This is a genomic window from Schaalia odontolytica, assembly GCF_002847525.1.
GTDB classification, from domain to species: Bacteria; Actinomycetota; Actinomycetes; order Actinomycetales; family Actinomycetaceae; genus Pauljensenia; species Pauljensenia odontolytica_B.
This window is the reverse complement of record NZ_PKKM01000010.1, coordinates 1-57671: the sequence shown is the minus strand read 5'-3', so window position 1 is coordinate 57671 and position 57671 is coordinate 1. Positions and strand designations below refer to the sequence as shown.

The window sequence follows — 57671 nt, the reverse complement described above, 5'->3', positions numbered from 1 at the left end:
TCGGTGTCTTCGACGAAGACGTGCCCGGAGGTGGGGGCGTCGAGGCCGGCGAGGATGTGCATCATCGTGGATTTGCCGGAGCCGGAGGGGCCCATGATGGCGGTGAATTCGCCGGCGCCGAAGCCGACGCTCACGTCGTCGAGGGCGCGTACCTGTGCGTCGCCGCTTCCGTAGATCTTAGAGACGCCCTGGAGTCGGACGATGGACGAGGCCGGGGCCCGGTCGGCCACGGGGGCCTGCGCGATTGTCGTGTTCGTGTTCATGCATCCATGGTGCGCCTGCGGTGCGCGTCACCGCTACGGAGGTTTCCCCTGATTCATCCCCGAGACCACCCGGGGTACCCTCGGGGGTGCTCGGCCGCCCCACCCCGGGGGTGCGACCGTTGAAATTCCCGTGTTATGTGCTTGCGGGGTTGTTGGTCCTGACCGCACTGCCCGTGGGCCGCGGGCCTGGCGGCGGGGACTGGCTGTAGTACCCATGAGTGAAGGCGCAGACACCTACCAGAAGTTTCGCATGCAATTCGATTGAATGAACTTTCAACAACATCCGGAATCGTTGCAATTCCAACGATGCCAATTCAAATCCTGAAATAGTCACAGGGGAATTGCATGCGAAATTGGTCGGCACGCAATAGACGCCTTGGCCTGGCTGTGACGCCCCCGGCCATACCCACAGAAGCCCGGTCTCGCCCAACCACACCACTCACGCGCCCAAAACGCAGACCACCTCACCCAAAACACCCCAAATTCACCCATTTTCACCGAAGTGGTCTGCGTTTTGGGCGATTCCCTGCCCAGCGCCGGTCGATTGGAGGGGTCGGAGGGCGCCGGAAGGACCGGAGGGCCTGGCTGCGGCGCCCGTGGGCGGTGGCGGGGCCAGGGCGGGCCTCGAGATCGACCACTCCGAGCCGCAGGCTCGCGTGTGGCGATCTCGCGGGCGGGCCGCCGCCCACGGGCGCACCAAGCAGCCCGGCCCCGCAGCAGGATCCGACGGCACCCGGAACACCCGTGGGGTCTGAAGCGACTACGACTCTGAGACCTCGCCGCGCAGCTCGCGCAGGGACAGGCCGCGGTAGCGGTTGATGGCGGCGCCCACGTCGATGAGGCGCGGGCGCGCCAGGAACGCCGGGTAGGAGCGGGCGCCGAACTTGCAGACGGCGTCCAGGCCCTCGGAGGCGAGGCGCCGGCCGAGCTTGGCCATGAGGTCGGGCATCGACTGCTTGCCAGCCATCTCCTCAAGGACGCCGCGCACGCACCAGGCGATGGCCTCGGCCTGCCCGGGGTCGACGACTGCGGCGACGTCAGAAATGTCGACGGTCGAACGGTCGATGGTCAGCACGGACGTGCCCGAGGCCTTGGTGCGCGGGCGGTCCACGCGGGCCTTTGCGGCGGGCACGCGGGGCGCTGCCTCCCAGCTGGTGGGGGCGTCGGTGCGGGGGCGCGGCAGGTCGGCCACGACCTCGCGTGCGCGGGAGGTGACGTCGAGGCAGCGGTAGTTGTCCATCATGAGGACCCGGTCGGCGGCGTCGAGGAAGGCGCCGGAGCCGCCGACGACCATGATGAGGGAGACGCCGGCCTCGGTGAGGGAGGTGACGCGGTCGACGAGGGGCGTGATGGGTTCCTTCTCGGCGGCGACGAGGTCGCGCATGCGCGTGTCGCGGATGAGGAGGTTGGTGGCGGAGGTGTCCTCGTCGATGAGGAGCGTGCGCGCGCCCAGCTCGAGGGATTCGATGATGGAGGCGGCCTGCGAGGTGGAGCCGGACGCGTTCTCGGTGGAGAAGGACGTGGTGTCGGCGCCGCCGGGCAGGTGGGTGATGAACGGTGAGATGTCGACGCCGGTGACGGCTCGGCCGTCGGCGGCGCGCACTTTCGTGGCGGTGGGGTCGGTGGCGACGAGTTCGCGGCCGTCGCCGGGGATGTGCGCGTACACGCCCTGGGCGATGGCCTCGAGGAGAGTGGACTTGCCGTGGTAGCCACCGCCCACAATGAGGGTCAGGCCCGGGGGGATCGCCATGCCGGACACCTCGCCGGCGTGCGGCAGGGTGACGGTGGCACGCAGGGACTCGGGCGCGCCGAAGGCGACGACGCCGTCACCGGTCAGAGGCGTCTCGGACACGCCGGAGCGCCGCGCCAACAGCGCGTCATCGGCGACGAAGGATACCCAGCCGCGTTCCTCGAGGATGCCCTGGAGAGCGCGGTAGTCCTCGTAGGCGGCGACGTGGCCGAGGAGGCGGGAGCGCTTGCGGGTGGTGGCCGGGTCCTCGGAGACGAAGTCGAAGCAGTCCATGACGATGTTGGGCACGTCCACGTCGAAGAGGCGGGCGGCGCTCTTGCCGAGGATCGTGCGTCCGCGCGCGGGGAGCTTGACCTGGAAGCGGACCTCGACACGGTCGGGCAGGACGGTCGCGTAGGAACGCTGGAGGATGAGGGCGCCGGCGCGGGCAATCGACACGTCGCGAGTGCCGCGGGCGCGAATGGCCTCGTCGAAGGAGCGGGCGATAAAGTCCGCAGCAGCCAGGCGCGCGTCGGACGAGGCCAGGGCGGCCTCGGGCAGTCCCATGGCCTCGGGTGTCGACCAGGCGCGCAGGGACGAGGGCGGGGCGTAGGGATCGGCCTGCACGTGATCGATCGCGAGGGTGAAGTCCCCGTAATCCCAGGCGCCGAGGGCGTTCTTGTAGAAGCCGTAGGGGCGCCCGTCCGCGTATCGCAGCTGGTCGAGGAGGTCAGCGTCGGTTCCGGCGATGGCGCGCGAGGGTGCTTCGTATCGGGGAGTCATGCTCTCAAGAATACAGGCGAAGCCTGCGAGAACGGGGGTGGCGTTCTCGCAGGCTTCTGTGGCGTTGGGCGACGCTGACGCGTCTTCTCGCCGGTTGTTATAGTTCGCTCATCACGGCGAAAACAACGAACAGGACGCCGAGCAGCAGCTGGAGGCTGGCCATCACGATCGTGACGATCATCGCGATCTTCGAGATGTTGACGAAGTTCTGCGGGGCGCCTTCACGCTTCGCCTTCACGTGCAGGACGATCGCGGCGATCATCGCGGGGACCGACAGGACAATGGTGAAAAAGAGCCAGCTGAAGACCGAGACGCCGATGGCCACGAACGAGCCAATCTGGATGTACGAGAAGTCCTTGCCCGCCGAGGGAGCGTACATCGGCTGACCGTACATGGGCTGCCCGTAGGCCTGCTGAGGCTGACCGTACGCACCCTGGGGCTGGCCGTAGCCCTGCTGAGGCTGGCCGTAAGCGCCCTGAGGCATGCCCTGCGGGGCGCCCTGGGGGGCCTGACCGTACTGCGCGTACTGGTTCGTACCGGGCTGGGTGAACTGGGGCTGGCCGGGAGCGGCAAAAGCATCCTGCTGCGGGAGCGCCGAGGCCATACCGGCACCTTCGGGCGCGTAGGGCTGCACAGCAGCCGAGGAAGCGCCGATACCCTCAGGTGCGTAGGGCTGCTGGGCCTGGGCGGAAGCCCCGTAAGCATCCTGCTGAGGGGCGTACGAAGCGGCACCGGCCCCCTCCGGCGCGTAGGGCTGCGCGGCGGCATCCGCGGGGGTCGGGTTCAGGGGGTCGCTCACTAGAGACTCCAATTCATCTATCTGTTTAATTCCGTAAGGAATCCTATCAGCACTGTTCGACGGAAAAATGTGAGGCCCGGATCAAGAATTGATCCGGGCCTCACACGGTAAAGAACTCAGTAGCTCGAGCCACCCGCGAGGATAGCAATGATGGCGATGACGTAGATCAGCACGAGCGCCACGAGGATCGCGATGTGAACGATCGAGCAGATCTTCGCAGCGTTACGCGCGCTCTGCACGTCCGTCGTGATATCGAGGGGGGCGCCGAGAGCCTGGGCCTCAGCCGTCAGCTTGTTCGCCCAGTACCACATGCAGCCGGACAGGATGAGGCCGCCGAAGACGAAGCTCAGGAAGGAGGCAATACGAACGGTCGAGGCGTTCGAACGGATCTTCTCGAGAGCCGGGTTCACCGCGTAGCCGGCCTGGCCGTACGCACCCTGGGGGGCCTGACCGTACGCACCCTGGGGGGCCTGACCGTATGCGGGCTGCGGGGCGCCCTGAGGAGCCTGGCCGTAGGCGGGCTGGTCGGCGGCGGGGTACTGGTTGATGGGATCGCTCATGGGATACTCCAGATGGAATTGGTCATCAATTACGCGGCTCATCCTAGCGCACACTTCGTTCCGTGCGGAAAGAACGAGGAGGGATGAGCGCTGCACCACTATCAATAAAATAAGAGGGATGCGCGCCCCACAAGGGGCGCGCATCCAATATCCGTCGCTCGATCTCGTCAGTACCCCGACGACCCACCTGCAATGAGCAGAATAAGGAAGGGGAGAACAAAGGAGATGAAGATCAAAAGCACAATGCCAACAATCTGAATGATGCTGCAGATCATCGCGATCTTCTTAGCGCCTTCCACGTCGTTGATCACGTCCATGGGGGCATTGAGGCCCTGCGCCTCGGTCACGAGCATGCCACCCCAGATCCACGCACCGATCGACAGGATCGGCCCAATGGTCACGAAGCTGACGAACGCCATAATTCGAACCATCGACGCGTTCGAACGCACGCGCTCAACCGCGGGATTCAGGCCGTACCCCACGTTGCCATAGCCGGGCTGACCGTATCCACCCTGCGGCTGACCATAGGCCGACATGCCGGGCTGACCCCCGTACCCGGGCTGGCCTCCGTACGCGGGCTGCCCCGCACCATACGCAGGCTGGGAACCATACGCCGGCTGAGCGCCGTACATACCCTGCTGGTCGTAGCCACCTTGGCCCCCGACGCCGCCGCCGTAGGGATTCATGGGATCGCTCATCGCTTACTCCGGGAAGATGTGAGGGGATTTACCTCCCACATCATACGAGTAGCTCTCCGAAAATCCGAATAGACGGCAAGGCTCACAGACACCAAATCTGTCAGTTTCCCGCGGACCGCGCCCCGGCCTCGTCCCACATAAAAAGGTGCGGGGGCCGGTTTCCCGACCCCCGCACCACCCGACAAACGGGCGTCACGTCACAGCATGCAGGACACGCAGCCCTCGACCTCCGTGCCCTCCAGGGCCATCTGGCGCAGGCGCATGTAGTACAGGGTCTTGATGCCCTTCTTCCACGCGTAGATGTAGGACTTGTTCAGGTCACGCGTCGTCACCGTATCCGGGTAGAACAGCGTGAGCGACAGGCCCTGATCCACGTGCTGGGTGGCCACCGCGTAGGTGTCGATGATCTTCTCGGGGCCGATCTCGTACGCGTCCCGGTAGTACTCCAGGTTCTCGTTCGTCATGTACGGCGCCGGGTAGTAGACGCGGCCGATCTTGCCTTCCTTGCGGATCTCCACGCGGGACACGATCGGGTGAATCGACGACGTCGAGTTGTTGATGTACGAGATGGAACCCGTCGGAGGCACGGCCTGCAGGTTCTGGTTGTACATGCCGTACGTGGCGACGTCGGCCGCCAGAGCCTCCCAGTCCGCCTGGGTCGGGACCTTGATCGACGAGGCGGCGAGCAGCTCGCGGCACTTGTCCGTCGTGGGGGCCCACTCCTCGTCAATGTACTTGCGGAAGAACTCGCCCGACGCGTACTTCGACTCCTCAAAGCCCTCGAAGGACTCGCCGCGCTCACGCGCGATCTTGCACGAGGCCTTAATCGCCTCGAACAGGACCGTCATGAAGTACATGTTCGTGAAGTCCAGAGCCTCCTCGGACCCGTAGTGCACGTGCTCGCGCGCCAGGTAACCGTGCAGGTTCATCTGACCCAGGCCGATCGCGTGGCTCATCGCGTTGCCGCGGGCAATCGACGGCACCGAGCCGATATCCGACAGGTCCGAGACGGCCGTCAGGCCGCGGATCGCCATCTCGATCGTCTTCGAGAAGTCCGGGGAATCCATGGTCTTCGCAATGTTGAGCGAGCCCAGGTTGCAGGAGATGTCCTTACCGACGTGGGCGTAGGACAGGTCGTCGTTGTAGGTCGAGGCCTCGGACACCTGCAGGATCTCCGAGCACAGGTTCGACATGGTGATGCGGCCCTTAATCGGGTTCGCCTTGTTCACCGTGTCCTCGAAGACGATGTAGGGGTAGCCGGACTCGAACTGGATCTCCGCGATCGTCTGGAAGAAACGACGAGCGTTGATCTTACGCTTGTGGATACGGCCGTCGTCCACCATCTCGTGGTACTTCTCCGTCACCGAGATCTCGGAGAAGGGCACGCCGTACACGCGCTCCACGTCGTAGGGGCTGAACAGGTACATGTCCTCGTTCTTGCGGGCCAGCTCGAACGTGATGTCCGGGATGACAACGCCCAGGGACAGCGTCTTGATGCGGATCTTCTCGTCCGCGTTCTCACGCTTGGTGTCCAGGAACTGCATGATGTCCGGATGGTGCGCGTGCAGGTACACAGCGCCCGCGCCCTGACGCGCACCCAGCTGGTTCGCGTAGGAGAAGGAGTCCTCGAGCAGCTTCATGACGGGCACGACGCCGCTGGACTGGTTCTGAATCTTCTTAATGGGGGCACCCGACTCACGCAGGTTCGTCAGCTGCAGGGCGACGCCGCCGCCGCGCTTGGACAGCTGCAGGGCGGAGTTGATGCCGCGCGCAATCGACTCCATGTTGTCCTCGATGCGCAGCAGGAAGCAGGAGACCAGCTCGCCGCGCGCCGCCTTACCGGCGTTGAGGAAGGTCGGGGTGGCCGGCTGGAAGCGGCCCGTCATAATCTCGTCCACGAAGCTACGAGCCAGCTCGATATCGCCGCGCGCCAGGTACAGCGACACCATGGCGACACGATCCTCGAAGCGCTCCAGGTAGCGCTTACCGTCGAAGGTCTTGAGCGTGTACGACGTGTAGTACTTGAACGCGCCCAGGAACGTCGGGAAGCGGAACTTGTGGGCGTATGCCTGCTTGTACAGCTCCTTGATATCCGCGAAGTCGTACTGGTCCAGAATGTGCTTCTCGTAGTAGCCCTCGTCCACCAGATACTTCAGCTTCTCTTCCAGGTCGTGGAAGAACACCGTGTTCTGGTTGACGTGCTGAAGGAAGTACTGGCGAGCCGCCGCACGGTCCGCGTCGAACTGAATGTGTCCGTTCGCGTCGTACAGGTTAAGCTGCGCGTTCAGCGCGTGGTAGTCCAGCTCCGGGGAGGGAGCTTCCTCTACGCCTGTGTCGGTGTAGTTTTCTGCCAAAACTGTTCCAGTCCTTCACGAACTCTGGAGACGTCCTCGGGCGTGCCGAGGAGCTCGAACTTATACATGTGGGGGACCCCCAGCTTGGCCGCGATAATGTCGCCCGCGATGCAGTAGGCCTTGCCGAAGTTAGTGTTTCCCGACGAGATGACGCCCCTACACAGGGCCCGATTGTCGGGGTCATTGAGGAACTTGATGACCTGTTTGGGCACCGCTCCCTTGAGATTGCCGCCGCCGTAGGTGGGCACGACGAGCACGTACTCATCGGTCACGCGCAGGGGTTCATCCTTGGGAAGCAACGGGATTCGCGCCGCCGGGAGGCCGAGCTTTTCGACAAAACGGCGGGTGTTGCCCGTCGCCGACGAGAAGTAGACGACGATGCCCATGGTGATCCTTCCTGCTTGGCGGGATACTGAACCTCTAGTGTCTCACCCCCGAGGCCCGGGCGGGGTCGCCTCGCACGCGTGTCCCATGTGGGATGATCGACGCGGTCGGCTCGGCGGGCGCACATGGCGGTTGGCGGTGCATGTATGCGGTCGTGGGCGGCGGACCCTCACGGCCAGTTGGCCGCTCATTTCCCCATGTCCACCGAGGGGTGCGCCCCGGCCTCACTCGAGCGCGTGCGCGCCGTTTCCACGGTGCACGCCCCGGCCTCGTCCCCGCCCGGATACGCGAAAGTCCCGGCCTCGCGGCCGGGACTTGTCGGCGCGACTCAGGCCTGCAGCGCCAGGGGGGCAGCTGCGGCGGCGACGGCCTTGATGCGGTCGGGTCGGAAGCCGGACCAGTGATCCTCGCCGGCCACGACGACGGGAGCCTGCTGGTAGCCGAGGCCCTTAATGAAGGCGAGGGATTCCGCGTCCTGGGTGACGTCGATCTTCTCGTAGGAGACGCCCTGCTTGTCGAGGGCGCGGTAGGTCGCGTCGCACTGGGGGCAGCGGGGCTTGGAGTAGACGGTGATCGACATGTTCGTGTCTCCTTGCGGCTCGAGGCCGGACGTTGGCATCCTATGTTGTCTTTCTGGCGGCTCGTTCGCCGCGAACACGACAACACTACACCTCGTGGGCGCCCGCGCAAGCGACCCCTAGATGTTGTGTATGCCGCCCTGACTGTGGATGAGACTGAAGGGGCCTGTGGACGGAGCGGGCGGTCAGGATCACGGAGGAGTCTTCATGGTTTGTCGCCCCGTGCGAGCGGGTGCACGAAGATGCGCGCAAACATTGGGGTTTGCGGCTAACCTACGGGCACATCTAGGGCCCCCAACTCCCCCACACGTCCCTGTGCACCCTGTGGACGAACACATCACCACCCTGTGCATAACCACTTGCTAACCGCCCAAAAGATGTCGAGCGTCACACTCACTGGCGGGGCTCTTGGGCGTGTCACACCCATACATCTAGGGGTCGTTGGCAACTAAGTGCCCCTAGATATAGGGGTTGGCCACATTTTCTGCGAAATGGCTGGAATCCTGCGGAAAGGCGATCGCAGGGGGCCTGAGAAAGGCGCCGACGCGCGCCTCCAACGGGAGGTGCGCCCTAGATCTAGGGGCCCGTACGAGCACTACATCTAGGGTGCGCATCTGGGCGTGGCGCAGACCGAGATACACATCAGCCAGATAGCACGAGATCGTGGGGCAACATCTAGTCGTCCCGCAGATCCAGGAACATATCGGCAGCAAGAGGCCCTAGATGCAGGGTCCGGGACAAAACGCGCCCGGCACAGCACCTCCAGAAAGTCGCATGCAATTCCACAACACAAGTGACGCAACATTACCTACTGGTACGAACAAGCAAGATGCTCGCAAAGAATTGCATGCGAAATTACTGAGCGGCAACCAGAAGCGCCGGGCACGAGCAGTTTGGATTGATCCCCGTGGCTCACCAACCTGATTGCGCCCTATTAGATCCCCAGCCAACCCACACCAACCTCTAGCGTCATGACACCAGGTCTCCGCCGGTACAAAACTCGCCCAGCACAGCCCCTTCATCGGCACATCCGGTACAAAACTCGCCCAGCACACCATAGAACGCCAATTTTGGGCACTTTTTCGCCTGCAGGGCGAATATAGTCACGCTCGCAGCTCAACCAAGCAGAGCAGGGCGAAAATTGTCACCCACAAGGCACGGAAACACGAGCGTCTTGAAAGAAAAATCACCCCTGTACGAGGTGTTAAGGGCCGTCGTGAAACATTTTTCGCCCATGCGCATTCACAACAGCCATTTTTGACCCATTTCAACCGAGCAGGGGCGATGTTTCTTTCACTGCGGATGCATGCCAGGCACTGGAGCAATCCGCTGGGGCGACATTTCTTTCAGGACCAGACCAAGACCACCGACCGAACCTCCGATCCTGACGCGCCGAACCAGACACCAGCAACCTGGCGGCGCCGGCGTGATGCGCGCCGGAGGGCACGGGCGGGCTTCGAGATCGACCACTCCGAGCCGTCAGGCTCGCGTGTGGCGATCTCGCGGGCGGCCGGGCCCGACGGCGCCCGGAACACCAGCGGCGCCACGAGCAACACCACACAGGAACAAACAGAAAGCGAGCGGGCCGGCTACGCGGCGGCCGGAGATCAGGCGGGGCCACAAGCACAGCCGGAGATCAGACAGCGCCCGAAACACCAGCGGCGCAACAAGCGCCGCCACAGGAAAAGGAAACCCTACAGCCCCAGGAACGCTTTGATCGCGGGCATTTCGCGCACGGCCTGCACCAGGCCGGCACGGTAGGTCGCCTCCAGGCGTTCGCGCCGCGACTCGGTGTTGTTGATCCACAGGTTGTCGGGGGCGAACACGTAGGCCTGGCCTCGTTCCTCGAGGTCGAAGAGGAGGCGGCGTCCCGCGTTGTAGCGGTCGGGGCGGCGAGCCACGCCCTCGAACACGGAGGGGAACTGGCGGTAGGCGGTGCGCAGGAGGGCGCCGACGCTGGCGGGCATGGGGCCCTTGACGTAGTCGCGGGGGCGAGTGAGGACGACGAGGAGTTTGCGGTAGCCCTCGCGCAGGGGCTGGTCGAAGGGCAAGCCGCCATTGGGGCCGAGCGCACCGTCGACATAGGTGTCGCCGTCGATCTCGACGGGAGGCATGAGGATCGGCAGCGTGGAGGAGGCGCGGATGATGGGTCCGAGCGTGTCCAGGGTGCTCATTTCTTCCTTGGAGAACCAGCGGACCTCACCGCGCGACGCGTTGAAGGTGGCGACGCGCGTGGTCGCCGGGTTCGCCAAGAACGCATCCATGTTGAAGGGCAGGGCGCCGTCGGGGTAGCAGATCTGCTGGTAGATGTACTCGGCGTTGAAGTAGCCGTGGCCCTTGCGGAAGTGCTTGAGTCCGCCGAATTCGGGGTCCTCGACAAGGTCGACGAAGGTGTCGTGAGAGCGCTGAGCGTCGCGGGAGGTGAAGTTGCACAGGTGGCTGGAGCCCGCGGAAACCCCGGAGATATGGGGGAAGTTAATGCCTTCGGCGATGAGTCGGCTGACGAGCGCGGCCGTGTAGGCGTTGCGCATGCCGCCGCCTTCGAAGACGAGGGCGGTGTCATCGATGGTGACCATCGTGGCGATGGATTCTTCGGGGGTCGGGTAGTGCTCTGCCGTTTCCTTCACGTTTCGACCCTACCGCCGCGCCTCGAACCTACGCGCGCGTATGCCCGGTGAAGACCACGTAGTGGTAAAAGAAGAAGCGGAACGCGGTGCCCAAGGCGAAGCCGACGACGTAGACGGCGATGTTGTCGGCCAGCGCCGAGGTGAACCCCAGGATGTGGTGGGTGAACAGCAGGCAGAACTGGGAGATGCCGATGCCGCAGGCGTTGGCGAAGAAGAAAAGGATGGCCTCGCGCGTGGCATTCTCCCGCGTGCGGCCGCGGTAGGTCCACAGGCGGTTGGCGATCCACGAGTAGAGCGTCGCAGTCGCGGCGGCGAGAAATTGCGCGGTGTTGGGATGCCCGGCGAGGAAGCCGAGCGGCCCATGCTGGAGCAGGTTGAACAGACCGGCGTCAACGATGTAGGCGGTGGCTCCGACCATGCCGAATTGTATGAACTCGCGCACCCAGGCGAGGAGTCGCTGCGTGAGGCTCAGGGACGAGGCCGGGGCTGCTCCCCCATCAACCTGCCCTCGGGTGCCGGGCTGGTGAAGGGGCGCAGGCCGGTCCGCGAGCGCCGCGGGTTCGAGCGCAGCGGATCCGCGCGAGGGAGCTTGTTCGTCGTTCACTCGTATAGTCTCGCACGGTCGTGCCGCTGTTTCGTGGATCCTCATCAGTTGGCCCACCTCTAAGATGGTCCACATGATTGACACGACCACGCGTGAGGCGGCCAATGCCTCGTCGATGAACACTCCCCCGGTTGCCCCGAAGCGTTACGGGTACCGGGTGCGCGACCAGTTCGGGCAGCATTTTGATGACCCGTGGGATTGGTTGCGCGACGGCGAGGACCCCGAGGTCAGGGCTCATTTGGAGGCGGAGAACGCGTGGGCGGACACGGTGACGGCGCCGACCCGCGAGGCGGCCGCGCGCCTCGTGGAGGAGGTCAAGGCCTCCACGGCGCTCACCGACGTGACGGTTCCGATCCGCGAGGGCGAGTTCTGGTATTTCCGGCGTTTCGCAGAGGGCCAGTCGTACGCGACGCATCACCGCGCGCCGGTGGAGCGCGACGAGGCCGGGGCGCCTATCCCGCTCGTCCCCGAACCGGGCGTCCCCACGCCGGGCGAGGAGCTCCTCGTCGATGAGAACGAGTGGGCGCGAGGGCAGGAGTTTTTCCGCCTGGCGGACATGTACCCGTCCCCGGATGGGCGCCTGATCGCGTGGGCGCGGGACACGAGCGGGGATGAGCGCTACACGTGGGTCGTGCAGGAGGCGTCGGGCCGCGTCATCGACGAGGCCGTGGTGGACGCTGGGTACGGCTTCGCGTGGGCGGATGATTCCGCTTCCTTTATCTACATGGGCGTGGACGACGCGTGGCGCGCGTGCGACGTGTGGCTGCACCGCGTGGGCACGCCGCGCGAGACCGACGAGCTGCTGTTGGTCGAGCCGGACGAGGGCTTCGAGATGGGGTTTGCGCCCTCGGGTTTCCCGGGGCACGTCGTCATTCATGCCTCGTCGTCGACGGCGGGCCGCGCGTGGCTGTGGCTGCCCGCCCACCCGTCCGTGCGCCCGCTGCCGCTCATGCCGGTGCGCCCGCGCACGCTGGTGTCGGCGGATTCGGCGGGCGACCGCCTGTTCATCGTGCATACGGGGCTGACGCAGGAGGGCTCGCTCGCTCAGGCGATGCTGCCCGAAGGGGGTTCGCCCGAGGCGTTGGCACGCCTCGGCGTCACGTCCTCCTCCGCGTTCTCGCGCGGTTCCCTGGCGGATCGCACCCCCGGCACTCCCCTGCCGGAGGACGAGCCCGCGCCCCTCACGCCGTTTGAGTCCTGGGAGCCGCTGCGCAGCCCCGGCCCCGGCGAGCGCATCACCGACGTCGAGGCACACGCGGGCTACGTGGCGCTCTCGCTTCGTTCGGGCTCTCTGACGCAGGTTGACGTGTGGGATCGCCGCGAGCCCACACCCACGTGGCGGCGCGTGGAGGTCGACGCCCCGGTGCGCACGATCGCGACCGTGCCGACCCCGTGGGAGGATTCGCTGCGCGTCGAGTTCCAGTCACAGACCGTTCCGCCCACGGTCGCGGAGGTTGCTCTGCCGGACCTGGCCCCGGCCTCGTCCCCCGAGGACACAAGCGAGACCGCGGCCCTGAGCGTGCGCACCCTGCGCGCCCACGAGGCGCCCGGCTGGGACCCCGCTGAGTTCGTCGAGGAGCGCGTGTGGGTGCTCGCGCGCGACGGCGCGACCCGTATCCCCGTCACCCTCATCCACCACCGCGACACGCGCCCGGACGGCACGCACGCGGGCTGGCAGATCGGGTACGGCTCGTACGAGGTCAGCTACGACCCCGAGTTCGAGACCCTGCGCCTGCCGATCCTGCGCCGCGTCGTCTACGCGATCGCGCACGTGCGCGGCGGCGGCGAGATGGGCCGCGCCTGGTACGAGGACGGCAAGGAGCTGGTCAAGGAACACACCTTCACGGACTTCATCGACGTAGCCGACTGGCTGGTCGACTCCGGGTGGGTGGCGCCCGGCCGCCTGGTCGCGGAGGGCCGCAGCGCCGGTGGCCTGCTCATGGGCGCGGTCACCAACGCCGCCCCGGACCGTTTCCGCGCGATCCTGGCGGGCGTGCCCTTCGTGGACGCGCTCTCGACGATCCTGGACCCGTCTCTGCCGCTCACCGTCGGCGAATGGGAGGAGTGGGGCAATCCGCTTACCTCGCGCGCCGTGTTCGACGCGATGAGCCGCTACACACCGTATGAGAACGTGCCCGACGGCGCGCTCCTGCCCGCGATCATGGCGACAACGTCGGTCAACGACACGCGCGTCGAGTTCGTCGAGCCCACCAAGTGGGTGCAGCGCCTGCGCGAGGCCACCGGCCAGGTACCTTCCACGGACGAGGCCGGGGCTGGGAAGCGCTGCAATTGCTGCGATTCGGAGGCCGGCGAGGCAAGCGCGAGCGGGGAGGCCGGCCACGGCCTCGTCGCCGCGCGCGACCCGCTCGAGCGTCCGATTATTCTGCGCACCGAGATGGTCGCCGGGCACGCCGGCCCGTCCGGGCGCGAGGGCCGGTGGGCGGCGCGCTGCGAGGAGTTCGCCTTCGCGCTGGGCCAGGTGGGCGTCACGGTGTAACGGCAGGGTCCGCTGACGAGCGGTCGGCGCCTGTTTTAACGGCAAACACAGGTGGGGCGGTCTTCGTTGGAAGACCGCCCCACTCGCGTTGCGTCACTGTGCCGCGCGGGTGCACGCGTTACTGCGCGCCGCCATCCCAGCCGGGGCGCAGCGCGAAGGACTCAATCTCGCGCAAATAGCCCGCCTCGATAAGTCCACTTCGCGGCTCGATGTAGCCTGCCATCTTGTCCGTCGAGAAGACCTCCCGGCGTTCTCCCCCATCCCACGGCCGGTAGGCAAGGGTGACATGGTGATCAGCCCAGCGATCCTCAAGCGCATAGACGCCAGTCTCGCTCACCTGGTACACCGTTCGTTGGCCGGTGCCTGGACCGGCATACTTAAACAGGTAACGGCCCTGGCCACTGTCCAAGTCGACCGAAAATGCATGACCATCCTCACTGATGAACCTGTATTCGCGACCCACCTGGACTCCCTTGTAGCGAAAAATATTGCGGTCTCTATTCAATTCAATGGGATTTCCTTGCTCGTCACGCACGGGAATAATCGTGCGCTGCCCCGTCGCTAGATCCCACCGCTGGAGAACCATGGTTCCCTTGAGGTCAGGCAAATTCGTCTTCTTCGCGGACTCAGGGTCGGCCGCCTGAATGGTCGGCATCGTGATCACATCTCCGTCACAGGCGAACATCGTCTGCCCCGAATAGAGGCCATCAATCTTCGGTGCCACTGCAAGAACCCGAGGCTCATAATCATTAATCTCGTCCAACTGGGCAACTGCCGCTAGCGCTTCCGGCTGATCGCTGTCGCCTCCCGATTGGGCGGTGTACATTGCGGATGCTGCCGACTTGATACGCGGAGATTCTTCCGTTTCGGTGATCAGTAGGATGCGTGATCCACACAGCCCGATATCACCTTTAGTACTGGTCGTTTCCGCGTACTCAACGCTTCCATCGAGTTCAATGCTTTCAAGGCGGTGCCCTCCCGCCCCTGAGAGAGTCACCACGACGGTTCGTCCGTCCGGGAGCCCATAGCGCTGAATCTCGTATCTGCCCCAGAATTTGCCTTTAATGACGCTCGTTCCCGCATCCGTCGTCAAGTAATTTTCTTCTGGCCCACCGTAGGAAATCCCGTTCTTCGTCCACAGAATGTCCCCTCCCGTCCTCTCTCCAATGAGAGATGTTTTTTGCCGTGCTTGCTCGTCAAGAAGCATGATCCAGTTGTCATGAAGCGGCGCTGACAAGCCCGACCACGACTGTCCTCCACTCAGGCGCACAGCAATGACAGCATCACCGATCGCGAGCTTACTAACCGGAGTTTTCGAGAAGGTGCCCTGCGGAACACAGCTCCACGCGAGCGCAGCAACCGAGAGCACGACGACGAGGAGCGCCCATCGCCGGGAACGCCTCGGCTTCTTCGGGTGGCCATGCTCTTGTTCGTCGGCACCTGCCTCGCGTCGCTCATCGTTGCGTGCGCTCATGGTCGTCTCCGTCCTCGTCTGTGCGCGCTACTGCGCGCCACCGTTCCAGCCGGGGCGCAGGGCGAAGGATTGGATGCTGCGCCTATACCCCATCAGCAGATTTCGCGCCACGAGGTAGCGCGACATTGTGCCCGTCGTCAAGAGCACCCGCTTACCGCCCCCATTCCACGGCTGGTAGGAGAGAGTGAGGACGTCCTCATCGTCATTTTGCTCGAGCGCATACACGCCGGTCTCGCTCACCTGGAATACCGCTGGGTTGCGAGTATTCTCCGATGGAATCGAGAAAAGGTGCCGGGCGTTGCCGCTCGTCACGTCAACCGCGTAGGCGTTCCCATTCTTCGTCACGAACCGGTACTCATCCCCCACCCAGATCGCTTGAGAATAGTAGAGGAAATTATCCTGATCCGTTTCGATGGGCTGTCCTGCTTCATCGAGTACAGGAATGATCGTGCGCTGCCCCGTCGACAGATCCCATCGCTGCAGGACCAAAACCCCATCCCATGGGTGCCTTGTGCCACTACGCACAGCGGCTGGGTCTTCCTGCTGAATACTCAGCACCGTGATGACGTTCCCGTCGCACGGAACACTCATCCGCCCCGTCAGCAGGCCATCAATCGCAGGTGCCACCGCAAGGAGTCGGGGAACACCACCATTGAGTTCATCGATCTGAAACACAGCAGCAACATTCTCCGGCATGTCACCGCCCGACTGGGCTGCATAGGCCTCGAACGCCGCCGACCTGATGCTCTCAGAATCCTCAGTATCGGTGATCCCAACGATGTGCTGCCCACACTGCCCAACCGACCCACTAGTATCGGGGATTTCCGTCGTCACAATGCGCCCATTAGGGTGGATCACATCGACCCTGATCTCCTCGCCCGAATCTACGACAACAATTCTCCCATCCGAGAGCGAGAAGCGTTGATCCTCAGCGAGCGACGGTTCTTTAACATCGATCTCCTGCGTTCCCTGATCGGTCGTCACGTATTCCTTATCCGGCGCCCCAAAGGAGAGACCGCGATCAGTCCACAAGAAAGCGACGCTGCCGTACCTTTTCGCCTCGATACGGGTCGCTTGCCCCCGCCCCTGCGCGTCCAGCAGCACGATCCAGTTGTCTTCCGGCGGGGTCGGAAGTCCCGCCGAGATCTTTCCCTCGCTCAGCCGCACAGCAATCACCGCATCCCCCAGACTCAGCTGATCGGCCCGCGTCTCCGTCACATCCCCCTGAGACATGCAGCTCGACAGCAGCATGACGAGCGACAGTGCTGCCGCGACGGTGCTGGACCGGCGCGCGCCCTTGCGGCTGAGCAACCCCCTGCGGGTCCTCGCGGGGGTGCTATCGCTGAGTGGCTCGTCAGTATGCGGCTTCATCGTCCTGATCCATTCTCGTCACTGCGCTAACGGTCGCATCATGCGCCCGCACCCGAGTCTAGGCCACGACAGATGACGTTACTGCGCGCCGCCGTTCCACCCCGGACGCACGGCGAAGGACTGTACCCCTCGCCGGTGGCCCGAGAAAAGGTCCGTCGTCCTGATATAGCCCGCCAATGCATCCGTTGCGAATACCTCGCGTTTGTCTCCTCCATCCCAGGGGTAGTAAGAGAGCGTGACATGATAGTCCCGCTCATTAACCTCAAGGAGGTAAATTCCAGTCTCGTTCGACTGGACAGAGACATTGTCATCGGACGCATTCCACGAGATGGAGAAGAGGTGCTTGGCGCGGCCACTCACCAGATCGACGGACCATACGCGACCGTCCGCATTGACGAATTTATGGTCACCTTCAGCCGGAAAAGCCTGAGAAGCGATCATGCTGCTCTCGCGATCCAGTTCAATGGCATTCCCGTCCTCATCGACCACGGGAATAATCGTGCGCTCCCCCGTCACCAGATCCCACCGTTGAAGTACAAAAGCGCCGAGCGTGGGGTCTGGCGCTCCGTTGAGGGCATCGCGATCGTAATAATACTGTCTAGTCGGCACCGTGAGTACATCATCTTCGCAGAACATGGCACTCTCACCTCCCCACAGGCCATCAACCAATGGCGCTACCCCCACCAGCCGAGGAAGATCACCATCGGGATCGTCCAGTTGCACAAGAACGTCCAGGGCCTCTGGATAGTTGCCACCGCCCGACTGGGCGGCATACGCCTCATAGGCCACCGATGCGATGTCTTCGGACCGCTTAGTGTTGGTCAGCTCCAGAATCCGCGAGCCGCACTGCCCGAGATGCCCTTCGGTCCCCGAGGTCTCTCTACGATCAACACGGCCATCAGGCTGGATAATGTCGACGGCATATCCTGTGCTCAGCGGAGACGTGACAACTGCAATTCCCCCATCCGGAAGAGCAAAACGCCCTTCCTCCGCGAAAGGAAATCCTTGATGCGCGAACTCCTGCACTCCCTCAGCAGTCGTCAGATAATCGATGTCTCGCGTGCCATAAGAAATCCCGCGGCCAGTCCACAGGACGCGGCCCCTGTTCCACTCACCGATGCGAGCTGCTTCTACCTGTCCTTGCGCATCGACCAGCGCGATCACGTTGTCACTGAGGGGCTTTTGGAGCCCCGACACGGAAGTTCCGGTACTCAACCGCACTGCGATAACGGCATCTCCCGTGCTCAGATTCTTCACCGGCGTCCCCTTCGGAGCCCCCTGAGACATGCAGCTCGACAGCAGCATGACGATCGACAGTGCTGCCGCACCGACGCCGCACCGACGCGCGCCCTTGCGACTGAGCAACCCCTTGCGGGTCCTCGCACGGGTGCTATCGCTGAGTGGCTCGTCAGTATGCGGCTTCATCGTCCTGATCCATTCTCGTCACTGCGCTAACGAGCGCATCATGCGCCCACATCCGAGTCTAGGCCACGACACCCGATCACCCGATCCCAGGCCCCACCTACCGCGCAATGCAGCGACACCGCGCCCCGGCCTCGTCCCATCGAGGCACGTCCCAACCGGGAACGAGACCTCGAAAGAGGGCCAACGTTACTGCGCGCCGCCATCCCAGCCGGGGCGCAGGGCGAAGGACTCGATGGCGCGCTGACCACCCGAGAACAGCTTGCGCACCCTCAGGTAGTCCTCCAGGTTGCCCGTCGAAAGAACCACGCGAGACTCGCCGCCGTCCCATGGATGATAGGAAAGAGTGACTGCTTGCTCGCGGGAGCTATCCGTCAGGAAATAGACGCCGCTCTCGGTCACCTGGAACACCATGTCACCATGTCCGACCTGCTCGGGGATAGAAAACAAGTGACGGCCCTGTCCGCTCTTCAGATTGATCGAGAAGGCATGACCATGTCGACTGATGAACCTGTATTCGTCACCCACCAGGATCGCCTTGCCACCGTAGATGTCCACATCTTCATTCAGCTGGATGGCGTTTCCTGCCCCATCAAGCACGGGGCTCACCGTGCGCTGCCCCGTCGACAGATCCCACCGCTGGAGAACGAGGGTCCCCCTCGCCGCATCGACGCCACCGTTTTGTGCGCCGACGGGATCATCCAATTGGATGCTCGGTGCCGTCAGCATGTCCCCTTCACAGGCGTACAAGTACTGCACTGACCTTAAGCCCGGAATCATCGGCGCCGCCGCAAGGATCCGCGGGGTAGCTCCGGCAGGATCGTCCAACTGCACGACAACCGAGAGGTCTTCCGGCTCACTTCCCTCGCCACCCGACTGAGCGGCATAGACCTCGAGCGCCGCGGACTTCATGCTCTGGGACACCTCCGTATTCATAATCGCTAAAACCCGCGACCCACACAACCCAAAGCCGCCCGACCAGTCATCGGTCTCCACGCTCGTCATCGTTCCATCACGCTCGATGATGTCCGCACGAATACCAGAGCCCCTCCTCGCAGCACTGATGACTTCGATTCGCCCATCGGGGAGCGCAAAACGGAAATATTCAACGGAACGATCACCCACGCGGGGGATCCGCTGCGTCCCCTCCTGCGTCGTCAAAAAATCCTCCGCCTGGACGCCGTACGACACCCCGAGTTCAGTCCATGCGATGTCACCACGCTCCCCGTGTTCGACATGCCCGGCTTGCCCCCGCCCTTGGGAGTCGAGGAGCACAATCCAGTTGTCACCCGTTCCACCCGGAAGGCCCGTAGACGCCTCTGCACCACCCAGCCGCAGGGCGATGACCGCCTCACCCGTCGTCAGCTTGTCGATAGGCTTTTCATCGAGAGATGCAAGGGAAAGACAGCCCGACAGCAGCATGACGATCGACAGTGCTGCCGCACCGACGCCGCACCGACGCACGCCCTTGCGGCTGAGCAACCCCTTACGGGTCCTCGCGCGGGTACCACCGGTAAGCGGCTCGTCACTATGCGGCTTCATCGTCCTGATCCATTCTCGTCACTGCACTAAATGGCAACACGCCTACCCCGAGTCTAGGGCACGACACCAGGGCCACCCCATCCCAGGCCCCAGATACCGCGCGGGACAGCGACACCGCGCCCCGGCCTCGTCCCCATCCGATCAAGCCTCGCGATGCCGATAGGATGAGGTCATGACGATTACGGCGGCGGCAGACGGTTCTTCCCTCGGCAATCCCGGGCCCGCGGGGTGGGCCTGGTACGTGGACGAGGACACGTGGGACGCGGGCGGCTGGCCGCAGGGCACCAACAACCTCGGTGAGCTGACCGCGATCCTACGTCTGCTCGAGGCAACGGCCGAGACCGGCGAAGAGCTGCACATCCTCGCCGACTCACAGTACGCGATCAACGTCGTATCGAAGTGGCGGCTCGGCTGGAAGAAGCGCGGCTGGACGAAGGCCGACAAGAAGCCCATCAAGAACCTGGAGCTCATCCAGGAGATCGACCGCGCCATGGAGGGACGCCGCGTCACCTTCGAGTGGGTCAAGGGCCACGCCGGGCACCGCATGAACGAGCGGGCCGACGACCTCGCGCGCTCCTGCGCCGAGACCTACCAGGCTGGGCGCACGCCCGAGCCGGGCCCGGGGTTCGGCGGCGGCGCGTCGCGCGGCACTGCGTCGGCGGATCAGGCCTCCGGTGGTACTGCTGCGCCCGCATCGGTTGAGCCGGACGATGCCGTGGAGCCCAGCGCGAGCGCACATGTTGGGCAGGAACACACCAAAGCCGACACGACCACTGCTACGCCTGCCTCACGCGACACCGCCACAGACGAGGCCACCACGTCGACTTTCCGCTCTCATCCCAGCGTTTTCTCCACGCCCGCAGAGGCGAGCGAACCCGCACAGGCGGCCCCGGCCTCGTCCGCGAGCGCTCCGACCACCGAGGATGCGATCGCCCGCGAGCGCGAATTCATCCTGGCGTGGACCGGCGGTGACGAGGAGGCACTAGCGGCCATGACCGACGAGCGGACGACGCGCATCTGGCCGGGCGGCGGTGCGACCACGACGCTGGCGGGACCCTCGCCTGCTTCCCCGTCCATCGGCCGCATCGACGCGCACGACCTGGGCGGGGCGTTCCTGACCCGCTACCGGGTGCGCTGGGAGGGCGGCGCTTCGCTGGAATCCAGCGTGTGGGCGCCGGCAACTTCTGGCGAGGCGCGCCTGATCATGGTGCACCACCAGTCGACGCTGATCTCCTGAAGCGTGCTATCGCGGGCACGCATTCGCGGGCGTGCACAGCGTGCAGGCACAGGGCGCGTCGGATAATCCCGCGGGGCACCGGGCCGCTACGCGAATAGGCACCTTGACGGCCAGATGTATGTGCCCCAACCCCGCAGAGAGCTCCAGCGTGCCTAGCACGCCCCACGCGGATAGGTTGCTCGCATGCGGATAGGTTATGCGCATGTGGATAGGTTATTAAGGTATCCGCATCGTCGTAACCTATCCGTATCTTCGTAACCTATCCGCATAGCTGTTTCCTATCCACGAGCCCCAACACTCACCTGCGTGACACTGCACCAGTTAGGGAGCATTACACCAGTTAGGGAGCATTACACCACCTCCGAGCTGGTGTAATACCCCGCTAAGTGGTGTCACACCACTTAGGAACAAGCTAAAACGCGGAACATGCCCGGCCGGACATACTGCTCGCCCAGGCTGCGGCGCCCGTGGGCGGCGGCAAGGCCTGGCCGGGCTTCGAGATCGACCACTCCGAGCCTTTAGGCTCGCGTGTGGCGATCTCGCGGGCGGGCCGCCGCCCACGGGCGCACCAAGCAGCCCGGCCCAGCAAGGCCAGCCCCTCCACGAGGAGCCCCGCCACGCCCTTACAGCTTGGCGCCTTCGAAGCTGAAGATGTCGAGGAACTTGCGCGCGCGATCAGAGGCCGGGTCGGCGAAGAACTTGCGGGGCGGGTCGACCTCGACGATGCGGCCCTCGTCCATGAAGACGATGCGGTCCGCGATCGCGCGGGCGAAGCCCATCTCGTGGGTGACGATGAGCATCGTCATGCCGGTGCGAGCCAGTTCGAGGACGACGTCCAGGACCTCGCGCACCATCTCCGGGTCGAGGGAGGCCGTGACCTCGTCGAGGAGGAGGATCTCGGGGTCCATCATGAGGGCGCGCACGATGGCGACGCGCTGGCGCTGGCCGCCGGAGAGCTGGCGCGGGTAGTCGTCGGCGCGGTCCGCCAGGCCGACGCGCTCGAGTAGTTTCAGCGCCCGCGCGCTCGCGTCGGCACGCGATTCTCCCGCGACGAGGCCGGGGGCGAGCGTCAGGTTCCCCATGACGGTCAGGTGGGGGAAGAGCTCGTAGGACTGGAATACCATGCCGATGCGGCGCCGGACCTCAGGCCAGGAGACGCCGGGGGCCGCCAGGTCGTTCCCGTCGAAGAGGATCTGCCCGGAATTGATGGGCTCGAGGCCGTTGATGGTGCGCAGGAGCGTGGACTTGCCGCAGCCGGAGGGACCGATGATGACGACGACTTCGCCGTCGGCGACGTCGAGGGAGACGCCGCGCAGGGCGTGGTGGCCGCCGGGGTAGGTCTTGTCGAGATCGACGAGGCGCAGCTGCGGGTCGGAGGTCAGTTCTGCCATGTTTTCTCCATGTGGCGTGAGAGGAGCGAGATGGGCCAGCAGATGAGGAAGTACAGCACAAAGATCAGGCCGTAGATCCACAGCGAGGCGGTCGGGTAGTTGAAGCGGTTGGCGTCGATGATCTGCTGTCCGACTTTGAGGACTTCGACGACGCCGATGAGAACGACGAGGGAGGTCGTCTTGATCATGCGGGTGATGAGGTTGACGGCCGGGGGCGCGAGCCTGCGCAGGGTTTGCGGCAGGATGACGCGGCGCATGGTCTGCCTCGGGGAAAGTCCCAGAGCGTAGGCGGACTCGTACTGGTGGCGCGGGATCGCGATGAGCGCGCCTCGCACGAGGTCGCCCATTTCGGCGCCGCCCCACAGGGTGAAGACGAGGACGGACGCGGTGATGCCGTCCAGGTTGATCCCCGCGACGCGCGTGAGCCCGAAGTAGGCCACGAACAGGAGGACGAGCTGGGGCATGATGCGCACGAACTCGAGGTAGATCTGCATGAGCCAGCGCAGGGGGCGCCAGCGAGAGCGCATTCCGAGGCCGACGAACACACCGAGCACCAGCGACAGTACAACGGACAGCGCGGAGATTCCGACGGTGACGCCCAGGCCCTCGAGGATGCGCACGAGGTTGCGGCCTTCGAAAATGACGTTAATTCCCAAATCCGCCACGGCGCACCTTCTTTTCGATGAGTCGGGCCGCGATGGACACGGGCAGGAGGATCACCAGGTAGGCGATGACCAGGAGGACCAGCGCTTCGGAGGTGTTGTAGGACATGCCGATGAGGTCTTTCGCGACGTACACGAGGTCGGGCAGCGCGACGACGGAGACGACGGATGTTTCCTTGATGAGGAAGATGACGTTGGCGGCGAGCGGCGGCACGGAGGTCGCGATGACCTGCGGGAGGGCGACGTGGCGCAGCGTCTGGGTGCGGGTGAGGCCGAGCGCCGCAGACGACTCCCACTGGATCGTGGCGATCGAGTCGAGGCCGGAGCGCAGGGCCTCGGCCATGTAGGCGCCACCCAGGAAGATGAGGCCGACGATCGCGCAAGTCTCGCCGCTCCATTTGATGCCCACGCGCGGCAGGCCGAAGTAGATGAAGAAGAGCTGCACGAGCAGCGGCGTGTTGCGCGACAGTTCGACGTAGGCGGCGGCGATCTGCGTGGCGACGGGGATCCGGTACTGCCGGATCGCAGCCACGAGCAGGCCGACCGCGAGGGAGCCGATGATGCCGATAGCCGCGATCCTCAGGGTGAGGATGGCGGCGTCGACGTACAGGGGCGCGTATCGCGCCAGAATGTCGAGATTCATAGGAAAAATCTGGGACGAGGCCGTGGCCGCTCGGGGCGTTCACCCGCGGTGGGCGCTGTCCCCGGTGGGGGCCACGGCCTCGTACCTGCGTCAGTTGGTGGAGGTGGTGTCCACGCCGCCTTCGACGACCAGGTCGTCGGGGGTCGCGGCGTCACCGTAGACGGGGGCGAGGGTCTGCTCGTAGTCCTTGTGGAAGAAGTTTTCCTTGCCGAGCTCAACGAGTTCGTTGTTCAGCCAGTCGAGGAGGGCGGTGTTGCCCTTCTTGACGGCGGCCGCGATGTAGCTGGTCTCGCCCAGGCTCTTGATGCCGACGCTGAAGCCGGGGTGCTGGATCGCCCAGGCGATGACCTCGGTGTTGTCGGTGGAGAAGGCGTCGCCGCGGCCGTCCTCGAGGGCCTGATAGGCGTCGGAGTACTGGTCGAACTTGAGGAGCTTGACCTCGGGGTGGTTGGCCTCGAAGTAGGCTTCGGCGGTCGTGCCCTTGGTGACGATGAGGGTCTTGCCGGCCAGCTGGCTCACGTCGGTGATTTCGGCCGAGGTGGGAGAGACGACACCGAGGGAGACCTTGAAGTAGGGGTTCGCGAAGTCGACCTTTTCGGCACGCTCGGGCGTGACGGTGAAGTTCGCGAGGGTGATGTCGACCTTGTTGGAGGCGAGGACCTCGGTGCGGGCGGCGGCGTCGACGGGGACGTACTTGGCGGTGACGCCCAGGTCGGCGGCGATGCGGTCACCGTAGACGACGTCGTATCCGGCGGGCTTACCATCGGCGTCGATGTAGCCGAAGGGGGCCTTGTCGGAGAAGATGCCGATGACGATCTCGCCGGCTTCCTTGATCTGCTCGGGGCTGCGGTCGCCGACCTGCGCGCTCGACGAGGAGGACGAGGAGGTGGACGCGCCACCGGAGCATGCGGCCATGCCGAGGGCTGCGACCATGGCGACGGCGGCCGTAGCGAGTCGAAGGAATGGCTTCTTGCGTGCGTGAGTGGCGCTCATGAGGGCTCCTGATCTGCGTTTTCAGTGGAAGCGCCGAGGGGATGTTCCTCGGCGACAGGAACGATATTTCCACCGGACGGTTTATTGCGCGAGAGCTATTTCCCGTTTTGAAACTATGTGACAGGTCCGTGACGAAGCTCCTTCCCACTTCGTGGAACGCCATCGCCGCGAGAGCGTGCAAGTCGTCACGCACGGCCCCGCCAACGCGCACTCTCACCGCCTCACGCGCCACAATTGCACCCATGCCCAAGCTACCGCGCACCGTGAACCTCCCCGTGCCGGCTAGCCCTACCCGCCGCGAGATCCTCGAAGGCCTGCGCATTACGGCGCCCGTGGCCGCGGGTTACATCCCGCTGGGCCTGGCATACGGCGTTCTCGTTATCCAGCTGGGGCTGCCGTGGTGGTTGGCTCCGTCGCTGTCCCTGGCCGCCTACTCGGGGTCGGCCGAGCTGCTCGTCGTGACCCTGGCCGCGCAAAACACACCGCTGGCAGTCATCGCGGTGACGATGCTGCTGGTGAACTTCCGCCTCCTGTTTTTCGCTTTCTCATTCCCGCTGCACGTCATCGAGGGCCGCTTCGCGCGCCTCTTCTCGATGTACGCCCTCGTGGACGAGGCCTACGCGCTGACCGCCGCCCGCCCGAACGGGTGGACGAAACCTCGTCTGCTGGCGATGCAGGCTCTCTTTAACCTGACGTGGCTAATCTCGAGCCTTGTGGGCGTGTCCGCGGGTTCGTTGATTCCCACGCAGATCGAGGGCCTCGACTTCGCGCTCACGGCTTTGTTCCTCACGCTGACCCTGGACGCGGCGCGCACGAGGCGCGAGCTGCCCTCGATCCTCCTGGCTGGCGTGTCCTTCGCGGTGGCCATGGTGGTGGCGCCGGGCCAGCGCCTCCTGGTGGCGCTCCTGCTGTTCGTCGCGTGCCTGGTGGTTCGCCACATCCTCCATCGCCGAGGCATCCTGCACTCCGTGGATGAGCTGGCCGAAGGAGGTGCACAGTGACTCCGACGCTGGGCTACCTGCTGGCGCTCCTGGCGATCACCTTCGTCATCGACTTTACGTTGCGCGCTCTGCCATTCAAGATCCTTGAGCCGCTGCGCGATTCGCGTTTCGTCTCCGACATGGCAGTGTGGATGCCGCCGGGCATCATGCTGATCCTCGTGCTCTCGACACTGGCTCAGGGAGCGCAGGAGGCGGGTGGCCGCTGGTGGGCGGCGCTGGCGGCGACGGGTGTGACGGTCGCGGTGCACCTGCTGAGCGGCCGCAAGCTCCTGTGGAGCGTCGGCATCGGAACGGTCTGCTACGTCGCGTTGCTGAACTGGCTCTGACGAAATAGCGCTGACGAACTGGCTGTCACCCGCTGGCTCTGAGCCGCGGGCGCGCGGGTTACCGCCCCCAAAGTCGCACGTAATTTAACATGGTCATTTTTCGAGATGCTCCACAAACGCTGCAATTCCAACGACATGCTTTCAAAGCCTGAAATACTCGCGGGGGAATTACGTGCGACATTGCTGGGGAACCGCGCATTGCAATCCGGCCCTTTGATCCGCATGTTAACCCGCTAATGCGAGCCTGGGCAGCCCCGCCCACACTCCACATAGCAGGTTTACGTGTGAAAGAGCGGGTTTACGTGCGCGCAACACACTATGCCAGACACAGTTGTGCCCAAAACGCAGACCACCTCGCCCACAACACCCCATTTTCAGCGTTTTTCACCGAGGTGGTCTGTGTTTTGGGCGCCGCACCACCCCAAGCTGCCACCTCACAGCCTCAAAACGGGGGGAATGACGCCATCCAAGCACCCAACACGCCAGCGACACGCCGCCAGCGAGCTCCTAATGATGCAAAACCCCCATTGCCACACAGCAAGCAAGCCGCCGGGCTGGCAAACACCACCAAACTGGATAGGAAACAACAATCTGGATAGGTTATTGCGTTCTGGATAGGTTAATAAGCTATCCAGAAGCGCCGTTCCTATCCAGAACAGAGCTTCCTATCCAGAACGCACACCACCGACTGATAGGAGGGCGCCGGAGGAACCAGAGGGCCTGGCCGGGCTTCGAGGCGACGCACAGGCACACGTCAGCAGACCGGCCCCACAGGTGTGGAGGGCACGGGCGGGTGGGCCAGTCTGCGGTGCCCGCAGGCGGCGGCGGGGCCTGGCCGGGCTTCGAGCCGACGCGTAGAGCCACACATCAGCGACGAGGCACCACTGGTGTGGAGGGCGCCGGAGGGACCGGAGGGCACGGGCGGGCTTCGAGGCGCGGCGCCGAACGAAGTGAGGCCCTAGCCTCGCGGGCGGCCGGGCCCTCCGGCGCCCGGAACACCCGTGGGGCCACAAGCGCTGCCCAGAAAACAGACGGGACAACAAACGGGCACAACGACACCGCCACAAAACCGCTACCATTGTGTCCATGCACACAGAGTCGTACCTGCACCACGGTCACACCGTTTACGAGCACCGCCTGGACGTTCCGCTTGATCACCTGCGCCCCGCCGGCGAGGACAATCCGACGATCCAGGTTTTCGCGCGCGAGGTCGTGCGCAAGGGCCACGAGGACGCGCCCTACGCAGTGTTCTTGCAGGGCGGCCCAGGCTACCCGAGCCCGCGTTTCGGCACGTTTACCGGCGGGTGGATGAATCGTCTCCTGCAGGATTACCGCGTGGTGCTCCTCGATCAGCGAGGCACGGGCCAGTCGACCCGCATGGACGCCCAGGCGCTCTCCCACTTGGACACGGACGAGGAGAAGGCCGCGTATCTGCGCCACTTCCGCCAGGACCAGATCGTGTACGACGCGGAGGCGCTGCGCCGCGAGCTGTGCGGGGATGACCCGTGGACGACGCTCGGCCAGTCGTTCGGCGGCTTCATCACGACCTCGTACCTGTCGCTGGCTCCCCAGGGCCTGAAGGCCAGCCTGATCACGGGAGGCCTGCCCGGCCTCGTCCATGTGGACGATATCTACCGCCTGACGTATGAGCGCACGGCGGCGCGCAACCGCACGTACTTCCAGCGCCACCCGGGCGATGAGCGCACGGTGCGCGAGCTGTGCGCGCACCTGGCGGACACGGAGGAGACGCTGCCGACGGGCGAGCGCCTCTCCCCCGCGCGCCTGCGCATGATCGGTATGATGCTGGGCGGCCAGGGCAACACGGATCAGCTGCACTACCTGCTCGAGGGCCCATGGACGTCGGTTCGAGGCGAGCGCCGTCTCTCGTCGCAGTTCCTGGCGGCGATCGGCGCGCAGGTGGACGTTGCGCCGATTTACGGCTTGTTCCAGGAGTACATTTACGCATGCGCGACGCCGGATCTGGTGGGCACGGCGACGGGCTGGGCTGCAGATCGCCTGGCCGAGGAGATCCCGGGCTTCGCGAAGGACGCGAACCCACTGGATGAGAGTGAGCCGTTCTACCTGACGGGCGAGCACTTCATGCGCCGCGTGTTCGACGAGGATCCGGGCTTGGCGCCGCTGAAGGGCGTCGCGGAGATCCTCGCGTCGACGACGGAGGCGGCCCCCGTGTACCTGCCGGATGTGCTGGCCGAGAACACGGTGCCGGTGGCGGCGGCCGTGTACTACGACGACATGTTCGTGCCTCGCGAGTTCTCCCTGGATACGGGTGACCTGATCGGCGCCCGCCACTTCATCACGAATGAGTACCAGCACGACGGATCCGCCTATTCGGGCGGAAAGGTCGTCTCTCACCTGCTTGACCTGCTCGCGGACTGATCCGCGCGCTCCCGATTGAAAGGACTGGCCATGGCCGCCTCATCTAGCTGTTCTTGTCCGTGCGCTGGCTCGGTGGACCCGACTCGGGTCGCGGGGTTCGCGGCGGGCGTGGGTGCGACCGTCGCGTGGTACGCCCTGCCCGATTACGTGCGCTCGCGCCCGTTGCGCGGCCTCGTGAAGGCGGGTCTGCTGGGGGTGCTCGGCTGGTCGATGGTGGCGCAGCTGCCGGAGCCCTCGGAGCTCCCGCCCTACGATGACGAGGACGTGGATTGCTCGAAGTCGTCCCCCGTCGCGGGCGAGGATCCGCTTGAGGGTGTCACCGAGGCGGACCCGGCGGAGCTGGCGGTTCTCGCGGGCGCGGCGCTGGGTTCGGCGATGATCACGGTCGGCGTGGAGCGCTGGCTGTTCCGCCGCGGTGAGCGCCGCCGCGCGCAGGGCGCTCATTTCGCTCATACGAGGCAGGGGCTGGCCCTGGGCGCTCTGGAAGCGGGCCTGACCGTGCTGACGTTCGGTGCGGGTGCCGTGCGTGAGAGGCTCTCGAAAGGCTGAGGCGCCGCTCGCCGCCCGCTCTCAGCGTTCGCGCACGAAGATCATGTGGCGGGCGACGAGGGCACCGACCCACCCGCAGAGCATGACGAGGATGGGCACGCCCAGGCCTGTCCACCACGAGGAGGCGGGGACGAAGTACCTCACCACACCAAATACCGCGGGGGTGAGCGAGAGAAGCACGATCGAGGTCGTCGCGATCGTCGCACCGATGGGGCGACGCTTGAACGCCAGGTTCACGACGTCGCGGCGCGTCTTCCCCTGACCGGCGGCGACCTTCGAGAGGTGTTTGCGCACCGCGGCGTCCATGGCGCGCAGGGGGAACAACGCGGTCCACACTAGCCCAACAATGAGGGCGACCTGACGGCTACCGAAGGCATAGACGAGGCCGGCGATCGACCAGCCGATCAGATAGGCGATCGTGAGACCCAAGCACAGGGTGAAGAGCGGTTTGAACACCAGCCAGTGGAGCTGGTTCTCGTAGCCCTTGACGGCGGGGTTCTGCTCGAGGAGGTCGCGGAAGAGGCGACTGCTAGCGTCGGCATGGTCGTCCGCTTCGAGGAGTGCGATGGATTCACGAGCGGCGGCGTTTTCTGGTTCGAGGGCGAGGACGCGCTTGAATACGTCGAGCGCCGCTTTCTCGTCGTTCCTGGCGAGTATCCTGCCGAGGGTGTTGAGTACAAAGGAGTCTTCGGGATCGAGGCGCTCGCCTTCACGAGCCGAGTTCAGCGCCTCATCCCACCGGCGGTTAAGGGCAAGAGCGCGAGCCTTCACGGCATGGGCAACACCGAAGTCTGGAATCATCTCCACGAGGCGCGTTGCGTGTTCGAGTGCGCGAAGAGAATCCGGCTCGAGGGAGGACAACCAGTACAGCGACAGCACGTCATTGGGGGAGGCTTCGATGGCGCGCCTGGCACACGCGTACGCTTTATCCTTCTGATCGAGGAGCAGGTGGGCCTGGGCGAGGGTGCAATTCACTCGCGCCGCGACTTCCAGATCCCCCTGGGGGATCGTCACGAGCTGTTCGATGGCCTGTTGGGGACGCTTGATATCGATCAAGAACTGGGCGTGCTCGATCCGCTTCCAGACGTCATCGTTCGACATCGGTCCTCCTCACTGCTGGTGGCAACGGCGAAGGGTGGGCGGCGATTGCGCGTCGCCCACCTCCTCACATCAGGTTGTTTGCCTTCATGTACTCGGCGAGGTCGTCGTACTGGCCTTCGCGGTTGCCGTATTCGACGATGTTGCGGGCGGTGATGAACCATGGGCCCGCGCTGGGCCGAATCTGCTCTAGCGCCCTGCGGAAGTCCTGCATGGTCACCATGCGCACGTTGCCGGAGCGCAAGGAGTCCATCATCGCGAATTCGACGGCGCTGTCGACCAGGTGGGCCAGGTCGGCACCGGTGAATCCATTGGTGCACTGGACGAGGTATCCCATGTCGATGCCTTCGACGGGGCGGGACTTGAGGTGGTGGTAGAGGACAGCCTGTCGGGCGGGGCCGTCGGGAGGCAGGACGGCGACGGATCGATCGAAGCGTCCGGGCCTGCGCAGCGCCGGATCCACATCCCACGGGGTGTTGGTCGCGGCGAGGACGAACACGCCTTCGTTGTCGGATCCAATGCCGTCCAGTTCCATGAGGAGCTGGTTGGTGACCGGTCGCATGCCGGAATAGTTCGCGTTCGATCGCCGCATGCCGAGTGCATCGATTTCGTCGAGGAAGAGGACGACGGGTGCGTTGGCGCGCGCGGTCTCAAAAAGTTCGTGGAGGTTAGCTTCCGATTCACCGAAGTAGCGCGCCATGACGTCACTGATCCTGACATTCATGAACGCGGCGCCGAGCTCGCCGGCGAGAGCGCGGGCGATGTAGGTCTTGCCACATCCGGGAGGACCGTAGAGCAGCAGGCCACCGCTGAGGCTCTTACCGTAGAGCTTGCGGATTTCCGGGTTGCGCAGGGGGGCCAGGAAGGCCATGGTGAGGCGGTCCTTGACGGACTGCATACCACCGACGTCGGCCAGCGTCGACGTCACGTTTTCGAGGTCCCACGCGTCACCCTGGGGTTTCTCGTCAACTTCGATTTCACCTTCGGTCGCGCCCTGCTTCACGAATGCTGGCGCCGGCCCGCCGACCTGCTTCTCGGCGTTTTTCCAGTCGAAGTTTTCCGGATCGGCGTCATCGGGGGAAGCGGGGTCATCCTGCCCATCTCCGGCCTCGCCTGTCGACGCGCTGGCCTCGTCGTTCCCTTCCTCGGCCGTCTGTGGGAAGGCCGCGGGATGAATAGTCACGATCGCGGGAATGTCTGCGTCGTCCGAGGCGGGGGCTGCGGGTGCAGACAGAGCGGGCTCCTCGGGCGCGGGGACGGGGTCGGCCTCGTACGAGGCGGGAGCTGCAGTCTCAGGTTCAGCGACAGTCAGCCCGTTGACGGCCGGGGCCGAGGCCTCGGGCGCCTCGGGGGGCACCGGGACCTCACCGGCGAAGGCCGCCTCAGGCAACACCCGATCCTCGTCTGTTGCGGGCGCGGCGGGCTCAGCCTCGTCACCCGCGGGCGCAGACGAAGCGGGAGCCTCGGGCACGCCGAGGGCGCTGCGCATCAGGGCGGCGACGCGCTCATTGTGGGGGTCGACGGCGAGGACGACGGCCAGATGGGAGACGGCTTCTGCGCCCCTCCCTTCGGCGATCAGGAGTTCAGCGAGATGCTCGCGTAGGGAGTGGTCCTCGGGTCGCTGTTCGATGATCGACACGAGGGAGTCGATAAGAGGATTCGTCATGTCCGCAAGCCTACCGGCTGGCAGGCTTATGGGTCCACACACTCGGGCGCGAAACGATCAGAGGGTTCGCGCGGTGATCCTGCGCAGCGCTTGGCATGAACGCCAGGAGTTGACGAGGCCCATCGCGAGGGGCAGGGAGACGAGGGCAGCCAGGAGGGCAGATTCGGTGGCGACTGCGATGCCTCCGACGGCGAGGAAACCAACGAACCAGGCGAGCTGCATACGCGCGCAGGCTGTCATGATCGCTCCGTCGCGCCGGGCGGCACGCAGGGCGGCGTGCGAGCTGGAGAAGATGACGAGGTCTTCGTTGCCGTCCCATTCCCGGTGCCACCGGCGCGCCACGACGATGAGGGCGGCGAGGAGCACGAGGAGGACCAGGCCTCCCCCCAGGATGATCGCGAGAGCCAGGGTGGCAAGCTTTTCGATGACGGGTTCAGACACGGATGAGAGCTCGACGATTGCAACGATCGTACTCACGGACACGATAAGGAGGACGGTGATGATATCAATGGCGATATTGATGCGCCCCTGTGTCTTTTGCCCTGAGCGCACGCGGTTATAGCGGCGCAGCTGATCGTTCCCCAGGCGGTAGGGCCTGGAGACTGCGGCGAATTCTAAGGGCTGATAGGTCACTCCCTCACAATAGCGCTGTCCGTTGATTATCCGCGCCTTACAAAGCAACTGTCAGGCGCGCAATGCGCCACTTTTTCAATGGTCAAGATATAAGTATTGAGCACACAGTGAGAACGACTTTAAGCAACAGCGTAGATCAGCGCGTGAGCGCCATAAGCGTGAACAGAATGAGTCCTGCCAACACGATCATGCGAACGAAGTCCATGACCGAACTCCCCAGTTCCGGGAATCGCTTGCGCAGGCATCGAAACGTCAGGCGAACGCCGCGTGGCATGGACCGGTTGAACAGCGCGATCTGGAGGAACGCGTAAGCGTACCCGCTCAACGCGCAGGCCGCATACGCGAGGAAGAAGAACAGTGCCAACTCGTCCGTCATGAAGCGCAGGGTGAGCAGATACCCCAGTCCTGCGCCAAAACCGCCAACCATCGCAAAGATCCACGCTTTGTCGAGCCCGAAGGTCACGCGCTTGAGCATCCTGCGGTAGGCCTCGGCGACGGCCGGTTCCATCTCGATGGAGTACGAGGAACGCCCAGCGCCCTTGAGCGGATAGGCGAAGGAGTCGTAGGCGAACTTCGCCTCGGCCAGGTCCGGGGCGTTTACCTTGGCGCGACCGAAAGCCCACTGCGCGCCGTTGGGTTTGACCGGCGCCCACAGTCGTCCGTATGCCATGAGGAGCTCAACGTCGTCGGGGAAGCCATCGGTGGCGATCTCGGAGACGGGCAGTGCCTCCTCGTATCGCCCGAGGTCGACGAGGCAGATGGTCAGTTCGCGCGCAATCTCGGGGGATTGGGGGTGCAGGCGCATGCCGGACGAGGCCACCTCCGCCGCTTCGGAGACGAGGCCTTGGCGGCGCTGGGCGCGCGCGATGAGAGCGAAGGGGTCGGCCATGTCGTCCCCGTATGAGTGAGCGCGCGTCGCGTATTCCTCGCACAGGGGGTATTGGCCGAGGCGGTCGGCGCAGGCGGCGGCCTGGATATCGCGGCGGTAGCAGGCGTCCTCGCCGACAACCTCCATGGACTCCAGCATGGCCAACGCCGCCTTGTAGTCGCGCTTGGCGAGCACGGCGTCAACGTCGGCGAAGGTGGGCGTCGTCATGGCGCATACGATACCGCCCCGCACACGCCCGAGGTGACCTCGTCCACGAAACGCAGGCGATCCCGCGGCTGCTCTCAAAAAACCAGCTCAGACCTGGTGCAACACCAAGACACCGCATGGTCAGCGCCTCATCCCTCTGCAGATTGTCAAACAACCGGAGTAATCTAGCCACTAAGTGACGCGCAACACGAACGCCGCTCGATTGTTCCAACGGAGTGAAGCAATGCCCCCCCTTGCAGACACTTCTACGATTCCGGTATCGGCGGGAACCGTAGAGTTCGCCGAGTCCTTTACGTGGGACTTCCCGGTTGACGTGGACGCAGTTCAGTCACTGAAGGACTGGTGCGACACACCAATGACGGCGCTCGACGACGCCGTCGTGGATGCGACGACAGCTCGCGGACAGGTCGAGCACCAGAGAGCCAGGCTGGTGGAGACCGTCGTCGAGCACCTGACCAATATGATTTCCGCGAGCGAGCACGCTGTGTCATGTTTCCGCTCGTTACATTCCGCCCTGGAGGATTACGCGGGTGCCATGCAGCCCATCAGGACAGAGTTTCAGGCCATCATCACCGATGCCACAGCAGCCGGGCTGACGGTTTCTCAGGCGGGCACACAGGTCACCATCAGTCACCCGGCAGACGTTCCGGGCGGAGTTGGCGTCATCTTTGCATCGCTGAGGGAGCGCTGCAGCATCAATCAGAAGAAGTTCGCCTACGCCGAATCGCTATTCGGCGACGACCTCGCAGGCATTGACCCCACCGTCTGCGAGTCAACAATCCTCGCAGTGTTCAACAGATTCGTCGGCACGTACGGATTCCCCACCGGACTGAACGCAGCGAGCCGCTATCCCAGCTGGGCTGACAGCGTGCGCAATACCGTCGGAGACACGACCGAGGCAATCTACCTGCAGGCCAAGGGTGCCAAGTACCAGGCACCGGCCGGAATCAAAGATGCGTCCCTGTGGAAGCAAGTCACCGAGCACGGAAACCTCAAGAACTGGAAGGTTCCCTCCGTCAATGCCGTCGAAGGCGGCGGTCGTGTGGTCAAAGCAGCCGACGCATTGCGCATCGGCGGCAAAGTCGCAGGCCGCGCCTGCGCGGTTCTCGACGGCGTTGTCAGCGCATACGACAGCTACCAGTCGGACTCCTACCACCACCCCGAGATGGGAGAAGGCGAAAAGGTAGCACGGGCCGGCGTGACGGGAGCGCTGGCTGCTGGAGGCGCATACGCCGGAGCCAGTGCCGGAGCACAGCTCGGCGCAGCCATCGGGGCATTTGGCGGCCCAGTAGGAATTCTCGCAGGTGGAATTATCGGAGGAGTCGTCGGAGGACTCATCGGCAGCAAAATTGGCCAAGGAATAGCAACAAAAATTAATAACTCTGCTTATTCCGCTATACACGGAGGTGGACAACCCTCATGATCTGGGGAATCATCGGCATCCCTTTTAGTCTCTCAATTCTTGCTATGTGGTACTGCGAGACTTATACAGATTCACAATTTGGCCAAAATGCGCGTTTTATTGGCTCAGCAACACGCATGAGCAATAAGTCTCAATCAATCGGCACCCTTGCCACTGGAAGCACATTTCTGGTCGGCAGCATTATGATGATCGACGATAAAGGAAGGTTTCCGCAGTTCATCCAACTGACACTCATTGCAATAGCCTTAATCATTATCATCACCGGAATTGTTTACTACTTTTCCCCCTTACCAGTTCCCCGCTGGGCCGACGCTCGGTACCAGTACATGAAGCGCCACGGCATGCTGGACAAGAACGGCGATCCTTTGCCGCAGTTCGAGGTGCCGGAAGATGCCGAGGATCCCACTACCAACGATCAGACCGAGGACACGCTATGAGTCTGTCGTCCTATTGGCTCATGCCTCCGCGATGGTCTTCCTGCCCACAGGAGGACATTGCCTCGATCCTCGACCAGGCATTCGGGAGCGCCGACGACACACAGAATCGCACGCCAGGCAGCGATCAGCATCCGGCCGAAGGAGGCGTCATCGCCCTAGCGGTCGGCCCCACCGACGCCAACTACGACTTCACCCCCACCATCCTGCTCCTTGCATCCCCCATCCCAGCGGATACCACACCCGAACAAGCCCTCACAGAATCAGCAGTTGCACTCTCCGATCAAGTCCCGGGTTTTCGGATGCTGGATGACTGTCCCTGGCCGACAACGCCAGAATCCGCACAACTGCGCACGGGGATCTACATTCAGGGCAGGGTGCCGATCACTGCCTGCCAGTGGGCATGGATTCATTCCGACGGCACGAATGACTTCCTCCTCACGGCGACAGCGACTATGACAACCCCCGCTTTCAGCAACTTGAACGAAGACGTTCTCGCGATCATCATGAGCCTGGAGGTGCGCAATGGCTGACCGTCCCCACATCGTCATTCCGGGCGACGTCACCTCGAGCTTCGCCACCTCCCAAGAACTCACCGGAGACGCGCTGCAACTCGCCACTCTCATGCGCACGGCTCGCTCACGGCTCATCATCGCAACCACGTCTCCGGACACCTCCCAGTGCCATCAGGCTTTCATCTGGATGCAGCCGGGGCCCTGCGTTGTCACCCGGACGGCCACCGCCCCCACCGGCGACATTGAGACCCACATTTATCAGATCGATAACGAGGAAATCCCCCACGTCGCGGCTGCGATATCTCCGCTCGCACCTAACCCAGCCATCTTCGATGGACCTCCCGTGCTACCGACGGCCATCGTGTACGCCGCACAGCAGGGCATGACCGAAGAGACGGCCCAGCTCCTCGAGAACTATTCCTCCTACGGCCCCTCAGATTCCGCCTTCGCGCAGGCTCTCGTGGCCCAACGCTGGGCATACACCACCTGGATCCGCGAGGACTGCACGGACGAGGATTCCTTCGTTCCGACAACCATCCTGTCGACCCTCATCACGCCAGCCGCCTCCTACCGGATCGAGGCCCCATTGCTAGCCCCCAGCACCGGACCACACATCCCCATCCACCCCATCTACAACACGCAATTGTGGGCTCTCCTCACACAGTTCTTCGCCCTGTCACCCGAGAGGAATCAGCCATGACATACGTCAACATCGAATGGAACTACAACGAAGTTCAGTCCATCATCTCTGCCCTCGACCGTGCCTCCACCTCCCTGAAGAAAGTGCCGACACCGAGCACTACGAACACAGGCAGCACCCACCATGCGACCCTGATGAAACACCTCACGGCTCTTGACACAACCATCAGCCAGATGGCGTGGATCGCAAACGGCGTCGCCCTGGGCCTGGGCGCAGCGACAGAAGACTTTAAGTGCACAGACAACGCGGTAGCGGACGTCATGCGGGAGATCCAGCGCTACAACGACGCGTACACCCATAGGTATCCGGTCCGTCCCCCAATTGGGCACACACAGGCCGACACCTCGGCAACCCCACCGAGGTGACCTCGTCCACGAGACACCGGCGAGCCCGCGACCACGACACACCCGCCCCGCGGGTATCCTGGTGGGAGCACGTGAGGCCGCCCCGGCCTCGTCCGTCCGACACTGTACGTAGAGGAGCCCCCATGGCGACCGAGCCCGTGTTCGAGGCCATCAACTGGAACAAGATCCAAGACGACAAGGACCTTGAGGTCTGGGATCGCCTGACGGGCAACTTCTGGCTGCCTGAGAAGATTCCGCTCTCCAACGACCTGCCGAGCTGGAAGACCCTCACCAAGGACGAGCAGCTCATGACGAACCGCGTGTTCACGGGCCTAACCCTGCTGGACACGCTCCAGGGCACGGTCGGCGCAGTGTCGCTGATCCCGGACGCGCGCACCCCGCACGAGGAGGCCGTCTACACGAACATCGCGTTCATGGAGTCGGTGCACGCCAAGTCCTACTCGTCGATCTTCTCCACCCTGCTGTCCACGGAGGAAATCAACGAGTCCTTCCGCTGGTCGAACGAGAACGCGGCCCTGCAGAAGAAGGCCGAGATCGTCAAGTCCTACTACGACGGCAACGACCCGGAGAAGCGCAAGGTCGCCTCGACGATGCTCGAGTCCTTCCTGTTCTACTCGGGCTTCTACGCGCCCATGTACTGGAGCTCGCACGCCAAGCTCACGAACACGGCTGACCTGATCCGCCTCATCATCCGCGACGAGGCCGTCCACGGCTACTACATCGGCTACAAGTACCAGCTGGCCGTGAATGAGTCGAGCCAGGAGCGCCAGGATGACCTGCGCGACTACACCTACTCACTGCTGTACGAGCTCTACGAGAATGAGGAGCAGTACACGGAGGACCTGTACGATCCGCTCGGCCTGACCGAGGACGTCAAGAAGTTCCTGCGTTACAACGCGAACAAGGCGCTCATGAACCTGGGTTACGAGGCCCTGTTCCCGGCCGACGCGACCGACGTGAACCCCGCGATCCTGGCGGCCCTGAGCCCCAACGCGGACGAGAACCACGACTTCTTCTCGGGTTCCGGCTCGTCCTACGTGATGGGCGAGGTCGTGGACACCGAGGACGAGGACTGGGACTTCTGAGTTTCACGAGGCCGGGGCCGGGGCGCACGAGCGACGCGGCCTGACCGCCTCCCTCACCTCAAGACGCGCATGGGTGTGCCCGCCAGATGGCGGGCACACCCACGTCGTTATGTCTCGCAGTGTTTCTTACGCAGCCTGTGTCCGCTCTCGGCGTCGCCACGCGCAGGCACCAGCGAGGCCGAGCAATGCAGCTCCGCCCGCCAGCTGGGGGTAGATGCCGATGGATCCGGCCTTGGGAAGCACGCCGACCTGCGTGTCGACGACACGGATGCCGGGCGTGCGATCCGCGCCGGGCAGGCTGCCCGAAGCGGGCAGGACACGCACGGAGCTGAACCCCTCGTCGGCGCCAAAGTCCGTCTTAATGACGGTCGTCGCGTCAGCATCCGCGCCTGCCTCGATATGGAAGGCGACGGGACGGGGCAGCAGAGCGTGCCCGACGGGCGCGCGGGTCTCGACGAGCCAGTAGGTCTTCCCCGTCTCCAGGGGCGCGGTCACGAAGCGCGACCCGCCGTCGAGGACGGAGACCGGGTCCCCAGCCAGGGCCTCGTTGTCGTAGATCGCGAAGGCCGCGCCGTCGAGCGGGTACGTACCGTCGTCGTTGGGGGTTCCGACCGGCTGCGTGCCGGCCTTTTCGATGCGGATCGGTCGGGGGCGCGCGGGTGCACAGGCCTCGTTGTTGGCCTCGCCATCGTGATCGTAGGCGCCCGTCACCGCGTTGTAGAGGCCGTGGCCCGGGGTGAGGCGGTCGTTCGACGAGGCGCACTCGAGCAGTGACTCGGAATACCCGGCGGCCGAACTATCGCGCGTCACCTTCATGCGGATGTACCACGAGGAGGACGCGCCCGGCTCGATGGCCGTCCCCTCGGTGAGGACGTAGGACGCGGCGGCCCCCTGCTCGGTCGCGGTATCAAGCCCATCGACGCTGGTCGCGACGGCCGCGGAGCGCACGGTCAGGCCCGGCGCGAAGTTCGGCGTGTCCGTGAGGCGCCCGGTCACGCCCGCGAGGGTGCCGTCGTTCGTGGCCGTAATGCGATAGGTGACGGTGATGTCATCCGTCGTCGCGCCCTCGACCGATTCGAGATCCTTCTGGATGCGCAGCTTGGGGGTCTGCTCACGGTTGGTGAACGTGCAGGTGATCGGCAGGGCCGCAGGCGACGAGGCCGGGGCGACCTGGGAGAAGTCCACGCCGCCCGTCTCAGCATCTCGGGTGACGTTCACGCGCTCGCCCACGCCGTTTAGGCAGGTCACATCGACGAGGCTCCACTGCGCGGAGTTCGGGTCATCACTGGTCTTCCAGGGGCCGAAACGCCCCTGCGCGCCGTACTGCAACGGGAATCGGCCTGCGATGCGCGGCCCCGTCTCGGCGATGATGAACTGGGAGAAGCCGGGCATGAAGGCCTTGTATCCGGAGGTGGCCGCCCCGGCCTTGCCGTAGGCGGTCGGGGTCAGGTTCGCGTCCTCGAAGGACTTCCAATCGACGAAGCCGTCTGCCGTCACGCTCGTGGTGAGCGGGGTTCCCGTGGGCGCGGACCAGTCGCCCAGGCCCATCGTCGTGAAGGTGAACGGGGGGATCGCGTCACCCACCTGCTCGGAGTCCTCGGTGAGAGCTTTCGCGACGCGCACGTAGCGTTCCTGGCTGAAGGAGCCGTAGAGGCAGCCGAAGGACGCCTGGCTTTCCTTCGTCGTGAAGCTGGAGACCGGGGTCGAGCCCGCGGGCGGGGTGGCGGGGCAGTTACCATCCGCGTTGGGTACGAATCCGTAGAGGACGAGGCGGTACGGGATCCCGTTGACGGTGATCGTCTGGTCCGAGGTGGTCTTCATGATCGTCAAGACGTCGTCCGAGTCAGGGGTCTGGTCGGGCTTGCCTGCCGAGCCCGGGTAGTACTGGGGCTGATCCGTGTAGATGTCGTATCTGCCTTTTCCTTCACCGACTTTCTTGAAGCAATGCCAGTTGTGATCAGATCGAGCGAGCGCATAGTAGGGGGCAGTCGATGGGCAGGTGCGCGGCGCAGAGGCACGGGAGACCCACTCGTAGGGGCCTCCCTTGCGTCGCACGGCCGTCGTGTCCGTGTCGTTGTCGGTTTCCTGCTGGTCAAAGGGGAAGGATTCCTCCAGGTCACCAATACGAATGTCGAAGGACGAGTGCACCCAGTGGATCTGGGAGTAGATGGGGAAGTTATTGTGGCGCACGGCCCCGATCAGAAAGGTGCTGTTGAGCGGGACCGTTCCCGGGTTGTTCGGCTTGTAGCCGAGAGCACTCGTCGTCGAGGTCGAGATCGCATCGGGCGTGTATTCGCCATAGTAGGGGTACCGGTAGTAGGCGGCCATGTGGTAGTCCCAGGCCACGCCTCGAGTAACGTAGGACCAGTAATCACCGCTTCTCGCGGTGTCCGCGTCGAGCCAGTCCTGGGAGTACCCCGCGCGATACGCAACCGAGCGCTGGTTGGGGTCCGCGGAATTGTAGACCGTCATACCGGGCACGATGCCGAAGTACGAGTTGTCGGCGACGACGGTGGTGCGATCCGTACCGGAGTCGTTGAGGACGGCCGCGCCGATGCGCCCTTCGGATCGATTGAAGGTGATGCTGTCGGCGCCGGGGGTCTCGAGGGGAGCCTCCGCTCGTGCTGCGCCAGGAACCAGAACGAGGCCGGAGAGGGCGAGACCGGTCAGAGCAGCAGCGACGATTCCACGCATGGCAAACCTGCGAGTACGCGGCGCACGGACCGCTCGGCCGGCCATGTGGCTGGCCGCCGACGGATGGTCGTCTCGGTCGGCAACGCCTCGATTCTGGACGCCGCCCTGCATGTCAGTGAGTCTCATACCGCCCCCACGTTGATATGGTTACCGACTCACCATAACAATGGGACTTAGTTCCCGCACAACCCTCTAGGTCAGTATTTATCTGCACCTGCACATATGGAACAGGGCGCCCATATTCGGTGGACCGCGCAGACAATTTCTGCCAGACCAAGCTCGCCCATTCCCAAATGGCGACCCGCCTCACTTTTTAACAATCTCACCCCACACTCGACCATCCAACACGAAAGAGTCAGCAGGACCAACCACCTGGTCAGTCATTTCGATTGTGCACTGCATAACAGGCACAATGTCCGCGCCGCCAGGACACACCTCGACACAACCTCCCCCAAACGGAAGCCTGGAGCCCAGAGTGCAACCATGCAAGACCAATACGTACGACACGACCTGTCCACACCCTGTTTGCTCCGACACACTTATCGTCACACGTGTAACATGTGCACCAAATATCACAGGCGCATCATGGCAAGGTATTCCCTGCCATGACGGGCCTTCGATGCGAGCGCGCAGGCCTTTGCTCATCGGGAACATCCCGGCAGTTGGGGCCACACCGCTTCGCGCGACGGCTAAACTGTGACTGGGAGCGGCCTCGCTTCCACCCACACCGTACGTCGCGCGCACAGCGCGGGGGAATGAGGAGAGCACGACTATGAGCATCTTCGACCGCTTCGAGAGCGCCGTCGAGAGAGGCGTCAACGGCGCCTTCTCGCGCGTGTTCCGGTCGGGGATCAAGCCCGTGGATATCACCACGGCGATCCGCCGCGCCATGGACGAATCCGTCCAGGAAGTCTCCGCCTCGCGCATCATTGCCGCGAACCACTTCTCGGTCTACGCCTCGCGCACCGACCTCACCTCCCTCGAGGCGTCCCTCGACGTCCTCGCCGACGAGTTCGCCCAGCAGGCCACCGAGCACGCCGCGGCGAACAGCTACTCTCTCCTCGGCCCCGTCACGATCGAGTTCATCGCGGACGCCTCCGAGCCCAGCGGCACCCTCAAGGTCGACGCCGAAAACCGCCGGGGCCCCGCCGCCCCCGCCACGGCCTCGTCCGCATCCCCCGAGCACCCCATCATCGACGTCGACGGCGAAAAGTGGCTGCTCACCGAGCCCGTGACCGTCATCGGACGCGGCTCCGAAGCCGACATCGTCGTCAACGACTCGGGCGTCTCGCGCCGCCACCTCGAACTGCGCATCACGCCCACCGGCGTCATTGCGACCGATCTGGGCTCCACCAACGGCTCCTTCGTCGAAGGCCACCGCATCGACGCAGCAACCCTGCTCGACGGCAACCAGATCGTCATCGGACGCACCAAGATCCTCTTCTGGACGCACCCAGACCAGAGCGGAGTTTAATGAAGTGACCACTGACCTCGCATTTACCGTTTTCCGCATCGGGTTCCTGGTGCTGCTGTGGCTCCTCGTGCTCGCGGCCGTCAACACGCTGCGACGCGACATCTTCGGCACCGTCGTAACCCCGCGCGGCAAGGGACGCGACAAGGCCACGTCACGCCGCAAAGCCTCCCGAGAGAAGCGCAAGGACAACAAGAAGCGCACCTCCACGAACCCGCTGGCCCCCAAGGACCTCCTGGTGACCGGCGGCCCCCTCGTGGGCACCATGCTGCCCCTCGGCGAAGCCCCCATCGTCATCGGCCGCTCCCCCGCGTGCACCCTCGTGCTCGAAGACGAGTACGCGTCCAGCCGCCACGCGGCACTCACCCCCCAGTCCGACGGCTGGTGGATCGAAGACCTCTCCAGCCGTAACGGCACCTTCATCGACGACGAGCGCCTGAGCAGTCCGCGCCAGCTCAAGATCGGTGACGTCATCCGCATCGGCCAGACGACTCTCGAATTGGTGGGTTGATATGTCAGGAAACGCGGTTCAATTCCACTACGCTGCCCGCTCCGATGTGGGCCTCGTGCGTTCCAACAACCAGGACTCCGGCTACGCCGGCGCGAACCTGCTGGTCCTTGCCGACGGCATGGGCGGCCCCGCGGGCGGCGACATCGCCTCCTCGGTGGCCCTCGCGCACCTCGTCCCCCTCGACACGGACTCGCACCCGGCCGACTCGATGCTCCCCCTCCTGCGCGAGGCCCTCCTCGACGCGCACGAGGAGCTCACCGACCGCTCGAGCCGCGACCGCGACCTCGAGGGCCTGGGCACCACCTGCATCGCGCTCATGCGCTCCGGCAACCGCCTCGCAATGGTCCACATCGGCGACTCGCGCGCCTACGTGCTGCGCGGCGACACGCTGACCCAGGTCACGACCGACCACTCCTTCGTGCAGTACCTGGTCGACACCGGCCAGATCACGCCCGAGGAAGCCGAGCACCACCCCAACCGCAACGTCGTCCTGAAGATCCTCGGCGACGCGCAGGCCGACGTGGCCCCCGACGAGACGATCCGCGAGGCCGTCGTCGGCGACCGCTGGATGCTGTGCTCCGACGGCCTGTCCGGCCTCGTCTCCCCCGAGACGATCGGCCAGGTCATGGCCGACATCAAGGATCCGGGCGAGTGCGCCGAAGAACTCATCCGCCTGGCCCTCCTGGCCGGCGGCCCCGACAACATCACGTGCGTCATCGCGGACATCGTTCCCGCCGGCACGTTCCCGCCCGCTCCCCCGCAGATCGTGGGCGCCGCGGCCATCGACCGCAACGCCAAGTCCCGCGGAGGCGACGGCGCGGCTGCTCGCGCGGCCGCCCTGGGTTCGGCCTCCTCCGACATCATCTCCGACGAGGACGAGGCCCCCATCGAGCTCAAGCCTCGTTCTTCCTGGTGGACCCCCGTCTTCGTCTCGCTCGTGACGGTCCTCGTCGTCGCGGCCTCGTGGATGTCGTGGAAGTGGACGCAGACCCAGTACTACGCGATCGGCCAGGACGGCTACGTCGTCATCTACCAGGGCATTCCTCAGTCGATTGGACCCTGGCAGCTATCGCACGCGGTTGAGGTCTCGAACGTGGCCCTCGCCGACTTGTCCCCCGTCGACCGCCAGCGCCTCGATACTCCGGTGCTGCGCTCTTCGCGAGCCGACATTGACTCCTACATCGAGGGCCTCAAGCGCTCCGTGGCCGACAACGTGTCGTCCCCCTCGTCCTCGACGACCCAGTCGGGCATGCCGCAGTCCGGCACGCCCCAATCCGGGGCGCAGAGTGGGGGCGCCTCGTAATGGCTACCGTATCGATCGCGCCCGCCCGGCCTCGCCGCTTCCTGGAGCTGACCCTCATGGGGTTGGCCCTGGCGGTCGGCATCGCCGGGTACGTGCTCACGTCGCTGAACTACACGGGGGAGATCCCCGCGAACCTGCTCACGCAGGTCGGCGTCCTGGTGGCCATCGCCATCATCGCCGAGGTCGGCGTGCACTTCCTGGCGCCCTACGCGGACCCCGTGATCCTCCCGGTCGCGGTGGCGCTGACGGGCCTCGGGCTGGCGATGATCTACCGGCTGGACCTGTCGTACGCCCGCAGGGACGAGGCCGTGGTCGGCTTCCGCCAGGCCCTCTTCGTGGGCATCGCGATCATTATCGCCGCGATCATTTTGATCACGCTGCGCGACCACCGCATGCTGCGCCGCTACACCTACACCTTCGGTGCACTGTCGCTCTTCCTGCTGCTCCTGCCGATGATTCCGGGCCTCGGCCAGGAAACCTTCGGCGCGCGCGTCTGGATTCACCTGGGGCCCATCTCCGTCCAGCCTGGCGAGCTCGTGAAGATCACCCTGGCGATCTTCTTCGCCGGGTACCTCGTGACGAACCGCGACAACCTGGCGATCGGTGGCCGCAAGTTCCTCGGCATGCGCCTTCCGCGCGCCCGAGACCTCGGCCCGATCATGGTCGTGTGGCTGATCGGCATCGCAATCCTCGTCCTGCAGCGCGACCTCGGCACCTCGCTGCTGTTCTTCGGTCTCTTCGTCGCGATGCTGTACGTTGCCACGAACCGCGTGTCGTGGCTGGTCATCGGCTTCACGCTCTTCGTGCCCGCCGTCCTCGTGGCTGTCAAGTCTTTCAGCCACGTGCAGACGCGCTTCAACATCTGGCTTAACGCCCTCGACCCCGAGGTGTACGACCGCGGGTCCTACCAGCTCGTCCAGGGTCTGTTCGGCCAGGCTTCCGGTGGTCTCATGGGTACTGGGTGGGGCCGCGGATACCCGCAGCTGGTGCCGCTGGCGAACTCGGACTTCATCCTGTCCTCCTTCGCGGAGGAACTGGGCCTGACCGGCATGGCCGCGATCCTGGTCCTGTACCTGATTCTTATTCAGCGCGGCCTGCGTGCGGCGCTGACGGTGCGCGACGGTTTCGGCAAGCTACTGGCGACCGGCCTGAGCTTCTCGCTGGCCATTCAGCTGTTCGTGGTGCTCGGCGGCATCACTCGCATTATTCCGCTGACCGGCCTGACGGCCCCGTTCCTGGCGGCCGGCGGCTCGTCAATGGTGTCCTCGTGGATCACCGTCGCCCTGCTGATCCGCGTGTCGGACGCTGCTCGCCGCCCCGCGTCGACCCCCGCGCCGTGGAACTCGGGCATCCAGCCTGCCGTGGGAGTGGGTGAGTAAGTCGTGAACAATCAGATTCGCAAGATTTTCATCATCGTCCTGCTCATGTTCGCCCTGCTGGGTGTGGGCGTGACGAACACGCAGTTCATCTCCGCATCCTCCCTCAACGCCGACGCGCGCAACCAGCGCACGATCCTGCACGCGGCCGAAACCGACCGCGGCCCAATCATCGTCGACAAGACGGCGATCGCCTCGTCCGAACGCGAGGCCGATTCCAAGCGCTACGCGCGCTCTTACGCCGAGGGGCCCCTATACGCCTCGGTCACCGGCTACTTCTCGTCCGTCGGCAACGCGTCGACGGGTATCGAAGCCGCCGAGGAGGACGTGCTGGACGGCCAGTCGCAGACGCTGCTCGGCCAGCGCCTGCGTAACCTCCTGACGGGACAGAACCGCCAGGGCGGCGGCGTGGAACTCACGCTGAACCCGGACATGCAAAAGGCCGCGGCTGCGGCTCTTGGTAACCGCAAGGGTGCCGTCGTGGCCCTCGACGCGCGCACTGGCGCGGTCCTAGCGATGTATTCGGCGCCGACCTTCGACCCGAACCAGCTCGCTTCCTCCGACGCGGGCGCGGTGTCCGACGCATTCTCCGCGCTCTCCTCGGACCCCAGCAACCCTCTGCTCAACCGCACGATCTCTGAGCGCTACGCCCCCGGCTCGACGTTCAAGATCCTCACAACGATCGCCCTCATCGAAAACCGCCTCGCCGACCCGGACATGCACATGCCCTCCCCCGTGTCGACGACCCTGCCCGGCACGGCCACCGAGGTCTCCAACATCGAGTCCTCCACCTGCGGCGACGGCAACCCGACGCTCACCGAGGCCTTCGCCCGTTCGTGCAACACGACCTTCGTACTGGCTTCCGAGCAGCTGACGAACCAACAGCTTGTCGACGTGACGAACCGGTTCGGATTTGGACGCGAGACGCAGATTCCTCTGTCCGTGACCCCCTCCGTGTTCCCCGCCGACGCGGATGCTGCACAGCTCGCGATGAGCTCGATCGGCCAGTACACAGTCCAGACGACGCCTCTGCAGATGGCGCAGGTCGCCCAGACCATCGCGAACGACGGCCAGATGATGACCCCCTACCTCATCGGCTCGATCGTGGATGCCGACAACCAGGTCGTGCGTACGACCACCCCCACCGACGCCGGACGACCGATCTCCTCCGAAACGGCCTCGAAGCTGCGCGCGATGATGGAAGCCGTCGTGTCCCAGCCCTACGGCACGGGTACGACGATGGCCCTGCCGAACGTATCCGTGGCCGCCAAGACCGGTACCGCTGAGACGGGCGAGGGCGACCGCGCGAACGCCTGGGCCGTCGGTTTTGCCCCCGCGGATAACCCACGCATCGCCTTTGCTGTCCTCGTCGAGGGCGACGACACCAACCCCACTCCGCACGGCGGCGACGTGGCCGGTCCGATTGCTCGGGCTGTCCTGGAAGCGGGGCTCAAGTGAGTGTTCCACGCATGACGTCAGGCGCCGGGCGAGTGCTCGGCGGCCGCTACACGCTGCTCACCCCGATCGCACAGGGCGGTATGGGCGAGGTCTGGAAGGCCCGAGACCGTGTCAGCGGACACATCGTCGCCGCGAAGGTCCTGCGTCCGGAGCTGGCCGGCGAGGAGCTGTCCCTGTCGCGCCTGCGCCTCGAAGCCCGTAACTCGATGTCGATCTCGCACCCGAATATCGCAAACACGCAGGATTCAGGCGAAGAAGACGGCATCGGCTGGATCATCATGGAGCTCGTCGACGGATACCCGCTGACGGATTACCTGCGCGGCGGCTCCCGCATCGAGCCCGAGTACCTCATGCCGATCCTCGTTCAGGTCGCGATGGCGCTGGGCGCTGCCGCGCGCGCGGGCGTCGTGCACCGCGACATCAAGCCCGCGAACATTATTGTTCGTCCTGACGGCATGGTGAAGCTAACGGACTTCGGGATCTCGCGAGCCACCGGACAGGTGAACCTGACCGCCGCGGGCATGGTCATGGGCACCGCCCAGTACCTGCCGCCCGAACAGGCTATGGGCGAGGTCGCCACCCCCATCGGCGACCTCTACGCCCTCGGCGTCATCGCCTACGAGGCCGCGGCCGGGAAACGCCCATTCACCGGCGAAACGCAGGTCGACATCGCGTTCGCACACGTCAACGACCCCGTGCCACCGCTCCCCGACTTCGTTCCCGAGCCTCTCGCCGACGTCATCCTGCACCTGCTAGAAAAGGACCCCTCGAAGCGCCCCGAGTCCGGGTCGGCCGCCGTGCGCGAGATCGCCGCAGCCGCCAAGGCCATGGGCATCTCCGTGACTCCTCGTCCCCTTCCCCTGCCGAAGGCCGCCCAGCGCCCGGCAGAGGTCCGCACGCCCGTCCAGCCCTCGGTCCCGATCGTCGCGCCGGTTCGCCACCTGACGCGCCGCACGCTGCCCGAGGACATGCTGCAGCCGCCGTCGGGCCTCACCCCCAAGGCGCGCACCGCGACTGGCCGACATGCCGCCGTCCCCGTCCTGGACGAGGCGACGACGATCGCGCCCTCCTCCTCGGCGATTCCCGTCACGGGCCGTCACGCCGCCGTCCCCCGCGTCCTCGACGAGGCCGAGGTCCTTCCGACCTCCCATCCCATTGCCGCACCCACCCGGGTACGCCGCCTACACCCCGAGACCACCGGCGAGCACACTCCCGCCGTCTCAGGCGCCGTCCAATCGCTGACCTCGACCGGGCGCCATGCGGCCGTGCCAGCTCCGGCCCCCGCCCCTCAGGCACCAGTCTCCGCGCCGATCCCGACTCGTTCCACATCTACGGTGAACCGCACGACAACGCCTGCCGCTCCCGCAGCGGCCCCGGCGGCCCCAACCACGGCTTCCACCCCGCGTCACGCCGCGCCCGCGCAGCCGACGCAGGTTCCACAGCCCACGCAGAGCGCACAGCCCGCCCGGGCCTCGGCACCTACGCCGCGCCAGGCACCCATTCCCGCGCCACCCACCACACCCGCAGCCGCGCCGACTTCTCCTGCCGCAGCCCCCGCCTCGGACGACCGCCGCGCTGCCCTCGCCGAACGCCTGCGCCAGCGCGCAGCACACCGCCAGGCCGAAGACGCAGCCGAGGCTGAGCGCCGCGCACGCGTCGCCCGCGAAGAAGAGCAACGTCAGCGCGAGCTCGAAGAAGCGCGCGCCCGACGCGAAGCCGAACAGGCACAGCGCAAGGCCGCCCAGCGCAGCGCTCCCACCATCCCCCAACCCCGCTCCGAGCAGACTCGCCGGGAAAAATCAGCCACGGCGTCATCGCCGCGCGCCACAACCGGCTCGACGCCCCGCGTCTACGGGACTGTCCCCCAGCCTCGGGCCACCAATCCGTCGTCTCGTCCGCGTCGATCCGTGTACGAGCCTCGACCCAACAAGACCACGCGCGGACCGCGCTGGCACGACCTCGATGCCCGATCGGCTGCCAGGACACGCCCGCCGGCCAAGACCGCATACTCGCGCAGCGTGGTCGCACCACCCATCCCAGCATCCAGGCAGATTATTCGCGCGGCAGTTATCGCAATCATCGTGATTGCGCTGATCGCGCTCACAGCTATTACGATCAAACACATGCTTGGCTCCCTGATACAACCAAGTGCGGGGGCACACATTATCGAGGAGGTTAGGACATGGCAGAGCCCATGGCCCACCGTCTAGCTGGCCGATACGAGGTCCGCTCGCTCATCGGGCGCGGCGGCATGGCCGAAGTCCATCTGGGATTCGACACTCGTCTGTCGCGCGTCGTCGCTATCAAAATGCTGCGGCGCGACCTGGCGCAGGATTCGATTTTCCAGGCGCGCTTCCGCCGCGAAGCACAGTCAGCGGCGTCTCTGAATCACCCGAACATCGTCGCCGTCTACGACACCGGCGAGGAGATCATCGAGGATGCGACCGGCCGTTCGATCGCGGTGCCCTACATCGTCATGGAGTACGTCGAGGGGCACACGGTCAAGGACCTGATCTCCGACGGCACGGCCGTTCCGATCAACGAGGCCATCGAGATCGTGTCGGGCGTCCTGTCCGCCCTCCAGTACTCGCACGCGAACCACCTGGTGCACCGCGACATCAAGCCCGGCAACATCATGCTGACGTCGGACGGCAAGGTCAAGGTCATGGACTTTGGCATCGCGCGCGCCCTGACGGACTCGCAGGCCACGATGACGCAGACGAACGCCGTCGTCGGCACCGCCCAGTACCTCTCCCCGGAGCAGGCTCGCGGCGAAACCGTGGACGCGCGTTCCGACCTGTACTCGACGGGCGTCGTGCTCTTCGAGCTGCTGACGGGCCGCCCGCCCTTCAAGGGCGACTCCGCCGTCGCTGTCGCATACCAGCACGTCGAGCAGATCCCGCCCACTCCCTCGTCGATCCTGTCCGACATCCCGGACTCCCTCGACCGCGTGGTGCTGAAGGCCCTGGCGAAGAACCGCGAGGACCGTTACCCGAGCGCCGCGGCAATGCTCGCGGACCTGCAGCGTGTGGCCCGTGGCCTCGACGTGGGCGCTCCGCCCGCCGACTCGTGGGCCACCGAGGTTCTGCCCGCCGCCGGCTCGGCTGGCGCCCAGACCGCTGCGACCACTCCGATGGCCGCCGTCGCTCACCGCACGCCCGCCCCGGCGATGGCAGCGACCTCCACGTCGCTGCCTGCAGTCGCCACCGCGGACGCGGACGACGAGGCCTCGAAGTCCCGCAAGCGCCGCACGGCGATCATCGTCTTCCTGCTACTCGCCGCGCTTGGCATCATCGGCGGCTCGGTGTGGGCCCTCACGCGCAGTGCCGCCCAGCCCGAGACGATCGCGGTCCCCAACGTCGTCGGCCTCACCCAGGCGGAGGCGAAGACCCAGATCGAGCAGGCCGGCTTCACGTGGGAGCTCAACCCCGACAAGGTCGCCTCCGACACCGTCGCTGAGGGCTCCGTGGCCTCCACCGACCCCGCCGCGGGCACGCAGGCCGAGAAGGGCGCGACCGTTCGCGTCACCATCTCCTCCGGTCCCGATTCGGTGACCCTGCCCGACAACCTCGTTGGCATGAGCCCCGACGACGCCCGCAAGGCGATCGAGGCCCTGGGCCTGAAGTGGGAGCTCGATAACAGCAAGGTCGCCTCCGACACCGTCCCCGAAGGCAAGGTCGCTCAGACCAACCCGTCGCCGGGTTCGAAGGTCAAGGCAGGACAGACGATCCGCGCCTACCTGTCCTCCGGCTCCGACCAGGTGGAGGTTCCTGACCTGTCGGGCATGACCCAGGATCAGGCGCGTAGCACCCTGAAGGGCGTCGGCCTGGAGCTGGGCAACGTGACGAGCGTCGACTCCGAGAAGGAGAAGGACCGCATCGTCGAGCAGGATCCCGCGACCGGCACGAAGGTCAAGAAGGGCACCACCGTTGGTGTCTCCGTGTCGAGTGGCAAGGCCGCTCAGGTGGAGATTCCCACCGTCGTTGGGATGGGCCGTGACGACGCCGAGGCACAGCTCAAGGCTCTCGGCCTGAACGTCACCGTCGAAGAAGTTGCGGGCAACCAGCCCGCCGGCCAGGTCCTGTCCATCGAGCCCGGCGAGGGCTCGAAGGTCGACAAGAACTCCAGCGTCAAGCTGAAGGTGTCGAAGGGCGGCCAGTCCGGTAACAACAACGGTAACAACACGGGCTCCGGCAGCCGAGGCTAACTCGCGATCCCCAAGCCGCCACGCGGCGGCAACCATACTGAGAGGCCCGCGCCAGTCAGGAGAAATACTGAGGCGCGGGCCTCGCTGTATGCGCGGGGGCGCGGGTGTGCGCGGGTGTGCGGGGGTATGCGCGGGGGTGTGCGGGCGGCCTCGACAACGCACGGCTACCAGGGACCGGTGCACCCACCTCTTCACGGTGGAAGCATGTCTTCCACAACGCACGCCTGCCGGATAACCAGCTCTGTTGGCAGGTGCTGTGCTGCGAGGCGATCTAGAAACCAGAGGCGCCAGAAAACAGGTCCCTGACGCGGATAGGTTATGACGATGTGGATAGGTTATCGGCATCCGGATAGGATAATTAGCTATCCGGATGCTCGTAACCTATCCGCATGCTCGTAACCTATCCGCATGCACACGCCCACAAGCACATCTGCGGGTCCCCGCGAAACCTACAGCTTGAAACGCTCCGCAACGACGGGCTTGAGGGACACGGCCCGCTCACGTGCGTCGGTGTCGCCGCAGGCGGCTAGCCAGTTGGCAAACATAAGGTGCCCGGACTGGGTCATGACGGACTCGGGGTGGAACTGGACGCCCTCGAGGGGCAGGGAGCGGTGGCGCACGCCCATGATGATGCCGGACTCGGTGGTCGCGGAGACCTCGAGTTCGTCGGGCATGGTCGCAGGGTCGATCGTCAGCGAATGGTAGCGGGTGACGGTCAGCGGCGAAGGCACGCCCTCGAAGACGCCGCGCCCATCGTGCGTGATGACGGAGGTCTTGCCATGCATAAGCTCGGGCGCGTGCCCGACGGTCGCACCGAAAAGCTCGCCGAGGGACTGGTGCCCCAGGCACACGCCCAGCATCGGGATGCCGCGTTCGGCGCAGTCGGCGATGGTCTGCAGTGAGGCGCCGGCGCTCTTGGGGTCGCCGGGTCCGGGGGAGATGAGGACGCCGTCGTAGCCGGCCTCGAACCAGGCGGGATCCACGACGTCGTTGCGCACAACATCCACGGTCGCACCCAGGTGGCGCAGGTAGCCCACGATCGTGAAGACGAACGAGTCGTAGTTGTCGACGCAGAGGATTCGTGCCATCGCGGGTCCTTTCATGTACGAGGCCGTGGCCTCTTCTCCGGCATCCATCGTAGGGCGCTCCCCTAGTGGGCGCGCGGGCGCTGTCCGCTCTCCGGGCGCGCGATCGCGTGCGGCGGCACCCAACCGACGTCCGCGGATACGACACGAGGCCGGGTCTCCCCGGCCTCGTGTCATCGACGAGCAGGCGGCTCAGGCTCAGCCGACGGAGGACTGTCCGAGCTCCAGGTAGGACTGGACCCAGGGGTAGACCCAGGTGAACAGGGCGGCGACGGCCGCGCCGATGAGGGCCAGGGATTCAATGACCTTGAACCAGGTGGGGCCAGGCAGGTGGCGGAAGATCCATGCGTACATGTTGGGTCCTTCAGTTCGTGGGTTCGTCGACGAGTTCGGCGGGGACGCCCGTGTCCTTGGGGGTCCAGGATTCGAACTTGAGGTGGACGATGTAGCGCTGCCAGTTGCCGTATTCGGGGTGGCAGGTGGTCATGGTCATCCAGCGTTCGGTGGGGGTTTCGGACCAGGAGACGTCGTCGATGACGGGGGCGACGACGCGCATCTGCGTGGGGTCGGTGGCGTCGATGATCTCGGAGGAGACCATGGAGTAGACGAGGTAGTGGTCGTCGACTTCCACGACGACCTTGTCGCCCTGGGTGAGGCGGTCGATCCAGCGGAAGTTGTTGCCGTAGGTGCGCCGGTGGCCGGCGATGGAGAAGTTGCCGACGCCGCCGGGCTGGGTGGTCATGTCGTAGTGGCCGGCCCATCCCTGGTCGAGAACGTAGGAGGTGGTGCCTTCCGCGAGGGGGATCTTCATCCAGTCCCAGGTGGGCACGTGGACGAGGCCGTAGACCTCGCCATCGCCGACTTCGCGGTCGAAGGCGGGCGGGTCATCGGTGCGGACTTCGCCGAGGGTGCGCTTGGAGGGCTGATGCTCTTCCTCGTACGAGGCGATGGTCTGGGAGACCTGTCCGGCGACCTCGTAGGTCGTCCAGTACAGCTGCCAGACGGAGAAGAGGCCGACGATGAACGCGAAGGTAATGAGCAGTTCGCCGACGACACCGACGATGTTCCAGAAGATGTTGGAGCGTTTTTTTCTTGTCGGCGAGGCGGGGGCGACGTGTTCACCCATTCGTTTCCTCCACGGTTGCATAGTTGGCTGTCAGCGAGGTAGTGGCGGGAGCAAAGCTCAGGGAGTCTTTGGTCTGCATGTCCCACCCGAGGCCGTACTTTGTCACGTAGACCTGGTAATTCACCATACGTGGGTTTGCAGTAACCGTCGCGCGCAGGGTGGCAGGATCACCAATTGCTTGGATCACATAGGGCGGCGAGTAGCTGGTGCCGTCCACGAGGATCACGTTGCCGATGCAGCGGATGACGGTGCGCGAGGTGACGCGCACGCCCTGGACGGTCATGGCCTCGGCGCCGCCGCTCCACAGGGCGTTCATGGTGTCCTCGATGTCCTGCTGGTGAATGACGAGGTCGTTGGGCGTTGCGCCTTCGGGGATTTGCCCAGGGGGAGCGTCGGAGAGTGTAATTTGGACGCCGGGTCCGGAGACTGGACGGGTGGAGCGAGCGGTAAACGCGTCTTCGTCGGGCGTGCCGGACTGGGGGGTGGCGGCGGCGAAGCTCTGAATCTGAGCGTCGAGCGCGGCGACCTCGTTTTCGAGGACTTTGACCTGTTCCTGGCGGTTACGCACGAGGGTGGACAGGTCGGAGGTGGCCGCGGGGTTTTTGCGTTCATTGAGCGCAGAGACGGAGAAGAGAAGGCCGGAGGCGACGGTCACGGCGAGCACGCCGGCGATGTGGCGAAGTCGGCGTCCGTGCATCTTTCCCCCTCTCGTGGCGCTGCGCTTTGGCACTTTCCACGTCCGAGACTACGCTAGTGTTGCGACTAATTCATCACCGCCGGGCGGTTTTCTTCCCGCGCGGGCCAGCAGAGAGGACCCGACGTGGCCGAATCCAAGAAGCGTAAGAAGAATGGACACGAGGTCGAGGACGACACCGAGATCCAGAACTGGACTGACGGTATTCCGCTCAGCCCGGCCTGGTGGGCCCCCACGTTCGTGGCCCTGATGATCCTGGGCCTGCTGTGGGTTGTCGTCTACTACATTTCGTCGGGCACGTACCCGGTTCCGAAGCTGGGCGCGTGGAACATTGCGGTGGGTCTGGGCACGATGATGGTCGGCTTCCTGATGACGCTGCGTTGGCGTTGACGGGGGCGCGGCGGGCGCGAGCCTGCCGTCTCCAGTGAGTGTGAGTGTGGGGCGTTCCGGCTGCGGCCGGGACGCCCCACTATTTCTCTCGACGAGGCCGTGGCTGACTACCGGGTCACGGCCTCGTCCTCGGGTCAGGGCCGGCTCAGCTCAACCCTCATGCCAGCGTCGTACATGCCAAGGAGGGAGCGTCCGGCCAGCCCGTCTTCGAGGCGCGCGGGGTGCGCGCTGGCGAAGGACATGACGGTCGTGGCTCCGGCGTGAATGATCGCGGGGGACGCGGGGGCGGAGGGGCCGAGGACGACGGTGTGGGCGTCGGAGGCGAGCTCGAGGAGGCGCGGCATGGTCTTGTTGACGAACGCGGAACCGGAGATGAAGACGTAGTCCATCTCGGGAAGCAGGTATTCGCAGGCGGAGTCGGGGTAGTCGCCTTCGAGGACGTTGCGTTCGAGGATGTTGAGCTCGGCAGCGTCGGGCATGGCGGCGGGTGCGAAGGGGAAGTGGCCGATGACGGCGACGCGCTTGCCGGCGACGAGGGGGGCGTAGGGGTGGAAGGTGCGTGCCCAGTTGTTTTCCTTGCAGGGGCGGAATCCGTGGGCGAGGGCGCGTACGGGGTGGGAGTGGTAGGCGTTGACGGCGGCCATGCCGATGCCGGCGTCCTCGAAGTTCCACGACTTGGCGAGGGCGGCAACGTCTCGCAGCGGACGACCGACGAGGTCGGCGGGATCCTCGGTGGCGCGCGGGCGGGACTGAACGTTCATGCCAAAGGCCATGCCGACGCCGTCTTCGCTGGTGGCGACGCGACGCCACTTGCCGTCGGTGAAGATCTGGGTGACGGTGACGTCGGAGGAAATCTCGTCGATGAGCTGGTCGTACAGGTCCCAGGGGCTGGTCATGGTGTCTCCTGTGGGGGCGCATGAGGGAGGGTCCGGCACGCTACGCCGGACCCTCCCTATATTAGGTCATCCTTAGATACCATGCGCCTGTCGGCCGTTGACCCGTCACGCGCCATAGACCTCGTACAGGACGCGGAAGGCGAGCGCGTTGAGCGCAACCATGCCCGCGATCATCCCCAACGCCGCGAGCGCCTGGCGCCGATTCTGCGCCGCCTCGGTCACGCCCGAACGCGGACGGGCCATGCGCACTAGGACCCACGTTGCGGCCACACCGGCGATCGCGCCACCGATATGCCCCTGCCAGGAGATACCGCTGACCATGAAGCCGTACACGAGGTTCACGCCGAGCAGCGTCAGAATGGCTGTCGTGTCGGAGCCGCCCAAACGCTGGAGGACGAACACCGCCCCGAAGAGGCCAAACACCGCTGCAGACGCACCCACCGTACTAACGTAGATCTCGGAGGGTTGGATCAGGCACCAGGCGATGATAAAGGCGGAACCGCCCAATGCGCTCACCAGGTAGACGGTGAGGAAGCGCCACCATCCCATGACCGGCTCGATCGCACGCCCCACCCAATACAGGGACAGCATGTTGAACAGGATATGCAGCAGGCCCCCGTGCAGGAACGCGCCCGTGAGGATCGTCCACGGGTGCGCCATTAGCCACGCGGGCACGAGCGCTAGCGCGGACGTGAGGGCGGGAGCCAGCCACGTGAGGACGTACATGAGGACGCAGGTCGTCATCATCGCGTAGGTGACGACCGGCGCCCCGGCCGCCGCCGCGCGCGACGGGGAACGCATCCACTGCTTCTTCGAGGACGTGCAGTCCACGCAGATCGAGCGGACCTCGGTGGGGATCGCGCAATCCACGCACATGGGCCGGTTGCAGCGCTTGCAGTAGTCGACGCTGCGCACGCCCGGGTGACGCGGACAGTCGGGGGCGGCGCGCGGGTCCGAGCGCTGGCCGTAGCTCGGCATGCTCATAGCTTCCCTTTCGGCGGGGGATAGGGGACGAGGCCGGGGTGCACCATCCCGGTCACTGCACTAAGCAGCGGGGGCGGCCCCGGCCTCGTCGATGATGAGGGGAGAGGATCAGTCGACGATCTCGATAGAGTTGATGACCTGCTCCGTCACGGGGCGGTCCTGGAGGCCCGTGGGGGTGTTGACGATGGCGTCGACGACGCGCTTGGACTCCTCGTCGGCGACCTTACCGAAGATGGTGTGGTTGCCGAGCAGCCACGGGGTGGGGGCCACGGTGATGAAGAACTGCGAGCCGTTGGTGCCCTTGCCCATGCGCTTGCCAGCGTTGGCCATGGCGAGCAGGTAGGGCTCGTTGAAGTTGAGCTCGGGGTGAATCTCATCGTTGAACTGGTAGCCGGGGCCGCCGGTGCCGGTGCCGAGGGGGTCGCCGCCCTGGATCATGAAGCCGGGGATCACGCGGTGGAAGATGGTGCCGTCGTAGAGAGGGCGGGAGGTCTTCTGGCCGGTCGTGGGGTCGACCCACTCGCGCTCGCCCTTGGCCAGGGTCACGAAGTTATTGACCGTGTTGGGAGCGTGGTTGGGGAACAGTTCGACGGTGATGTCGCCGACGGAGGTGTGAAGAATAGCTTTCATGAGACTAATGGTCGCACCTTTTCCTGGGTGTTTCCTGTCCGTCACGCAGCTCACGCAAGCCGGTGGGCTGCAGATCACAGCCCGTTGTAGCACAATAGGAGTGAGTGGCGCGTCCGCGCCCCCGTTTATTGTGGACAGAATCGGAGACATCATGGCTACTTCGCCGACTTTCGATGCAGATAAGCTGCGCGCATCCTCTCAGCATCTTCGCGACGCTGCTGCCATTTACGCCGGCAAGGTTGCCGTGCGGGCCGCCGATCTGGCTGGCCAGGGCGTTGACTGGGCCGCGCCTCGTGCCCAGGCCGCGCTGCATTCCGCGATCGAGCACGCGACCCCCGCGATCGAGAACGCCGCCGCTCGTGCGCAGGCTGCCGCCGCGCAGGCCGTTCCGGCGATCGAGAACGCTCGCGAGCAGCTCGTGGATGACTACCTGACTCGCGCTTCTCTCGCCGTCGACCAGGCGGGTGCCGCCCTGTCGGCTCGCGGCTCGCTGTCGGAGCGCGCTCGTCGCGCCTCCGAGGCTTCGGCTGTCGCTCTGGCGACGCCGGTGCGCAAGCGCCGCAAGTGCCGCGTCCTGCGCGCCTTCGGCCTGACGGCCCTCGTTGGCGCCGTGGCCGGTGCGGGCTACATCCTGTGGAAGCGTTCGCAGCCGATCGAGGATCCGTGGGCCGAGGAGTACTGGGCGGATCTGGACACGGATTCCTTCGTGCCGGACACCGAGGCTGAGAAGGCCACCTTCGAGGCGGGCGAGTGATTCACACCTTCTGAGAGGCTTGTGCTTCGGGGCCGCGACGCGTTGCGTCGCGGCCCCAAAACTGTATCCCGCTCAGATGAAATACCCCGCGCCGCCACCGGTGAACTGCCTCCCGTTTCTTGGACATCGAAATTGAAGTCCAGGGAATGGGAGGCTTTTCGTGTCTGTGGTTCTGGGGTTGAGGCATGATCGT

51 protein-coding genes (1 of these 51 running past the window's edge) are annotated in these 57671 nt (G+C 65.1%); 21 read left to right on the top strand and 30 right to left on the bottom strand.

Translation table 11 applies throughout. From position 1 onward, the window contains the following. From CYJ22_RS07745 to CYJ22_RS07700, 10 genes are all read right to left on the bottom strand, one after another. Positions 1–263, bottom strand: the beginning of a protein-coding gene (locus CYJ22_RS07745; RefSeq protein ID WP_007587500.1) for an ABC transporter ATP-binding protein. The gene continues 502 nt to the left of window position 1, outside the view; 263 of the gene's 765 nt are visible here — the first part of the coding sequence; its start codon is at positions 261–263; its stop codon lies off the left edge, out of view. A gap of 760 nt (positions 264–1023) precedes the next feature. Then, positions 1024–2775, bottom strand: coding sequence for an ABC-ATPase domain-containing protein (locus CYJ22_RS07740; protein WP_101602207.1), 1752 nt, complete (start codon positions 2773–2775; stop codon positions 1024–1026). A 97-nt stretch (positions 2776–2872) separates the two neighbouring features. Continuing rightward, positions 2873–3574: a hypothetical protein gene (locus tag CYJ22_RS10305; protein WP_243390477.1), complete on the bottom strand. Its 702-nt coding sequence runs from the start codon at positions 3572–3574 to the stop codon at positions 2873–2875. Positions 3575–3690: 116 nt separating this feature from the next. Then, positions 3691–4134, bottom strand: coding sequence for a hypothetical protein (locus CYJ22_RS07730; RefSeq protein ID WP_101602206.1), 444 nt, complete (start codon positions 4132–4134; stop codon positions 3691–3693). A 167-nt stretch (positions 4135–4301) separates the two neighbouring features. Beyond that, on the bottom strand, positions 4302–4832 hold the full coding sequence (locus CYJ22_RS07725; RefSeq protein ID WP_165782136.1) for a hypothetical protein: 531 nt from the start codon (positions 4830–4832) through the stop codon (positions 4302–4304). A gap of 197 nt (positions 4833–5029) precedes the next feature. Continuing rightward, entirely contained in the window at positions 5030–7186 is a 2157-nt protein-coding gene (gene nrdE / locus CYJ22_RS07720) for a class 1b ribonucleoside-diphosphate reductase subunit alpha (protein WP_101602204.1), read from the bottom strand. Then, positions 7156–7572 carry a class Ib ribonucleoside-diphosphate reductase assembly flavoprotein NrdI gene (gene nrdI / locus CYJ22_RS07715; protein ID WP_048671823.1) on the bottom strand — a complete coding sequence of 139 codons (417 nt, stop codon included), beginning with the start codon at positions 7570–7572 and terminating at the stop codon, positions 7156–7158. The genes nrdE and nrdI overlap by 31 nt, the downstream gene beginning before the upstream one ends. Before the next feature lie 326 nt (positions 7573–7898). Then, positions 7899–8150: a glutaredoxin-like protein NrdH gene (gene nrdH / locus CYJ22_RS07710; RefSeq protein WP_016460788.1), complete on the bottom strand. Its 252-nt coding sequence runs from the start codon at positions 8148–8150 to the stop codon at positions 7899–7901. A gap of 1692 nt (positions 8151–9842) precedes the next feature. Further along, entirely contained in the window at positions 9843–10775 is a 933-nt protein-coding gene (locus CYJ22_RS07705) for a patatin-like phospholipase family protein (RefSeq protein WP_101602203.1), read from the bottom strand. 28 nt (positions 10776–10803) lie between these two features. Continuing rightward, on the bottom strand, positions 10804–11379 hold the full coding sequence (locus tag CYJ22_RS07700; protein ID WP_101602202.1) for a GtrA family protein: 576 nt from the start codon (positions 11377–11379) through the stop codon (positions 10804–10806). Positions 11380–11443: 64 nt separating this feature from the next. Here CYJ22_RS07700 and CYJ22_RS07695 point away from each other — a divergent pair, with 64 nt between their 5' ends. After that, positions 11444–13876 carry a S9 family peptidase gene (locus CYJ22_RS07695; protein ID WP_101602201.1) on the top strand — a complete coding sequence of 811 codons (2433 nt, stop codon included), beginning with the start codon at positions 11444–11446 and terminating at the stop codon, positions 13874–13876. Positions 13877–13994: 118 nt separating this feature from the next. Here the strand turns inward: CYJ22_RS07695 and CYJ22_RS07690 are convergent, their stop codons facing one another. The 4 genes from CYJ22_RS07690 to CYJ22_RS07675 form a co-directional block, all read right to left on the bottom strand. Continuing rightward, entirely contained in the window at positions 13995–15350 is a 1356-nt protein-coding gene (locus tag CYJ22_RS07690; protein WP_101602200.1) for a hypothetical protein, read from the bottom strand. Positions 15351–15377: 27 nt separating this feature from the next. Continuing rightward, positions 15378–16721: a hypothetical protein gene (locus CYJ22_RS07685; protein ID WP_101602199.1), complete on the bottom strand. Its 1344-nt coding sequence runs from the start codon at positions 16719–16721 to the stop codon at positions 15378–15380. Between the two features lie 78 nt (positions 16722–16799). Then, positions 16800–18146 (bottom strand): hypothetical protein, encoded by a 1347-nt coding sequence (locus CYJ22_RS07680; RefSeq protein ID WP_101602198.1) that lies wholly within the window; start codon positions 18144–18146, stop codon positions 16800–16802. Positions 18147–18332: 186 nt separating this feature from the next. Next, complete coding sequence (locus CYJ22_RS07675) at positions 18333–19685, bottom strand: hypothetical protein (RefSeq protein WP_101602197.1); 1353 nt, start codon at positions 19683–19685, stop codon at positions 18333–18335. 172 nt (positions 19686–19857) lie between these two features. Here CYJ22_RS07675 and CYJ22_RS07670 point away from each other — a divergent pair, with 172 nt between their 5' ends. Beyond that, on the top strand, positions 19858–20922 hold the full coding sequence (locus CYJ22_RS07670) for a ribonuclease H family protein (RefSeq protein ID WP_101602196.1): 1065 nt from the start codon (positions 19858–19860) through the stop codon (positions 20920–20922). Positions 20923–21545: 623 nt separating this feature from the next. On the opposite strand, the gene CYJ22_RS07660 is transcribed toward CYJ22_RS07670, so the two are convergent. The 4 genes from CYJ22_RS07660 to CYJ22_RS07645 form a co-directional block, all read right to left on the bottom strand. Then, positions 21546–22313 (bottom strand): amino acid ABC transporter ATP-binding protein, encoded by a 768-nt coding sequence (locus CYJ22_RS07660; RefSeq protein ID WP_101602194.1) that lies wholly within the window; start codon positions 22311–22313, stop codon positions 21546–21548. Then, positions 22301–22978 (bottom strand): amino acid ABC transporter permease, encoded by a 678-nt coding sequence (locus tag CYJ22_RS07655; protein ID WP_101602193.1) that lies wholly within the window; start codon positions 22976–22978, stop codon positions 22301–22303. Before CYJ22_RS07655 ends, CYJ22_RS07660 begins: the two co-directional genes overlap by 13 nt. Continuing rightward, the gene (locus tag CYJ22_RS07650) at positions 22959–23618 is read right to left on the bottom strand and encodes an amino acid ABC transporter permease (RefSeq protein ID WP_007590059.1); all 660 of its coding nucleotides are present in this window, start codon (positions 23616–23618) and stop codon (positions 22959–22961) included. Before CYJ22_RS07650 ends, CYJ22_RS07655 begins: the two co-directional genes overlap by 20 nt. A gap of 90 nt (positions 23619–23708) precedes the next feature. After that, positions 23709–24611, bottom strand: coding sequence for a cysteine ABC transporter substrate-binding protein (locus tag CYJ22_RS07645; protein WP_101602192.1), 903 nt, complete (start codon positions 24609–24611; stop codon positions 23709–23711). 242 nt (positions 24612–24853) lie between these two features. Here CYJ22_RS07645 and CYJ22_RS07640 point away from each other — a divergent pair, with 242 nt between their 5' ends. From CYJ22_RS07640 to CYJ22_RS07625, 4 genes are all read left to right on the top strand, one after another. Continuing rightward, positions 24854–25612 (top strand): AzlC family ABC transporter permease, encoded by a 759-nt coding sequence (locus tag CYJ22_RS07640; protein ID WP_101602191.1) that lies wholly within the window; start codon positions 24854–24856, stop codon positions 25610–25612. Next, the gene (locus tag CYJ22_RS07635) at positions 25609–25938 is read left to right on the top strand and encodes a branched-chain amino acid transporter permease (protein ID WP_007590057.1); all 330 of its coding nucleotides are present in this window, start codon (positions 25609–25611) and stop codon (positions 25936–25938) included. The genes CYJ22_RS07640 and CYJ22_RS07635 overlap by 4 nt, the downstream gene beginning before the upstream one ends. A gap of 1086 nt (positions 25939–27024) precedes the next feature. Next, on the top strand, positions 27025–28335 hold the full coding sequence (locus tag CYJ22_RS07630; RefSeq protein WP_101602190.1) for an alpha/beta fold hydrolase: 1311 nt from the start codon (positions 27025–27027) through the stop codon (positions 28333–28335). 30 nt (positions 28336–28365) lie between these two features. Further along, on the top strand, positions 28366–28884 hold the full coding sequence (locus tag CYJ22_RS07625; RefSeq protein WP_101602189.1) for a peptidase S9: 519 nt from the start codon (positions 28366–28368) through the stop codon (positions 28882–28884). Positions 28885–28905: 21 nt separating this feature from the next. Here the strand turns inward: CYJ22_RS07625 and CYJ22_RS07620 are convergent, their stop codons facing one another. The 4 genes from CYJ22_RS07620 to CYJ22_RS07605 form a co-directional block, all read right to left on the bottom strand. Further along, positions 28906–29985: a tetratricopeptide repeat protein gene (locus CYJ22_RS07620; protein WP_101602188.1), complete on the bottom strand. Its 1080-nt coding sequence runs from the start codon at positions 29983–29985 to the stop codon at positions 28906–28908. Between the two features lie 64 nt (positions 29986–30049). After that, positions 30050–31648, bottom strand: a complete 1599-nt coding sequence (locus CYJ22_RS07615; RefSeq protein WP_101602187.1) for an ATP-binding protein — start codon at positions 31646–31648, stop codon at positions 30050–30052. Between the two features lie 57 nt (positions 31649–31705). After that, a complete protein-coding gene (locus CYJ22_RS07610; RefSeq protein ID WP_007587945.1) occupies positions 31706–32281 on the bottom strand; it encodes a hypothetical protein in 576 nt (191 codons plus the stop codon). Positions 32282–32417: 136 nt separating this feature from the next. Then, positions 32418–33377, bottom strand: coding sequence for a tetratricopeptide repeat protein (locus CYJ22_RS07605; protein WP_101602186.1), 960 nt, complete (start codon positions 33375–33377; stop codon positions 32418–32420). A gap of 223 nt (positions 33378–33600) precedes the next feature. On the opposite strand from CYJ22_RS07605, the gene CYJ22_RS07600 reads away from it, so the two are divergent. From CYJ22_RS07600 to nrdF, 6 genes are all read left to right on the top strand, one after another. Beyond that, a complete protein-coding gene (locus CYJ22_RS07600) occupies positions 33601–34800 on the top strand; it encodes a hypothetical protein (protein WP_101602185.1) in 1200 nt (399 codons plus the stop codon). Further along, positions 34797–35237 (top strand): hypothetical protein, encoded by a 441-nt coding sequence (locus CYJ22_RS07595; protein WP_101602184.1) that lies wholly within the window; start codon positions 34797–34799, stop codon positions 35235–35237. The genes CYJ22_RS07600 and CYJ22_RS07595 overlap by 4 nt, the downstream gene beginning before the upstream one ends. Next, entirely contained in the window at positions 35234–35767 is a 534-nt protein-coding gene (locus tag CYJ22_RS07590; RefSeq protein ID WP_101602183.1) for a hypothetical protein, read from the top strand. Before CYJ22_RS07595 ends, CYJ22_RS07590 begins: the two co-directional genes overlap by 4 nt. Continuing rightward, positions 35760–36449 (top strand): hypothetical protein, encoded by a 690-nt coding sequence (locus tag CYJ22_RS07585; RefSeq protein WP_101602182.1) that lies wholly within the window; start codon positions 35760–35762, stop codon positions 36447–36449. The genes CYJ22_RS07590 and CYJ22_RS07585 overlap by 8 nt, the downstream gene beginning before the upstream one ends. Then, positions 36446–36814 (top strand): hypothetical protein, encoded by a 369-nt coding sequence (locus tag CYJ22_RS07580; protein ID WP_101602181.1) that lies wholly within the window; start codon positions 36446–36448, stop codon positions 36812–36814. Before CYJ22_RS07585 ends, CYJ22_RS07580 begins: the two co-directional genes overlap by 4 nt. A 122-nt stretch (positions 36815–36936) precedes the next feature. Beyond that, positions 36937–37899: a class 1b ribonucleoside-diphosphate reductase subunit beta gene (nrdF, locus tag CYJ22_RS07575; protein ID WP_007587957.1), complete on the top strand. Its 963-nt coding sequence runs from the start codon at positions 36937–36939 to the stop codon at positions 37897–37899. 126 nt (positions 37900–38025) lie between these two features. Here the strand turns inward: nrdF and CYJ22_RS07570 are convergent, their stop codons facing one another. Then, a complete protein-coding gene (locus CYJ22_RS07570) occupies positions 38026–40719 on the bottom strand; it encodes a prealbumin-like fold domain-containing protein (RefSeq protein ID WP_243390476.1) in 2694 nt (897 codons plus the stop codon). A 646-nt stretch (positions 40720–41365) separates the two neighbouring features. Here CYJ22_RS07570 and CYJ22_RS07565 point away from each other — a divergent pair. From CYJ22_RS07565 to pknB, 7 genes are read left to right on the top strand one after another with little or no spacing between them, the layout of a single operon-like run. Continuing rightward, entirely contained in the window at positions 41366–42067 is a 702-nt protein-coding gene (locus CYJ22_RS07565) for an FhaA domain-containing protein (protein WP_003791630.1), read from the top strand. Between the two features lie 4 nt (positions 42068–42071). Next, complete coding sequence (locus CYJ22_RS07560; RefSeq protein ID WP_007589795.1) at positions 42072–42575, top strand: FHA domain-containing protein FhaB/FipA; 504 nt, start codon at positions 42072–42074, stop codon at positions 42573–42575. Between the two features lies 1 nt (position 42576). Next, complete coding sequence (locus tag CYJ22_RS07555) at positions 42577–43878, top strand: PP2C family protein-serine/threonine phosphatase (RefSeq protein ID WP_101602180.1); 1302 nt, start codon at positions 42577–42579, stop codon at positions 43876–43878. Continuing rightward, positions 43878–45257 carry an FtsW/RodA/SpoVE family cell cycle protein gene (locus CYJ22_RS07550; RefSeq protein ID WP_101602179.1) on the top strand — a complete coding sequence of 460 codons (1380 nt, stop codon included), beginning with the start codon at positions 43878–43880 and terminating at the stop codon, positions 45255–45257. Before CYJ22_RS07555 ends, CYJ22_RS07550 begins: the two co-directional genes overlap by 1 nt. Before the next feature lie 3 nt (positions 45258–45260). Beyond that, on the top strand, positions 45261–46712 hold the full coding sequence (locus CYJ22_RS07545) for a peptidoglycan D,D-transpeptidase FtsI family protein (RefSeq protein WP_101602178.1): 1452 nt from the start codon (positions 45261–45263) through the stop codon (positions 46710–46712). Between the two features lie 11 nt (positions 46713–46723). Further along, on the top strand, positions 46724–48922 hold the full coding sequence (locus tag CYJ22_RS07540; RefSeq protein ID WP_101602177.1) for a serine/threonine-protein kinase: 2199 nt from the start codon (positions 46724–46726) through the stop codon (positions 48920–48922). Further along, positions 48895–50919: a Stk1 family PASTA domain-containing Ser/Thr kinase gene (pknB, locus tag CYJ22_RS07535; RefSeq protein WP_101602176.1), complete on the top strand. Its 2025-nt coding sequence runs from the start codon at positions 48895–48897 to the stop codon at positions 50917–50919. The genes CYJ22_RS07540 and pknB overlap by 28 nt, the downstream gene beginning before the upstream one ends. A gap of 449 nt (positions 50920–51368) precedes the next feature. Here the strand turns inward: pknB and CYJ22_RS07530 are convergent, their stop codons facing one another. The 4 genes from CYJ22_RS07530 to CYJ22_RS07520 all read right to left on the bottom strand — a co-directional run bounded on the left by CYJ22_RS07530 (position 51369) and on the right by CYJ22_RS07520 (position 53827). Then, positions 51369–52055: a glutamine amidotransferase-related protein gene (locus CYJ22_RS07530; RefSeq protein ID WP_207760527.1), complete on the bottom strand. Its 687-nt coding sequence runs from the start codon at positions 52053–52055 to the stop codon at positions 51369–51371. Positions 52056–52202: 147 nt separating this feature from the next. Next, on the bottom strand, positions 52203–52358 hold the full coding sequence (locus CYJ22_RS10190; RefSeq protein ID WP_007588533.1) for a hypothetical protein: 156 nt from the start codon (positions 52356–52358) through the stop codon (positions 52203–52205). Positions 52359–52368: 10 nt separating this feature from the next. Beyond that, positions 52369–53130 carry a class E sortase gene (locus CYJ22_RS07525; protein ID WP_007588560.1) on the bottom strand — a complete coding sequence of 254 codons (762 nt, stop codon included), beginning with the start codon at positions 53128–53130 and terminating at the stop codon, positions 52369–52371. After that, on the bottom strand, positions 53123–53827 hold the full coding sequence (locus tag CYJ22_RS07520; RefSeq protein WP_101602175.1) for a DUF881 domain-containing protein: 705 nt from the start codon (positions 53825–53827) through the stop codon (positions 53123–53125). The genes CYJ22_RS07525 and CYJ22_RS07520 overlap by 8 nt, the downstream gene beginning before the upstream one ends. 123 nt (positions 53828–53950) lie before the next feature. On the opposite strand from CYJ22_RS07520, the gene CYJ22_RS07515 reads away from it, so the two are divergent. After that, positions 53951–54214, top strand: coding sequence for a cell division protein CrgA (locus CYJ22_RS07515; protein WP_007588580.1), 264 nt, complete (start codon positions 53951–53953; stop codon positions 54212–54214). A gap of 134 nt (positions 54215–54348) precedes the next feature. Here CYJ22_RS07515 and CYJ22_RS07510 read toward each other — a convergent pair whose 3' ends face one another. The 3 genes from CYJ22_RS07510 to CYJ22_RS07500 form a co-directional block, all read right to left on the bottom strand. Then, complete coding sequence (locus CYJ22_RS07510) at positions 54349–55110, bottom strand: Rossmann-like domain-containing protein (RefSeq protein WP_101602174.1); 762 nt, start codon at positions 55108–55110, stop codon at positions 54349–54351. 105 nt (positions 55111–55215) lie between these two features. After that, the gene (locus tag CYJ22_RS07505) at positions 55216–56094 is read right to left on the bottom strand and encodes a rhomboid family intramembrane serine protease (protein ID WP_207760526.1); all 879 of its coding nucleotides are present in this window, start codon (positions 56092–56094) and stop codon (positions 55216–55218) included. A gap of 108 nt (positions 56095–56202) precedes the next feature. Further along, a complete protein-coding gene (locus CYJ22_RS07500) occupies positions 56203–56724 on the bottom strand; it encodes a peptidylprolyl isomerase (protein ID WP_007588554.1) in 522 nt (173 codons plus the stop codon). A gap of 151 nt (positions 56725–56875) precedes the next feature. Here CYJ22_RS07500 and CYJ22_RS07495 point away from each other — a divergent pair, with 151 nt between their 5' ends. Beyond that, the gene (locus CYJ22_RS07495) at positions 56876–57478 is read left to right on the top strand and encodes a hypothetical protein (protein ID WP_007588537.1); all 603 of its coding nucleotides are present in this window, start codon (positions 56876–56878) and stop codon (positions 57476–57478) included. Positions 57479–57671 lie beyond the last annotated feature (193 nt).

Excerpts from the sequence above, each read along its gene's own strand:
- CYJ22_RS07740 (WP_101602207.1), bottom strand. The coding sequence starts at position 2,775 with ATGACTCCCCGATACGAAGCACCCTCGCGCGCCATCGCCGGAACCGAC.
- CYJ22_RS07730 (WP_101602206.1), bottom strand. The coding sequence starts at position 4,134 with ATGAGCGATCCCATCAACCAGTACCCCGCCGCCGACCAGCCCGCCTAC.
- CYJ22_RS07725 (WP_165782136.1), bottom strand. The coding sequence starts at position 4,832 with ATGAGCGATCCCATGAATCCCTACGGCGGCGGCGTCGGGGGCCAAGGT.
- nrdI (WP_048671823.1), bottom strand. The coding sequence starts at position 7,572 with ATGGGCATCGTCGTCTACTTCTCGTCGGCGACGGGCAACACCCGCCGT.
- nrdH (WP_016460788.1), bottom strand. The coding sequence starts at position 8,150 with ATGTCGATCACCGTCTACTCCAAGCCCCGCTGCCCCCAGTGCGACGCG.
- CYJ22_RS07695 (WP_101602201.1), top strand. The coding sequence starts at position 11,444 with ATGGTCCACATGATTGACACGACCACGCGTGAGGCGGCCAATGCCTCG.
- CYJ22_RS07690 (WP_101602200.1), bottom strand. The coding sequence starts at position 15,350 with ATGAGCGCACGCAACGATGAGCGACGCGAGGCAGGTGCCGACGAACAA.
- CYJ22_RS07685 (WP_101602199.1), bottom strand. The coding sequence starts at position 16,721 with ATGAAGCCGCATACTGACGAGCCACTCAGCGATAGCACCCCCGCGAGG.
- CYJ22_RS07680 (WP_101602198.1), bottom strand. The coding sequence starts at position 18,146 with ATGAAGCCGCATACTGACGAGCCACTCAGCGATAGCACCCGTGCGAGG.
- CYJ22_RS07675 (WP_101602197.1), bottom strand. The coding sequence starts at position 19,685 with ATGAAGCCGCATAGTGACGAGCCGCTTACCGGTGGTACCCGCGCGAGG.
- CYJ22_RS07670 (WP_101602196.1), top strand. The coding sequence starts at position 19,858 with ATGACGATTACGGCGGCGGCAGACGGTTCTTCCCTCGGCAATCCCGGG.
- CYJ22_RS07660 (WP_101602194.1), bottom strand. The coding sequence starts at position 22,313 with ATGGCAGAACTGACCTCCGACCCGCAGCTGCGCCTCGTCGATCTCGAC.
- CYJ22_RS07650 (WP_007590059.1), bottom strand. The coding sequence starts at position 23,618 with ATGAATCTCGACATTCTGGCGCGATACGCGCCCCTGTACGTCGACGCC.
- CYJ22_RS07645 (WP_101602192.1), bottom strand. The coding sequence starts at position 24,611 with ATGAGCGCCACTCACGCACGCAAGAAGCCATTCCTTCGACTCGCTACG.
- CYJ22_RS07640 (WP_101602191.1), top strand. The coding sequence starts at position 24,854 with ATGCCCAAGCTACCGCGCACCGTGAACCTCCCCGTGCCGGCTAGCCCT.
- CYJ22_RS07630 (WP_101602190.1), top strand. The coding sequence starts at position 27,025 with ATGCACACAGAGTCGTACCTGCACCACGGTCACACCGTTTACGAGCAC.
- CYJ22_RS07625 (WP_101602189.1), top strand. The coding sequence starts at position 28,366 with ATGGCCGCCTCATCTAGCTGTTCTTGTCCGTGCGCTGGCTCGGTGGAC.
- CYJ22_RS07620 (WP_101602188.1), bottom strand. The coding sequence starts at position 29,985 with ATGTCGAACGATGACGTCTGGAAGCGGATCGAGCACGCCCAGTTCTTG.
- CYJ22_RS07615 (WP_101602187.1), bottom strand. The coding sequence starts at position 31,648 with ATGACGAATCCTCTTATCGACTCCCTCGTGTCGATCATCGAACAGCGA.
- CYJ22_RS07605 (WP_101602186.1), bottom strand. The coding sequence starts at position 33,377 with ATGACGACGCCCACCTTCGCCGACGTTGACGCCGTGCTCGCCAAGCGC.
- CYJ22_RS07600 (WP_101602185.1), top strand. The coding sequence starts at position 33,601 with ATGCCCCCCCTTGCAGACACTTCTACGATTCCGGTATCGGCGGGAACC.
- CYJ22_RS07595 (WP_101602184.1), top strand. The coding sequence starts at position 34,797 with ATGATCTGGGGAATCATCGGCATCCCTTTTAGTCTCTCAATTCTTGCT.
- CYJ22_RS07590 (WP_101602183.1), top strand. The coding sequence starts at position 35,234 with ATGAGTCTGTCGTCCTATTGGCTCATGCCTCCGCGATGGTCTTCCTGC.
- CYJ22_RS07585 (WP_101602182.1), top strand. The coding sequence starts at position 35,760 with ATGGCTGACCGTCCCCACATCGTCATTCCGGGCGACGTCACCTCGAGC.
- CYJ22_RS07580 (WP_101602181.1), top strand. The coding sequence starts at position 36,446 with ATGACATACGTCAACATCGAATGGAACTACAACGAAGTTCAGTCCATC.
- nrdF (WP_007587957.1), top strand. The coding sequence starts at position 36,937 with ATGGCGACCGAGCCCGTGTTCGAGGCCATCAACTGGAACAAGATCCAA.
- CYJ22_RS07570 (WP_243390476.1), bottom strand. The coding sequence starts at position 40,719 with ATGAGACTCACTGACATGCAGGGCGGCGTCCAGAATCGAGGCGTTGCC.
- CYJ22_RS07565 (WP_003791630.1), top strand. The coding sequence starts at position 41,366 with ATGAGCATCTTCGACCGCTTCGAGAGCGCCGTCGAGAGAGGCGTCAAC.
- CYJ22_RS07555 (WP_101602180.1), top strand. The coding sequence starts at position 42,577 with ATGTCAGGAAACGCGGTTCAATTCCACTACGCTGCCCGCTCCGATGTG.
- CYJ22_RS07550 (WP_101602179.1), top strand. The coding sequence starts at position 43,878 with ATGGCTACCGTATCGATCGCGCCCGCCCGGCCTCGCCGCTTCCTGGAG.
- CYJ22_RS07540 (WP_101602177.1), top strand. The coding sequence starts at position 46,724 with ATGACGTCAGGCGCCGGGCGAGTGCTCGGCGGCCGCTACACGCTGCTC.
- pknB (WP_101602176.1), top strand. The coding sequence starts at position 48,895 with ATGGCAGAGCCCATGGCCCACCGTCTAGCTGGCCGATACGAGGTCCGC.
- CYJ22_RS07530 (WP_207760527.1), bottom strand. The coding sequence starts at position 52,055 with ATGGATGCCGGAGAAGAGGCCACGGCCTCGTACATGAAAGGACCCGCG.
- CYJ22_RS10190 (WP_007588533.1), bottom strand. The coding sequence starts at position 52,358 with ATGTACGCATGGATCTTCCGCCACCTGCCTGGCCCCACCTGGTTCAAG.
- CYJ22_RS07525 (WP_007588560.1), bottom strand. The coding sequence starts at position 53,130 with ATGGGTGAACACGTCGCCCCCGCCTCGCCGACAAGAAAAAAACGCTCC.
- CYJ22_RS07520 (WP_101602175.1), bottom strand. The coding sequence starts at position 53,827 with ATGCACGGACGCCGACTTCGCCACATCGCCGGCGTGCTCGCCGTGACC.
- CYJ22_RS07510 (WP_101602174.1), bottom strand. The coding sequence starts at position 55,110 with ATGACCAGCCCCTGGGACCTGTACGACCAGCTCATCGACGAGATTTCC.
- CYJ22_RS07505 (WP_207760526.1), bottom strand. The coding sequence starts at position 56,094 with ATGAGCATGCCGAGCTACGGCCAGCGCTCGGACCCGCGCGCCGCCCCC.
- CYJ22_RS07500 (WP_007588554.1), bottom strand. The coding sequence starts at position 56,724 with ATGAAAGCTATTCTTCACACCTCCGTCGGCGACATCACCGTCGAACTG.
- CYJ22_RS07495 (WP_007588537.1), top strand. The coding sequence starts at position 56,876 with ATGGCTACTTCGCCGACTTTCGATGCAGATAAGCTGCGCGCATCCTCT.